Annotated in this window: 55 protein-coding genes (2 of these 55 cut by a window edge); 26 read left to right on the plus strand and 29 right to left on the minus strand. The window is 52.6% G+C overall.

Going from position 1 to position 57671, the window contains the following annotated elements; all coding sequences use genetic code 11:
• Together modB and modC are read left to right on the plus strand one after the other, a co-directional pair.
• A protein-coding gene (modB, locus tag HCZ99_RS14775) for a molybdate ABC transporter permease subunit (protein WP_175581518.1) crosses the window boundary here: on the plus strand, window positions 1–327 show its 3' portion. It extends 366 nt beyond the left edge of the window; 327 of the gene's 693 nt are visible here — the last part of the coding sequence; its start codon lies off the left edge, out of view; it ends in the stop codon at window positions 325–327.
• On the plus strand, window positions 324–1454 hold the full coding sequence (gene modC, locus HCZ99_RS14780; RefSeq protein ID WP_167447770.1) for a molybdenum ABC transporter ATP-binding protein: 1131 nt from the start codon (window positions 324–326) through the stop codon (window positions 1452–1454). The genes modB and modC overlap by 4 nt, the downstream gene beginning before the upstream one ends.
• Before the next feature lie 35 nt (window positions 1455–1489).
• On the opposite strand, the gene HCZ99_RS14785 is transcribed toward modC, so the two are convergent.
• From HCZ99_RS14785 to HCZ99_RS14815, 7 genes are all read right to left on the minus strand, one after another.
• Complete coding sequence (locus tag HCZ99_RS14785; protein ID WP_167447771.1) at window positions 1490–2428, minus strand: 2-hydroxyacid dehydrogenase; 939 nt, start codon at window positions 2426–2428, stop codon at window positions 1490–1492.
• 100 nt (window positions 2429–2528) lie between these two features.
• Window positions 2529–3653, minus strand: a complete 1125-nt coding sequence (locus HCZ99_RS14790) for an ABC transporter substrate-binding protein (RefSeq protein ID WP_368484268.1) — start codon at window positions 3651–3653, stop codon at window positions 2529–2531.
• Between the two features lie 2 nt (window positions 3654–3655).
• Window positions 3656–4816 carry an MFS transporter gene (locus HCZ99_RS14795; RefSeq protein ID WP_254869632.1) on the minus strand — a complete coding sequence of 387 codons (1161 nt, stop codon included), beginning with the start codon at window positions 4814–4816 and terminating at the stop codon, window positions 3656–3658.
• A 70-nt stretch (window positions 4817–4886) separates the two neighbouring features.
• A complete protein-coding gene (locus tag HCZ99_RS14800; protein WP_254869633.1) occupies window positions 4887–7325 on the minus strand; it encodes a TonB-dependent receptor in 2439 nt (812 codons plus the stop codon).
• 119 nt (window positions 7326–7444) lie between these two features.
• Window positions 7445–8413 (minus strand): FecR family protein, encoded by a 969-nt coding sequence (locus HCZ99_RS14805; protein WP_167447772.1) that lies wholly within the window; start codon window positions 8411–8413, stop codon window positions 7445–7447.
• A gap of 122 nt (window positions 8414–8535) precedes the next feature.
• A complete protein-coding gene (locus HCZ99_RS14810; protein ID WP_167447773.1) occupies window positions 8536–9054 on the minus strand; it encodes an RNA polymerase sigma factor in 519 nt (172 codons plus the stop codon).
• Window positions 9055–9292: 238 nt separating this feature from the next.
• Window positions 9293–10087, minus strand: a complete 795-nt coding sequence (locus HCZ99_RS14815) for an IclR family transcriptional regulator (protein ID WP_167447774.1) — start codon at window positions 10085–10087, stop codon at window positions 9293–9295.
• Window positions 10088–10266: 179 nt separating this feature from the next.
• Between HCZ99_RS14815 and HCZ99_RS14820 the strand changes: the two genes are divergently transcribed.
• Together HCZ99_RS14820 and HCZ99_RS14825 are read left to right on the plus strand one after the other, a co-directional pair.
• Window positions 10267–11406, plus strand: coding sequence for an ABC transporter substrate-binding protein (locus HCZ99_RS14820; RefSeq protein WP_167447775.1), 1140 nt, complete (start codon window positions 10267–10269; stop codon window positions 11404–11406).
• Entirely contained in the window at window positions 11403–12536 is a 1134-nt protein-coding gene (locus tag HCZ99_RS14825; RefSeq protein ID WP_167447776.1) for a CaiB/BaiF CoA transferase family protein, read from the plus strand. The genes HCZ99_RS14820 and HCZ99_RS14825 overlap by 4 nt, the downstream gene beginning before the upstream one ends.
• A gap of 88 nt (window positions 12537–12624) precedes the next feature.
• Here HCZ99_RS14825 and HCZ99_RS14830 read toward each other — a convergent pair whose 3' ends face one another.
• The 12 genes from HCZ99_RS14830 to HCZ99_RS14885 form a co-directional block, all read right to left on the minus strand.
• On the minus strand, window positions 12625–13464 hold the full coding sequence (locus HCZ99_RS14830; RefSeq protein WP_167447777.1) for a fumarylacetoacetate hydrolase family protein: 840 nt from the start codon (window positions 13462–13464) through the stop codon (window positions 12625–12627).
• A gap of 30 nt (window positions 13465–13494) precedes the next feature.
• Window positions 13495–14232, minus strand: coding sequence for an SDR family oxidoreductase (locus tag HCZ99_RS14835; protein ID WP_167447778.1), 738 nt, complete (start codon window positions 14230–14232; stop codon window positions 13495–13497).
• 9 nt (window positions 14233–14241) lie between these two features.
• Window positions 14242–15444, minus strand: coding sequence for a UxaA family hydrolase (locus HCZ99_RS14840; protein ID WP_167447779.1), 1203 nt, complete (start codon window positions 15442–15444; stop codon window positions 14242–14244).
• Window positions 15441–15755: a UxaA family hydrolase gene (locus HCZ99_RS14845; protein ID WP_167447780.1), complete on the minus strand. Its 315-nt coding sequence runs from the start codon at window positions 15753–15755 to the stop codon at window positions 15441–15443. The genes HCZ99_RS14840 and HCZ99_RS14845 overlap by 4 nt, the downstream gene beginning before the upstream one ends.
• Entirely contained in the window at window positions 15752–16198 is a 447-nt protein-coding gene (locus tag HCZ99_RS14850) for a MaoC family dehydratase (RefSeq protein ID WP_167447781.1), read from the minus strand. The genes HCZ99_RS14845 and HCZ99_RS14850 overlap by 4 nt, the downstream gene beginning before the upstream one ends.
• On the minus strand, window positions 16191–17246 hold the full coding sequence (locus HCZ99_RS14855; protein WP_167447782.1) for a Gfo/Idh/MocA family protein: 1056 nt from the start codon (window positions 17244–17246) through the stop codon (window positions 16191–16193). Before HCZ99_RS14855 ends, HCZ99_RS14850 begins: the two co-directional genes overlap by 8 nt.
• Window positions 17239–17568 (minus strand): L-rhamnose mutarotase, encoded by a 330-nt coding sequence (locus HCZ99_RS14860; protein ID WP_167447783.1) that lies wholly within the window; start codon window positions 17566–17568, stop codon window positions 17239–17241. Before HCZ99_RS14860 ends, HCZ99_RS14855 begins: the two co-directional genes overlap by 8 nt.
• Window positions 17568–18683, minus strand: a complete 1116-nt coding sequence (locus HCZ99_RS14865; protein WP_167447784.1) for a mandelate racemase/muconate lactonizing enzyme family protein — start codon at window positions 18681–18683, stop codon at window positions 17568–17570. Before HCZ99_RS14865 ends, HCZ99_RS14860 begins: the two co-directional genes overlap by 1 nt.
• A gap of 8 nt (window positions 18684–18691) precedes the next feature.
• Window positions 18692–19777 (minus strand): ABC transporter ATP-binding protein, encoded by a 1086-nt coding sequence (locus tag HCZ99_RS14870; RefSeq protein ID WP_167447785.1) that lies wholly within the window; start codon window positions 19775–19777, stop codon window positions 18692–18694.
• A 4-nt stretch (window positions 19778–19781) separates the two neighbouring features.
• Complete coding sequence (locus HCZ99_RS14875; RefSeq protein WP_167447786.1) at window positions 19782–20648, minus strand: carbohydrate ABC transporter permease; 867 nt, start codon at window positions 20646–20648, stop codon at window positions 19782–19784.
• 3 nt (window positions 20649–20651) lie between these two features.
• Window positions 20652–21548, minus strand: coding sequence for a carbohydrate ABC transporter permease (locus tag HCZ99_RS14880; RefSeq protein ID WP_167447787.1), 897 nt, complete (start codon window positions 21546–21548; stop codon window positions 20652–20654).
• 137 nt (window positions 21549–21685) lie between these two features.
• Window positions 21686–23011, minus strand: a complete 1326-nt coding sequence (locus HCZ99_RS14885) for an ABC transporter substrate-binding protein (protein ID WP_167447788.1) — start codon at window positions 23009–23011, stop codon at window positions 21686–21688.
• A 231-nt stretch (window positions 23012–23242) separates the two neighbouring features.
• Between HCZ99_RS14885 and HCZ99_RS14890 the strand changes: the two genes are divergently transcribed.
• Entirely contained in the window at window positions 23243–24073 is an 831-nt protein-coding gene (locus HCZ99_RS14890; protein ID WP_167447789.1) for an amidohydrolase family protein, read from the plus strand.
• A 90-nt stretch (window positions 24074–24163) separates the two neighbouring features.
• Here HCZ99_RS14890 and HCZ99_RS14895 read toward each other — a convergent pair whose 3' ends face one another.
• The 3 genes from HCZ99_RS14895 to HCZ99_RS14905 all read right to left on the minus strand — a co-directional run bounded on the left by HCZ99_RS14895 (window position 24164) and on the right by HCZ99_RS14905 (window position 26720).
• On the minus strand, window positions 24164–24892 hold the full coding sequence (locus tag HCZ99_RS14895) for an SDR family oxidoreductase (RefSeq protein ID WP_167447790.1): 729 nt from the start codon (window positions 24890–24892) through the stop codon (window positions 24164–24166).
• A gap of 33 nt (window positions 24893–24925) precedes the next feature.
• Entirely contained in the window at window positions 24926–25660 is a 735-nt protein-coding gene (locus HCZ99_RS14900) for an SDR family oxidoreductase (RefSeq protein WP_167447791.1), read from the minus strand.
• A gap of 103 nt (window positions 25661–25763) precedes the next feature.
• Window positions 25764–26720 (minus strand): sugar-binding transcriptional regulator, encoded by a 957-nt coding sequence (locus HCZ99_RS14905; RefSeq protein WP_167447792.1) that lies wholly within the window; start codon window positions 26718–26720, stop codon window positions 25764–25766.
• A gap of 212 nt (window positions 26721–26932) precedes the next feature.
• Between HCZ99_RS14905 and HCZ99_RS14910 the strand changes: the two genes are divergently transcribed.
• From HCZ99_RS14910 to HCZ99_RS14950, 9 genes are all read left to right on the plus strand, one after another.
• Entirely contained in the window at window positions 26933–28366 is a 1434-nt protein-coding gene (locus HCZ99_RS14910) for an extracellular solute-binding protein (RefSeq protein WP_167447793.1), read from the plus strand.
• A gap of 127 nt (window positions 28367–28493) precedes the next feature.
• On the plus strand, window positions 28494–29372 hold the full coding sequence (locus tag HCZ99_RS14915; protein WP_167447794.1) for a carbohydrate ABC transporter permease: 879 nt from the start codon (window positions 28494–28496) through the stop codon (window positions 29370–29372).
• 5 nt (window positions 29373–29377) lie between these two features.
• Window positions 29378–30214 (plus strand): carbohydrate ABC transporter permease, encoded by an 837-nt coding sequence (locus tag HCZ99_RS14920; RefSeq protein ID WP_167447795.1) that lies wholly within the window; start codon window positions 29378–29380, stop codon window positions 30212–30214.
• A 4-nt stretch (window positions 30215–30218) separates the two neighbouring features.
• On the plus strand, window positions 30219–30476 hold the full coding sequence (locus HCZ99_RS14925; protein ID WP_167447796.1) for a DUF2160 family membrane protein: 258 nt from the start codon (window positions 30219–30221) through the stop codon (window positions 30474–30476).
• A gap of 4 nt (window positions 30477–30480) precedes the next feature.
• Window positions 30481–31533, plus strand: a complete 1053-nt coding sequence (locus HCZ99_RS14930) for an NAD(P)-dependent alcohol dehydrogenase (RefSeq protein ID WP_167447797.1) — start codon at window positions 30481–30483, stop codon at window positions 31531–31533.
• An 11-nt stretch (window positions 31534–31544) separates the two neighbouring features.
• Entirely contained in the window at window positions 31545–32606 is a 1062-nt protein-coding gene (locus HCZ99_RS14935; protein WP_167447798.1) for an ABC transporter ATP-binding protein, read from the plus strand.
• 9 nt (window positions 32607–32615) lie between these two features.
• Window positions 32616–33302, plus strand: a complete 687-nt coding sequence (locus tag HCZ99_RS14940; protein ID WP_167447799.1) for an HAD family hydrolase — start codon at window positions 32616–32618, stop codon at window positions 33300–33302.
• A 69-nt stretch (window positions 33303–33371) separates the two neighbouring features.
• Window positions 33372–34823 (plus strand): xylulokinase, encoded by a 1452-nt coding sequence (gene xylB / locus HCZ99_RS14945; RefSeq protein ID WP_167447800.1) that lies wholly within the window; start codon window positions 33372–33374, stop codon window positions 34821–34823.
• Window positions 34824–35019: 196 nt separating this feature from the next.
• On the plus strand, window positions 35020–35922 hold the full coding sequence (locus tag HCZ99_RS14950) for a LysR family transcriptional regulator (RefSeq protein WP_167447801.1): 903 nt from the start codon (window positions 35020–35022) through the stop codon (window positions 35920–35922).
• Window positions 35923–35957: 35 nt separating this feature from the next.
• Here the strand turns inward: HCZ99_RS14950 and HCZ99_RS14955 are convergent, their stop codons facing one another.
• Window positions 35958–36902 (minus strand): isoaspartyl peptidase/L-asparaginase family protein, encoded by a 945-nt coding sequence (locus HCZ99_RS14955; RefSeq protein ID WP_167447802.1) that lies wholly within the window; start codon window positions 36900–36902, stop codon window positions 35958–35960.
• A 357-nt stretch (window positions 36903–37259) separates the two neighbouring features.
• Between HCZ99_RS14955 and HCZ99_RS14960 the strand changes: the two genes are divergently transcribed.
• The 5 genes from HCZ99_RS14960 (at window position 37260) to HCZ99_RS14980 (ending at window position 43676) form a co-directional block, all read left to right on the plus strand.
• Entirely contained in the window at window positions 37260–39089 is a 1830-nt protein-coding gene (locus HCZ99_RS14960; RefSeq protein WP_167447803.1) for an ABC transporter ATP-binding protein, read from the plus strand.
• A 72-nt stretch (window positions 39090–39161) separates the two neighbouring features.
• The gene (locus tag HCZ99_RS14965; protein ID WP_167447804.1) at window positions 39162–40703 is read left to right on the plus strand and encodes a glutathione ABC transporter substrate-binding protein; all 1542 of its coding nucleotides are present in this window, start codon (window positions 39162–39164) and stop codon (window positions 40701–40703) included.
• A gap of 66 nt (window positions 40704–40769) precedes the next feature.
• Entirely contained in the window at window positions 40770–41690 is a 921-nt protein-coding gene (locus HCZ99_RS14970) for an ABC transporter permease subunit (RefSeq protein WP_167447805.1), read from the plus strand.
• A gap of 9 nt (window positions 41691–41699) precedes the next feature.
• Window positions 41700–42602: an ABC transporter permease subunit gene (locus tag HCZ99_RS14975; protein ID WP_167447806.1), complete on the plus strand. Its 903-nt coding sequence runs from the start codon at window positions 41700–41702 to the stop codon at window positions 42600–42602.
• 24 nt (window positions 42603–42626) lie between these two features.
• Complete coding sequence (locus tag HCZ99_RS14980; RefSeq protein WP_167447807.1) at window positions 42627–43676, plus strand: P1 family peptidase; 1050 nt, start codon at window positions 42627–42629, stop codon at window positions 43674–43676.
• A 107-nt stretch (window positions 43677–43783) separates the two neighbouring features.
• Here the strand turns inward: HCZ99_RS14980 and HCZ99_RS14985 are convergent, their stop codons facing one another.
• The 3 genes from HCZ99_RS14985 to HCZ99_RS14995 form a co-directional block, all read right to left on the minus strand.
• Window positions 43784–44605 (minus strand): M55 family metallopeptidase, encoded by an 822-nt coding sequence (locus HCZ99_RS14985; RefSeq protein ID WP_167447808.1) that lies wholly within the window; start codon window positions 44603–44605, stop codon window positions 43784–43786.
• A gap of 477 nt (window positions 44606–45082) precedes the next feature.
• Window positions 45083–46054, minus strand: coding sequence for a 2-hydroxyacid dehydrogenase (locus HCZ99_RS20720; RefSeq protein WP_167447809.1), 972 nt, complete (start codon window positions 46052–46054; stop codon window positions 45083–45085).
• A gap of 120 nt (window positions 46055–46174) precedes the next feature.
• Window positions 46175–46936 (minus strand): GntR family transcriptional regulator, encoded by a 762-nt coding sequence (locus tag HCZ99_RS14995; protein ID WP_167447810.1) that lies wholly within the window; start codon window positions 46934–46936, stop codon window positions 46175–46177.
• 173 nt (window positions 46937–47109) lie between these two features.
• Between HCZ99_RS14995 and HCZ99_RS15000 the strand changes: the two genes are divergently transcribed.
• The 7 genes from HCZ99_RS15000 (at window position 47110) to HCZ99_RS15030 (ending at window position 53994) form a co-directional block, all read left to right on the plus strand.
• Window positions 47110–48132 carry a TRAP transporter substrate-binding protein gene (locus HCZ99_RS15000; protein WP_167447811.1) on the plus strand — a complete coding sequence of 341 codons (1023 nt, stop codon included), beginning with the start codon at window positions 47110–47112 and terminating at the stop codon, window positions 48130–48132.
• A 64-nt stretch (window positions 48133–48196) separates the two neighbouring features.
• Window positions 48197–48724, plus strand: a complete 528-nt coding sequence (locus HCZ99_RS15005; RefSeq protein WP_167447812.1) for a TRAP transporter small permease subunit — start codon at window positions 48197–48199, stop codon at window positions 48722–48724.
• Complete coding sequence (locus tag HCZ99_RS15010; RefSeq protein ID WP_167447813.1) at window positions 48714–50018, plus strand: TRAP transporter large permease; 1305 nt, start codon at window positions 48714–48716, stop codon at window positions 50016–50018. The genes HCZ99_RS15005 and HCZ99_RS15010 overlap by 11 nt, the downstream gene beginning before the upstream one ends.
• A 19-nt stretch (window positions 50019–50037) precedes the next feature.
• Window positions 50038–51237 (plus strand): mandelate racemase/muconate lactonizing enzyme family protein, encoded by a 1200-nt coding sequence (locus tag HCZ99_RS15015; protein WP_167447814.1) that lies wholly within the window; start codon window positions 50038–50040, stop codon window positions 51235–51237.
• 23 nt (window positions 51238–51260) lie between these two features.
• Complete coding sequence (locus tag HCZ99_RS15020) at window positions 51261–52028, plus strand: SDR family oxidoreductase (RefSeq protein WP_167447815.1); 768 nt, start codon at window positions 51261–51263, stop codon at window positions 52026–52028.
• Between the two features lie 11 nt (window positions 52029–52039).
• Window positions 52040–53077 (plus strand): L-idonate 5-dehydrogenase, encoded by a 1038-nt coding sequence (locus HCZ99_RS15025; protein WP_167447816.1) that lies wholly within the window; start codon window positions 52040–52042, stop codon window positions 53075–53077.
• Window positions 53077–53994, plus strand: a complete 918-nt coding sequence (locus tag HCZ99_RS15030) for a sugar kinase (protein ID WP_167447817.1) — start codon at window positions 53077–53079, stop codon at window positions 53992–53994. The genes HCZ99_RS15025 and HCZ99_RS15030 overlap by 1 nt, the downstream gene beginning before the upstream one ends.
• Before the next feature lie 184 nt (window positions 53995–54178).
• Here HCZ99_RS15030 and HCZ99_RS15035 read toward each other — a convergent pair whose 3' ends face one another.
• The 3 genes in view from HCZ99_RS15035 to HCZ99_RS15045 are tightly spaced (at most 8 nt apart) and all read right to left on the minus strand, a layout consistent with a single transcriptional unit that may run on beyond the window.
• Window positions 54179–55981 carry an ABC transporter ATP-binding protein gene (locus HCZ99_RS15035; protein WP_167447818.1) on the minus strand — a complete coding sequence of 601 codons (1803 nt, stop codon included), beginning with the start codon at window positions 55979–55981 and terminating at the stop codon, window positions 54179–54181.
• An 8-nt stretch (window positions 55982–55989) separates the two neighbouring features.
• Window positions 55990–57057 (minus strand): ATP-binding protein, encoded by a 1068-nt coding sequence (locus HCZ99_RS15040; protein WP_217701507.1) that lies wholly within the window; start codon window positions 57055–57057, stop codon window positions 55990–55992.
• On the minus strand, window positions 57047–57671 hold the 3' portion of the coding sequence (locus HCZ99_RS15045; protein ID WP_167447819.1) for a response regulator. Its footprint extends 74 nt past the window's final position; the window shows 625 of its 699 coding nt (coding positions 75–699); the start codon falls outside the window, past its right edge — the gene reads right to left on this strand; the stop codon is at window positions 57047–57049. Before HCZ99_RS15045 ends, HCZ99_RS15040 begins: the two co-directional genes overlap by 11 nt.

A 57671-nucleotide genomic window follows, 5' to 3' on the forward strand; every position in this document is an offset into this window, starting at 1 on the left:
CTGTATCAAGCCGCCGAAAGCTTGGGCGCGGGTCCCATTGATCGTTTCTTTTCTTTGACCTTACCGTTGGCTTGGCCGGGCATTATCGCCGGTGCCATTACCGCCTTTGCCGCAAGTCTGGGCGAATTTGGTGCGATCATTACCTTTGTGTCCAACGTCCCGGGTGAAACGCGCACATTGCCGCTGGCGATCTATACCGCCATTCAAACCCCGGGCGGCGAATTGGCGGCTGCGCGATTGGCCGCCCTCTCCATCGGATTGGCCTTTGCTGGTCTAATGCTGTCCGAACTTGCCATGCGCCGCATCCGTAAAAGGGCCGCGTCATGAGCATCACCATCAACGTTTCACACAACATCGGAAAATTCAGTCTTGATGCAGATTTCAGTATCGCTGGACCGGGTATTACCGCCCTGTTCGGGCCGTCTGGCAGCGGCAAGACAACGATCATTAACATCATTGCAGGCCTAACGCGGCCACAGCGCGGTCACGTGCAACTCAATGAACATGTATTGTTTGATCATGCGCGCAGCATCAATGTTCCGGTCCGCAAACGCCGGGTGGGATACGTGTTTCAGGATGCCCGTTTGTTTCCGCATTTGTCGGTGCGTGACAACCTCTATTACGGCGCAAAGCGTAACCCGGTAAAACTATCCGCCCCCGATCAGCAAGAAATTATCGACATGCTCGGTATCAGGGAACTTCTTGATCGGCTGCCAAGCAACCTTTCGGGCGGGGAAAAGCAACGGATCGCCCTTGGCCGGGCACTTTTGGCCAATCCGGATGTATTGTTGCTTGACGAACCGCTTTCGGCCCTTGATCAGGCGCGAAAGGAAGAAATTCTTCCGTATTTTGAAAACCTGCGTGATCAACGAAAACTGCCCATTTTATATGTCAGTCACGCGATTGACGAAGTGGCCCGCTTGGCCGATCAGATGGTGGTGATTGAAAACGGTCAAACCTTGGCCAGTGGATCGGTGTTTGACATGTTGGGTCGAACCGATTTGGCTCCACTGGCCGGACAATTTGATACCGGAACCGTTCTTCCCGCCCGGATCGCCAGCCGCGATCCAAAGGCACAGGTCAGTTTCCTTGAAACTGCCGGGCAGCGCATTGTCGTGCCCTATCTGGGCCAGCCAGTAAATACACAGGTCCGCATCCATATCCGCGCCCGCGATGTTTTAATTTCGCGCACACCACCAGAAGGGCTCAGTGCCAACAACATCATTCCCGTGACCATCATTCGAATGACGGAAAGCACAGAAAATACTGTTGATGTCAGTTTGGCCTTTGGGCATGACACAGACGCCCTTCACGCAGGCACGGCACCTGATCGTCCGATCCTTCATGCTCGCATCACAAGCTGGTCTTCGGGCCGCTTAAACCTGGGCCTGCACCAAAAGGTATTTGCCGTGATTAAATCCGTCACGGTCAATGGTAACTTGCGTGATCACTAAGCTGCCTTCAAATCGCCGCCGTACAGGTGCCTGACTTAGATCACCGGTGTTACCAACTCACCGCGCTGATCCCACGCATCAAGGTTATCGACAACCAGCTGCGCCATGGCATTACGGGTTTCAACCGTGCCGCTTGCTCCGTGGGGGTACAACACCACATTCTCAAATTCGGCAAAGGCAGGGTCCATATTCGGTTCGTTGTAAAACACGTCCAAACCAGCACCGGCGATGACCTTGTCGCGCAGCGCGTTGATCAAGGCCGGCTCATCCATCACCGACCCACGGGCGATGTTTACAACATACCCATCCGGGCCCAAGGCGGATAAAACGTCTGCGTTGACAATGCCCTTGGTCGCTTCCCCACCCGGGCAGGCGGCAATCAAAATATCCGACCATTGCGCAAGTGCGACCAAATCATCGAAATAGTGATAATCGACTTGTTTTTTGCTGCGACCGAAATAGCCGACCTCAACCCCGCTTGGTTCGGCCCTTGACGCAATTGCCTGTCCAATCCGGCCCAGCCCAAGGATGCCAAGCTTTTTGCCCCGCACGGACCGGGTCAATGGCATAGCGCCATTTGCCGCCCACTGACCACTGCGGGCCCAATCATCGCCAACCACCAAACGGCGCAAGGTGGCATGCATCAACATGATGGCCGTATCGGCAACATCATCGGTCAATACATCGGGGGTGTTGGATAAACGGATGCCGCGTGTACGACACGCGTCGAGGTCAAATACGTCATAGCCAACCCCAAAACTTGTAATCACTTCAAGGTTCGGAAGCTTATCGAGCAACCCGTCAGGCACCCCAACCCCAGCCGAGGTTACAAGCGCTGTAATCTTTGACCCAACCTGATCCAAAAACGCCTGTTTATCATCGACCTCATCCCACCGATGCAGATCATATTTTTCGGCCAGCATCGCGGTGTAGGTCGGACGAAAGTCCATAAGGGTCAGAACAGATCGTGACATGAAAGGTTACTCCGTTGGGGCAAGACCGTCAGGCTAGACAACGTTATGTTGTAAAACAAGGCCTTAAACGTAATTCCACGAAGTACTACTCATCTATATCTTAAAGACTGCCGAAATAGCCTGGCTGATAGTCAATCGGCAGGAAATCGTCATGAAGCTTGCGGAAGGTCGCGTCAGGATCAAGATTTTCAAACAGGTCCGGATGGAACCATTTGGCCAGTTGCTGAATCGCCACAAACTGATACGGGCTGTTGTAAAATTGGTGCCAAACCGCGTGAAACGCTTGCGTCTTTTGCGCAGCAATACCGATATAGGCCGGGCGAGTTGGATAGTATTGCAGTTTTTCTTTCACCAAATCCATATCTGCGCCGGGGCCAACCGGCACCCATTTTCCACCGGGCACATAGGCATCCCACTGGGCACTGGTGACAATGATATGGTCCGGGCTTGAAACAATGACCTGTTCCGCATTGATTTGCCCAAAGGTCCCCGGAATGAGTTTTTTGGCAACGTTAATGCCCCCGGCCATTTCAACCATGGCACCGAAGTTTCCCGCGCCAAACGAATGACAGCAATCCTCATAAAAGCCGCCAGCACGATCAATAAACACCTTTGGCCTGACGCCTGAAAACTGGGAAAGTTTGTCGCTTACCTTGGCTATTTCCTTTGATCGAAAGGCAATAAAATCCTCGGCGCGATCTTCCTGATGAAACAACTTGCCAAATAACCGAATGGATGGCTCGGTATTGTGTTCCGGGTCATTGCGGAAATCGACATAGATCACCGGAATATCAAGCGCCCCCAATTTTTCGACGTAATTGGCTTCTTCGACCGCCTTTTTGATACCGATATTCAAAAACACCACGTCAGGTTTTTGCGCGATGGTTTTTTCAATATCAATCAAGCTTTGTTCAAGCCCGTCAAAAACCGGGATATCCGCAAATTCCGGAAATTTTGCAAGATATGCCTGATAGGTTGCCGGATCGGCTTCGATCAAATCCTTGCGCCAACCGACAATGCGTTTGGCCGGGTTTTCGCGGTCCAGTGCCGCGACGATATAAAGCTGCCGACCTTCACCCAGAACGGCACGCTGCACAGGTACATTCACCGCGACCTCGCGACCTGAGATGTCCGTAACGGTTATCGTTTCTGCCTGCAAAATGGTGCCCGACATCAGCAACACACCCATCGCAAAGACAGCCTTTAGAGCCGTTTTAAAGGTCACTTTTATTCTCCTAATTGATGAGTTGGTCGCGCAACATCGTCCGCCCTGTAGCGCGCAAAAGCGGCCAGCACCAAGGCGCAGAGATAGACAGACGCAACAAGGAAATAGACATTTGAAAGCCCGGCCGACTGACTAAACCAGCCGCCCAGCGCAATGCCCGCAATTGATGAAAACTGCGCAGTGCTTTGCGTTAGACCAAGCACATGCCCCTGCTTCTGATCATTGACGCTGCGCGATACCAACGATGTCAGGATTGGTGTTGTCGCCCCAAGCAATGCCCCCCAAACAAAATACATCGCCGTAAAGACAAAGATGGAACGGGTCGCACCAGCCACGAGGGTAACGACAACGCAGCCAGCGATGACGGCACATACCCCCAGCAAGACATCGCGCGCGGCACGTCCTTCGAAATAACGTGCCCAAAGGGACGCTGACGAAATAAAGCCGAGTGCAAGAACCCCGTAACAAAGCCCAACCATCCAGTTTTCCGCGCCCAAGATGGTTAAGACATACATCGAAAATGGCGCCTGTGTGATCAACCGCGCCAGCAACAACGCACCAAGAACGGCAAGGATTAAAATCACCTGTGGGGAGCGGAAAATATCCTTGGCTTTCGCCTTCTTTGCGCTGCGCGCACGCTTGGAACCTCTTTCCCCACGGGGCGTGGGCGAGACGGACGGCAAAAGCATCCAAACAGCTGCAAAACTGCCGCTGCATAGGATGGCAGCGGAAAAATTGATCCAAAAGAACGTCGCATGATCAAGAATGACCCCGCCAACAAGCGCACCGATCAAAGATCCAAAATTCGTTGATACTTGCAAAAAGGCAAAGAGCTTGGCACGTCTGGCCGGATTTTCGATGCAAACCCCATACGCTTGGGCCGGGGCGATATATCCGGCACACGCACCTTGCAGAAATCGTAAAACCAGCACCAGCCAAACGTCACCCGCAAACGCCAACGCAAACTGGGTTATCCCAAGACCCAATAGCGCGCGCATCATCATTGCCTTATGCCCGAACCGATCCCCCATGCGCCCCCAGAAAGTACTGGTTAGCATGATGCCCAACATCGGCCCGACATAGACCGCAATGCTGGCAAATGTGAAAAGGTCGTCAGACGGCGTTAAAACGCGCAAATGAACGGGCCAAAATGGCCCGCTCATTTCCATTGCACCCATTGATATGAGTTGAATGGCAAACAGAAGGTTGATCTGCCTGCGTGGATTGGTCACGTCAGAAATCCGCGGTCACAGAAACAAACGCCGTCCGCGGTGCCCCCAGCGATATAAACCGCCACTGGTTCACACCCGACCAGTATTTTTCATCCGTAACGTTCTGAACCGTCGCGCGAAGGGTAATCGGGGTGTTATCGATACTCGTTTTGTAGCGCAGCCCCAGATCAAGCGTTGTCCAATCGGGTATATCCTGCGTATTGGCAGCATCGACAAATTGCTGCGAGGTATGTGTCAGCGTACTGCTTAAGGTTAGGCCCTTGGCAAACGGTGTATCCCATTCACCGGTCAGATTGATCTGCATGTCTGGGGTTCCAACCGGACGCTTTCCCTTTTTCGTGGGATCAGCGGACTTGTTGATCTCGGAATCAAGGAACATAACGCCGCCCAACAGTCGAACACTTGGTGTCACTTCGCCGAACACATTGATCTCAAGGCCCCGGTTACGTTGTTCGTTATCTGCACTAAAGACATTTGTATCGGGATCAGTGTCGCCGCTCTGCTGGGTAATCTGGAAGACAGAAAGCGATCCCCCAATCGACCCAAAGTCCAGTTTGACACCGGTTTCAAGTTGTTTAGCAACGTATGGCGAGGTCGCTTCGCCGGAATTTGCCGCCGACGCTGGGGCGATTTCCCCCGGGCTCAGCCCCTCAATATAGTTGGCATAAAGCGATACGTTCTCGTTTGGCTTAACAACGACCCCCGCCATGGGTGTGATAACGCTGTCGTCATAACTGCTGCTGATCGCACCATTTCTAAAACTATCAACCGCGATGCTTTGATGACGTGCACCGAGGGTCACCAACACCTGATCATCCCAAAATGCCATGGTGTCTGACAGGGCAAAGCCGGTCAGTTCGGTTTCGGACGTCTTGGGTTTTGTTGCCGGCGCACTCACAGAAACGGGTGCAATATCACCCGCCGCATAGATATTGGATGACGGTATGACAGTCGCACTGGAAATCCCCTGTCGCAGAACATCTTCGTAGCGCGTGGCTTCAAAAGTCGCCTTATGCTTTATCTCTGCTGTTTCGAATTCGCCACGAACACCGCCGCTGACCGACCAACGATCTGTTTGGAAACGACGATAGGACAGACCTACGTCATTATAATCGCCAGCACTGTTTGTAATTGTCGGCGTGCCGAAAAGACGGTCAACTTCGGTTCGACCGCCGCCAAAACTGCCAAAAACGGTTACAGTGTCAAACGCATCATATTCAGCCTGGACCAAACCCGAACGATCAACGGCATCAGACCATTCCCATGTCTGGATTAAATTCGTTGAACCATCCGGGGCGCCCGGCATCGTAATGCCCGAGGCAACTCGCACCTCACGCGCCGGTGCATCAAGGTTTTCTCGCTGATCAATCAAATCGATAGATGCTCTAAGCCGCTCCCCTTTATAATCAAGGGCAAGCGCACCCAGCGATGTCTCCTTGGTCTGACGATCCAAATAGGTGTCGCCATTATGGTACCCGCCATTAAAGCGGACGCCGAATTGGTCTTCGTCTCCAAATCGACGACTGATATCAACGTTACCGCCAACCTGTTCGCCGCGCCCGTAATCTGCACTAACACGATTAAGGTCTTCGTCGCCCGCACGCTTGGGCACGATATTAATCGCCCCGCCGACGGCACCGGTTGGCGACATCCCATTTAGCAACGCATTTGGCCCTTTGACTACTTCAATACGTTCAGCCATTCCCGACAGAACCCGGTATGTCGGGGCCACACCGTATGAGCCGTTGAACGATACTTCACCGGTATTGAACAGGTTCACGCCGAACCCACGGATCTGATAGGTATCAATATTCGCCGTTTCAGCATTCGGGGCACGTACCGACGGATCATTTTGCAAAACATCCGCAATGGTTTCGGCCTGCTGATCGGCAATTTTCTGGCTGGTGTAGCTCGTGATGCTTACGGGGGCATCCATGATATCGGTATTGCCCAACATGCCAAGACGGCCACCTGTTGCGACCTGCCCGCCTGCGTAAACTGACGGAAGATCAGATTGCACAACGGACGTTTCAATTAAAACGGGGTCTGTTACCGCATTTTCGCTTTGGCTGCCTTGTGCTGATGGGTCAATCAGGATGAGGGAATTTTCCCCGGTCACGCGATAGGTCAATCCAGTCCCACGCAGCAACATATCAACGGCGGCCGGAACCGTCATACGGCCCTGAATGATCCGCGAACCTTCAATCGCGGGCAACTCGATTGCGTACGCAATCCGCCATCCAGTCACCCCACCAATTTCCGAAACCCCATCGGCAATTGAACGCGCTGAAATATCAAATACATATGTGGATTGGGTAATTTCCGTTTGGGCCGCCGCAGCCGCATTCACGCCCAGCGCCCCAGGCAGAACCATCGTGGTCGAAACCAGAAATGCCGAAATAAGTGAATTCTTTTTTGGATTTATCTTTGTGGGTTTCAATTTCCCGCTCCGTATATGTCTGATTTTTCAGACAGGTTCCCCTGCTTCTAGAAGAACAAACGTGCGGGAAATAAGAGTCCTCACATCGCAAAGTCATTTTTTGCGAATTTTTCTCAGTCTCAATAAATAACAGTCAGCCACGGTAAGGTATGAACAACTGTTCCGTCGACAGCCGCCGCCACTGTTTCAACGGATCCTGAAACATCCGTTGTTGGGAAACTTCCCGATATCGTTCGGTTGGCAACATCCCCCAAAACCACAACCCGGCTTTCAGAAAAGTTATTAAGTCGGGTGATCAGGTCATCAACCCGAACATTGCGCACACTCAAACGCCCCTGCATCCAGCTCAGTACAGGCGTTACATCACCTATATCGGTTGCTTCCAACTTTCTGGTGCTGTTGCCAATCGCGACCTGCTGCCCCGGCCCCAGAAGAACACCATCATTCATCTGTGCTGGCGATGAAACCCGAACAGCACCTTCTTGCACGGCAACGATGGTACTTCCCGAAAGGTAATCAACGTTAAACCGCGTTCCAACCACGCGGATATTGGCATCTTTGGTATGAACATCGAATGGATCGCCATGGCGATGGGCAACATCGAAAAATGCCTGTCCGCGCAAAAGTTTGACCACGCGATGACCAGATGCAAAATCGGTCGCCAGCGCACTATTCGCCGCCAGACGCACAACTGAACCATCCGGTAAATTTACATCCGTGACTGTGGCGTTATCGGAAACGATATCAGCACGGGCGTTAACAACAATATCTGGGTTGATCACAAAAACGCCCAAGGCAATTGTCGCTGCACAAGCCAGTGCCGCAACTGTTCTTTTTGGGGTAAAGATTGCTAGGAACTTTAGCAGCCCGATCTTCGCCTGCGCTTTCGATGCCCGACGCGCCGGCGCTTCAACCTGCGCCCAGAGCACCCGCATCTGATCAAATGCCAACCGATTGCCCCGATCTGAATTCAACCACTTATCAAATGCAATTTCGTCAGCAACCGACATAGATCCACCCGCGCGCTTGGCATGCCATAGCGCGGCTTGATCTTTTTGCTGTTCCGTTGGACCGTTATGATCTTGCATCGATTTCTGACTGGCTCGCTTGAATAGGGCGTTCGAAGAACGTTTGCTCTGACCGCTCAGTTACTCTCTATAATCAATAACGAATGATGGGGAAACATCCTCAGCGGCGATACGAACTTTAATCAGCTTGGGTCTCGATAATCGGCAAGACGTTCCTGACAATGGCGCATTGTACGTGCAAGCTGTTTTTCCACGGCACTAACCGAAATACCGTACTTTTTCGCAAGCTTGGCGTTCGAAATGCCCTCCACACGATGCAGGATAAACATTTCCCGTGCCTTTGGCGTCAGTTCCTGCAAGGCGCGATCAAGGGCGGATAAAGTTTGTCGGGCCTGCGCATGATCTTGTGGCGACATCGTTTCACACGGCCAAAGTTGTTCGGGCAAAAGACCGTCCATGACCCGGCTGCGCCCCGCATTACTGCGATAGTGATCCACCACCGCATTGCGGACAGACGCATAAAGCATCTTGGTATTGGCATCATCTGGCCCGCGGTCGCCCGCCTGCATCAGTCGGGCGTAAACATCTTGCACTAGCTCAGCAGCGATTTCGCGATCACGTATGCGTCGGAACACCATCGACAAAAGTTGCCTTCGATGATCTTCGAACAGTTTGGCCAGTGTTTGCTGCCAGAACTTCATACGTGATTTAAACCGATATTTATGAGGCGCTTTGCGCTGTCGCGACGCGGCGAAACCGCAAAGACACTTGTTGCATGGCTGTATCGCGCAGCAAGCTAGCAACAATGATAATCATTTTCAATTGCAAATTAAGATTAGAACAAAGACGGCGCACCCACGGCTTAATCGGCGTGAAACATTTTCACGAATAGTGTGCCGCAGCACTTATGTCCGCCACAGCAGAATGCGCAGACTATCGTTAGTCTGCGCCTGCGCCTGCGCCAAGACGCCGGGATATGTCCGCACATAGCGCAACCAACCGTTCGCGGCACTCCTCAACCGACACAATAGACGTTCCCGAAAGACGTTGAATGAACGGGATTGTCAGTGCCGCGACCACCTTGCCGGAAAAATCAAAAATCGGGGCCGACAGGTTCCAAACACCGGCGATGGTCAATGACGTCGCCTCGCAATAGCCCGCGTCATGAACTGCGGGCAAATCGGCGATAAATTCCTGATAGGTTTCATCCGATACATCACCAGCCCCCTTCAGCATCGCATCACGGGCATCGGGATCCATCCACGCCGCAAGCACACGACCAGATGCCGTGTCATAGATATTGATCTGCGCGCCAAGGCGCACCGCGGTGATGTTGTTGTCCTGGCAGTCGACCTGCGCAATCACAAGAACCTTGCCCGAATGAATGATCGCAAGATGCATTGACTGGTTTACCTCGTCGGCAAGACGTTGCATTGCCTCGCCAGCGATTGATGTCAGTCGGCGAATTGGTGGATGACGATGGGCCACTTCAAACATCTTCGTAGTCAGATGATAGCGTTCGTCTTCTTCACGAAGTTCCACATAACCGCGCTGACACAACACCATCAGCATCCGGAAGATTTCTGACGTATTGCGATTAAGCTGCTTGGCGATGGCAATCTGTGACAATCCATCTGCCTCTGAGGCAAGAAGCTCAAGAATATCAAGTCCCTTGGACAATGCCGGGGCACGGTACTTTTCCTGATCCGTTTGGTCTTCTGCCTTGCCGCTCATATGTCCTCGCAGGGGGATAAATACCAGTCAATTTAAGGTCGCCGAGTATAGGCGGGCACATACCATTGTGGCAACCAACCGCGCGCGAACTCGAGCCGCAAAATCAATATATCAAATATAAAACAGACTTTCATTTATAAATTTTCATCGGTAGACTGGCCTTGGGAGGAAACCTATCCGTGGCCAAACAAAAACACCTCAAAGGCATGACCTGGTCCGATCCACGCGGCTATGATCCGCTGGTTGCGGCAAGCGTGGCGTTTAGTACTGACCATCCAGACGTCGACATTACGTGGGATAAACGATCGCTTCAGGAATTTGAAAGCACCCCGGTCGAAGACCTTGCTCGCCGCTATGACCTGATCATCATTGATCACCCGCATGTGGGTGCAATAGTTGAAAAGAACTGCTTGCTTCCACTGGATCAGTTTGCGGCCCAAGATGCCCTTACGCGACTATCTGCCGAAACCATTGGCAAAAGCTATCAAAGCTATTTCTATCAGGGGCATCAATGGGCATTGCCGGTCGATGCGGCGTGTCAGGTACAAGCCATCCGCCCTGATCTTTTGCCCGCCCCGGTCACACAATTTGAATATGTTCTGGGCGAAGCAAAGTATGGACGTGTTGTGTGGCCATTACGCGCCCCACATATCCTGATGTCGTTTTTCACCCTTATGGCCAATTGTGGTGCGCCCTTCCCGATCACGGCCCAAACACCCATAAATCAAAAGGCCGCGTTTGAGGTCATTGGTGCCATGAAGGCCCTGTATGATCTGATTGATCCGACTTGCCTGGAAATGGATCCGATTGCCGCCCTTGATACGCTGTCGGAAGGCAACTGTTTCTCGTTATGTCCATTTGTCTATCTCTACGCGCCTTATGGGCGGGCTGAATATCGCAAACACCGTGTTGCCTTTCATGACATGCCATCATTTGGTGCCTCTGGCCCATTGGGCTCGGCACTTGGCGGTACGGGACTGGCTGTTTCAGCCCACACCAGCTATCCCGACTTATGCGCGGAATTTGCCCTGTGGGTGGCATCGGCCGATATACAGCGTGGTCTGTACGCCAAACATAACGGCCAACCCGGAAACGCCGTCGCCTGGGGCGATCCATCCGTAAATCAGCCGGTTGGAAATGCGTACAACAATACCCGCATGACCCACGAAGCTGCTTGGCTGCGTCCGCGTCACGCTGGGTACATGGGCTTTCAGGAACAGGGGTCAGAAATCCTTCTCGATACCATTAGGCGAAAAACACATGTGGATACAGCCATCTCCACCCTTCAAAAATGTTTTGACGAAAGCTTCTCCCAATGACCGATTTATTGCCGCTTGATGGACTTAAGGTCCTCGATTTCTCGCAGTTTCTGGCGGGTCCGTATTGCGCCTTAAAATTGGCGGACCTTGGCGCAGACGTGGTGAAGGTTGAGCGCGCCGGACTGGGGGATTTATCCCGCTACCTGTATCTGACAGACACCAAAATCGCTGGCGAAAGCACGATTTTTCACGCGATCAACCGCAACAAACGATCTGTTGCTGTCGATCTGAAATCTGACGAAGACAAAGAAAAACTGCGCAAACTGGTCGCCGAGGCCGACGTCATTTTGCAAAACTTTCGCCCCGGAGTAATGGAACGGCTTGGTTTCGGATATGACGCCGTCAAAAAGATCAACCCAACCGTGGTTTATGGAACAGTCACAGGCTATGGGTCGGATGGGCCGTGGGTCGATCTGCCGGGGCAGGATTTGCTCGCACAGGCACGATCAGGGGTGATGTGGCTATCCGGTGGGCAGGATCATGGTCCTGTGGCGATGGGTCTTCCCGTTGCCGATGTGCTTGCCGGATCGGCGCTGGCCCATGGGGTATTGGCCCTTCTGTATCGCCGGGCGACCAAAAACATTGGCGGATTTGTTGAAACATCCCTGATCGAAGTTCTGGCGGATTTGCAGTTTGAATTGCTGACCACGTGGTTTAACGACGGCAACCGCACGCCGAAAAGATCAAAAAACAATCCAGCCCACGCATATCTTGCGGCACCCTATGGCGTTTATGAAACATCAGATGGGTATATTGCCATTGCCATGGGTAAACTGCCCCTATTGGCAGAAATTACCGGTCTTTCTGCCGACATTTCCGAACTGGACGCGTTTACCAAGCGCGACGACATCAAAGCCGGCCTTGCCGCCAAATTAAAAATCCGCACCAGCGATGACTGGATGGAACAGTTTGTCAAAAATGACATCTGGGCCGCCCCGGTCATGGATTGGGATGGTGTCGTCAAAAGTGGCGTTTTGCAAACCCTTGATATGATCCAAGATATCCATCGCGGCGATGTGGACATGAAAACCACAAAGCTACCCATGCGCATTGATGGTATCCGCCCGTCTTCGACCCGCGCGGCCCCAGAACTGGGGGATGCCAATAGTTTGCTTGATACCGGTTGGTGAAACCTATTTAGACACCACCCAAAAATCAAAAAGCGCGACACCAATTGGGCCGCGCTTTTTTCGTTTCTGTATGCTCAATCGCGTTGGATTAGTCGTCTTTCACGCAGACCTGACGCTGGGTACCGAGTTTGTCGATGCCAAGTTCAACAACGTCGCCTTCCTTAAGATAACGCGGCGGATTGAAACCAAGACCAACACCCGGGGGCGTACCCGTCGAAATGATGTCGCCCGGATGCAGGGTAAAGAACTGCGACAGATAGGAAATCAGATGCGGCACACGATAAACCATTGTTGCAGTCGATCCGTCCTGAACGCGTTCACCGTTCACATCAAGCCACATGCCGAGTTTGTCAAAATCACCAACTTCATCAGGTGTCACCAACCACGGGCCGGTCGGGCCGAAATTGTCTGATGATTTGCCTTTGGACCACTGGCCCGCACGTTCGATCTGATACGCACGTTCGGACACGTCATTAATCAGGCAGAAACCGGCAACGTGATCCATGGCGTTTTCTTCGGAAACGTATTTAGCCGTTTTGCCAATGACAAAACCAAGCTCAACTTCCCAATCGGTTTTTTCCGAACCGCGCGGAATAATGATCGGATCATTCGGACCACAAATCGCCGATGTATATTTGGCAAAAATAACCGGCTCTGGCGGAACTTCCATACCCGATTCAGCAGCGTGGTCGGCATAGTTCAGACCAATACAAATGAACTTCCCGGTTTGACCAACGCATGCGCCAAGACGCGGATCACCATCCACAAGCGGCAGGGTTTCCGGATCAATGGATTTCAAGCTATCAAGGCGGGTCAGGATATCCCCGGCAATATCATCAACGTGCCCTGACAAATCGCGCAATTTACCATTGGCATCAACAAGGGCCGGCTTTTCTGAACCGCGTTCGCCATAACGTGCAAATTTCATGTGACTTTTATTCCTTTGTTAAAATTACGATCAAGCGGTCCAACCGCCATCAACAACATGAACAACCCCGGTGGTAAAGCCACTCTCGTCCGATGCGAGATAGGCAACCAAAGCTGCAATTTCATCAGGTTTGCCGATCCGGCCCATTGGCTGGCGTTCGGCAAAGGCTTTAAGGGCACCTTCATAATCCCCGGTCGCACGCAGGCGGTCATGAAGGCTTGGGCTATCAACGGTGCCTGGCGCAATGGCATTGCACCGGATGCCCTGTTTGACATGATCATTTGCAATCGCCCGCGTCATACCGGCAACGGCCGCCTTTGACGCGGAATAAACCAAACGGTTTACCGGGCCTGTGACCGGCCCTGCGACGGATGACATGTTAATAATCGAACCGTGCCCCTTTTCTAGCATCCCCGGAAGAACCGCGCGGATCATCCGAAACTGTGATTTTGCATTAAGTTCAAATGCGAAGTCCCATTCTTCTTCTGTTGCTTCAAGGATCGTTCCATTGTGAACGATGCCTGCACAGTTAAACAACACATCAACCGTGCCGATTTCATTAACCAAGGCCGTGATTGCCGATTTGTCGGTAACATCAAGCTTCTTGGCCTCAATACCGTCAATCGCATCAAGCTCAGCCAATGCGGCTTCATTAACGTCAGTCGCGATGACCCGCCCGCCTTCTTTGGCAAGTCGTTCGGCCGATGCACGTCCGATGCCTTGCCCTGCTGCTGTGACCAAACACAGTTTTCCTTCAAGTCGCTTCATAGTTCCTCCTTAAACAGCTGGCAGGCACGACGGCCCAATGGGTTCAAATGTTTTGTAGGTCAGAATGAATTCCCGATGGCCAAGCGCCTCGGACTTGGTTTCGGCCCCCTTGGCAACAGAAACCACCAAATCGCGAATTTCCTGTCCGACTTCATCAATCGTGCGTCGGCCTTCGATGATGTCGCCAGCATTAACGTCCATATCGCCCGAAAGCGCGCGGTACGTATCGGGATTGGCGCAAATTTTAATGACGGGCGATATCGCCGATCCGACAACAGATCCGCGCCCAGTGACAAACAAGGTCAGATGCGCGCCACTGGCGATCATTTCGACAATCTCAGCATTGTCGGAAATGTTGGGGAAGCCAAACCGCACTTCGCCATCGGGCACCACATCCATCAGATAAAGCCCCCCTTTTGGCGGTACATCACCCGGTTTGATCAGCCCGGAAATACGGCTATCACCTGATTTGACATAGGCGCCCAGGCTTTTTTCCTCGATCGTGGAAAGCCCGCCTGCCGCATTGCCAGCGGCAAATGATCCATAGCCAAGCGTATCGTAATAGCGTTCCGCCTTTTGCACCGCGGCGCGCAGTTCTTCGCCCAGTTCCGGGGTGACCGCACGTTCGGCCATGATGTCTTCGCAACTGATCATTTCGCCAGTTTCTTCAAATATACAGGCAGCCCCCTCGCCGATCAGAAGATCAAAGGCCCTACCGGCGGCCGGGTTTCCCGAAATGCCCGACGTGCCGTCGGACCCACCGCAGATCGTGCCAATGACGAGCTCATGAACACCCATCGGGACACGATCAACCTTGGCAACTTGATCAAGCGCGTTTTGAACCCAATCCCGGCCAGATTGTACCGTACTTGCCGTACCGCCCGATTTTTGGATCACCAAGGTTTCGACCGGACGACCGGAATTTTTGACAGCGGTCGATACCCGTACCTTGTCGAAACTTTCACACCCAAGCGACACAAAAAGCACCGCCCCGACATTTGGGTGCGTGCAGAGTTGTTCCATCACGCGTGCGGCGTATTCATTGGGAAAACAGCCGGGAAAACCAATCAGTTGAACGTCTTCACCATCAAAACCGGCGACAATTTTTGACGCGACGAAATGCGCACATTCCACAAGATAAGCCACAACAACCGAGTTACGGATACCTTTGCGCCCATCAGAACGGAGGTAACCTGTGATTTCTTCTGTCATTTCGTTTCCCCCTGGTTAAGCCCGTTTGCGTCATCAAGCGCGTAAGTCGCCGTATAGGCCGACCGGATATTGTGAATATGAACATGTGCACCCGCTGGAATGTCTTGGGTCGCGATCCCGATTGGCATGCCGTATTTCAAAATGCGTTCCCCCGCCGCGATATCGCGATAGGCGATCTTATGGGCAAGTGGGATTGGCTGCGTCAGGACAAAGGGACCACCTTCAAGCACCACCTTGGCACCTTCGGGTGCGGTGCTTCGCGCGACAAGGACATTGTCATTTGGATGCAAATGAAGAAAAGGTGCACTCATGGTTTCATCTCCACCATATAGATATGATCGGCAACCAGAGCGACTTCATCCTTCTGGTTTGTGACGGTCAAACGTTCTGTCACCCGGCCAAAGCCCGGACGCTTTTCCATCACTTCCTTTGCCGTAATTTCGACATCCGATTTGATCGTATCGCCAATAAAAACCGGCTTAATGAATCGTAGGCGGTCATAGCCGTATGAAAAGGCCACCGGATTAATGACGGTGGCGGTCAAGCCAACCCCAATGGTGAACACCATCGTGCCATGGGCAATCCGCTGCCCAAATGGCAGGGTTTTGCAAAATTCCGCGTCCAGATGATGCGGAAAAAAATCGCCCGAATGTCCGGCGTGAACGACAAAATCGGTTTCAGTAATCGTACGCCCCACCGTCTGGCGATGTTCACCGATCTCGTAGTCCTCGTAATATTTGGTTTGCTCAAACATCCGCTGCCTCCTTGATCGGGTGCATCGGCTTGGCGGAGCTTTGATAGGCGGCCTCAACCAACGCCATGGTGTGCCACGCGTCCTCAGCCGCCCCCTCAAGGTCGGCATCAAGACCGGCAGCAAATCTTTGCACTTGGGCAAAACGACCGCGGAATGCGGCGATAAACCAGTTCCCGACAAGCGGCACCTGTCGCCATTCCCCATCGGTGTTGAGCCAAAGTTCATCCGGCTCGCCTTTGGGGTAATCCAAATTCACCCCAAGTTTCAGATAAGCAGCCCCCTTGGTCCCGCAAATACGAAACTCGCAAGCCTGGAATTTGCGGCCAAATGCGTGGTTATGATTGATCGATAAATTGCACCGAACGTCGTCGCCGTAATCAAGCATTATGGCACTGCGGGTATTCGACACCGTTGACGTGGGATGCCCGACCGTGCGCGCATGAACGCCTTTGGGATTGCCAAAAAGATCGCGAACGAAATCAAGGTAGTGGATCGAATGCAAAAGAATTTCGACCCGTGGCAGCTTCAACAAAAATTCCCAAAGATGCCACGGCGTATCCAATGCAAGCCACGCATCAAAATCAACAAGATCACCCAAAATCCCCTGTGAAACGGCATCTTTAAGCGCAAGCGACATCGGCGCAAAACGAAGCTGGAAATTCACTGCGGCCTTAAGCCCCTTGCGCCGGATCACCGAGATAATCCGGTCTGCCTCGGCCAAGTCGGAACCAAGCGGCTTTTGAATGATCGCAATCGCACCATCAGGCAAAGCTTCAAGCAACTGGGCAATGGCCGTTGGCGGCACCGCAAGATCGTAAATCGTCCCGTCTTGGCCGGTTGCGTCTTCAAGCGTCTCAAACGCCTGCGTGCCCCAAGCGGTTGCAACCTTTTGCGCCTTGGCAAGATCGGGGTCATAAATCCCCGCCACCGGCACCCCCAAATCACGATAAGCCGGAAGGTGCGCGTCCGTCACGATGGACCCCGCACCGAAAATCACAACTGGGGTTGGCGTTTCTGGCATCTCAATGGTTTGGCGCAACTCAGTCATGGTGGAACACCTCGTTCATCTCAGCCCACCATTCGCCGTCACCGCGAGTTTCAAGCGGTCGCTGAAGCGGTTCACATACCGACCACCATCGTTGGGTTTCGGGGTCGGCAGCCATTTTCGCCATATCTGCCGCAAAATCATCGCCGACATATTCGAAATAGGCAAAAAGCAGGTTTTCCGGCTGTTTGAGGAAAATCGAATAATTGCGGATGTTGCAGTCCGATATCTTGGCCAAAACACCCGGCCATGCATCTGCGTGCAGGGTTTTGTATTGTGCAATCGCATCTTCGCCGATGCCAATCACTTGTCCATGCCTGACCATTATGTGTCCTCCCTTATCTCAAACGAACTTCCCGAAACAGTCAGCGCTTTGAGTTTTTCGTGATCCCAATCAATGCCAAGTCCGGGGGTATCCGGCGCGATTGCGGTCCCCGCCTTACACGCCATCGGGGCTGCGATGTCTTCAAGTTGCGGGATATATTCAAGCCACGGTGCATTGGGCACGGCACACACCAAACTGACATGCAACTCCATCAGGAAATGCGGGCAGATTGCGATGTTATGCGCCTCCGCCAGATGGGCGACTTTTAGCCACGGCGTAATCCCGCCAACCCGCGCCACATCTGCCTGAACAATGGTGCACGCATCTGCTGCGATATAATCGGCAAACTGTCCCGGGCTATACAGGCTTTCACCCACGGCCACAGGAACGCGCGAATGCGCCTGCAACCGCCGATGGCCTGCGATATCGTCCGATGGCAACGGTTCTTCGAACCACGCAATGTTTAGGCGTTCAAGCATCGGGACGCGCCTTTGTGCCTCGGCGGCGGTCATGGACTGATTGGCATCGGTCATGATTTCATAGTCATCGCCAAGGGCAGATCTCACCGCCTCAAGCCGTGCAACATCCCCGGAAACAGACGGCGTTCCGATTTTAACTTTTGACCCTAAAAACCCTTTGGCCTTGGCGTTTTGCGCGTCCTCGACCAACGCTTTTGGGGGTAAATGCAGCCACCCGCCTTCGGTGGTGTACATGGGAACGGTTTTCTTTGCCCCACCCGCCAACACATGAAGCGGAAGTCCCGTCTTTTGCCCGCGCATATCCCAAAGGGCGGTATCGATTGCCGCAAGCGCAAGCGACATAATCGGCCCCACGGCCGTGGCATGCGAACAAAACAAAAGATCGCGCCAGATTGCCTCAATCCGATCCGCGTCCTGCCCCATCAACCGTGGCAGCAACGTTTCGCGCAACAGCATCAAAATGGACGGGCCCCCATCGCCGATGGTGTAGCTATAGCCCATGCCGCCCGCGCCATCCGCATCGTGTAAAACAACAAAGATTGTTTCTTGCGACTTAAACGACTGGATCGCGTCGGTACGGACAACCTTGGGCGCAAGATCGACCATAAACGCATTTGCACTGGTAATTCGTGCCATTTGCGGCCTCACTTTTTCTGGGTATCGCCAGTCTCGGCATCAAACAGATGGCATTTATCGAGCATGATCTGGAACGTCATGCGCTCGCCACGGTGTACCGGACGGGGATTAAGCATCTTGGCCTGAACTTCTGTCCCGGCCAAAACCGCAAACAACAGGGTTTCCGTGCCAAGTGGCTCTGTCAGGTCCACCGTCATTTCAACCTCGGCCATGTGCTCGCCACGTGGCAAAGCATGCCCCACCGGCATGATGTTATCGGCGCGCACCCCGAATGTAATCGCCTGCCCTTCATCGGTGAAATAGCCCGGCGGCACGGGCAAACGGGTGCCATCGGCAAATTCGATCTGACCGTCTTTGACGACACCATCAAGCAAGTTCATCGGCGGTGACCCGATAAAGGTCGCAACAAAGGTGTTGATCGGATTTTCAAACACCTCAAGCGGCGTTCCGACTTGCTCTATATGGCCATCGCGCATGATGACAATCCGATCAGCAAGGGTCATGGCCTCGATCTGATCATGGGTGACATAAATGATGGTCGAGCCAAGCTTTTGATGCAGCTTTTTGATTTCAACCCGCATCTGGGTACGCAATTTCGCATCAAGGTTCGATAGCGGTTCATCGAACAAAAATACTTCCGGATCGCGCACAATCGCACGGCCCATGGCAACGCGTTGGCGTTGCCCACCCGAAAGGGCGCCGGGCTTACGATCCAAAAGGGGTGTCAGCGACAAAATATCGGCAGCTTCATTCACGGCCTTGTCGATGTCAGCCTGTGAATGTTTGGCAATATGAAGCGAAAACCCAAGGTTTTCGCGCACCGTCATATGCGGATAAAGCGCATAGTTCTGAAACACCATAGAGATGTTGCGATCACGTGGCGGCAAATCGTTGACCACGCGCCCGCCGATTTGCACGTCGCCGCCCGAAATTGCTTCGAGGCCTGCGACCATACGCAGCGTTGTCGATTTCCCGCACCCTGACGGGCCAACCAGCACGACAAACTCACCATCGGCGATATCCAGATTGATCGCATGGACGACCTCAAGCGGGCCGTATTTCTTGACCACATTGCGAAGGTGGACCTGAGCCATTTTATTATCCTTTCACGCCGCCAAAAGTAAGGCCGGCAATGAGGTGTTTCTGCACGAGGAACGTCAAAATAAGCGCGGGGATAATCATCAACACCGCAAGCGCACACATCCCCCCCCAATTGAGGGTAAATTCAGACGTAAAATCGAGAAGCCCGACCGGCATGGTCTTTGACGTGGTGGACCGCGTGAGCTGAGACGCCAACGCATATTCATTCCACGATGTCAGAAAGGCAAAGATACCCGCCGATGCGATGCCAGACCGCGCCACGGGAAACTCAACACGCCAAAATGCCTGCCAGCGTGTGCAGCCATCAATTTCGGCGGCTTCGGCCAGTTCAGGCGGCACCTGACGGAAGAAACCGTCGATCAGCCAAATCGTGAACGGCACGTTTAAGGCCACATAGGCAATAATCATCCCAAAATGCGTATCGATAATCCCGACACGGGCAAACAGGATGAATAACGGCAAGGATAACGCCACCCCCGGCACAGCACGCGTCACCATCAGGCCAACAAAAATACCGCCCTTAAATTTGAATTTATAACGTGCAAAGGCATACCCACCGGCCATCCCGATCAAAATCGCAATAACGGTTGAGGTCACCGAAATCACCAATGAGTTTGCGAAATAGGTCAGGACAGGCACCCCGCCCTCGCCGATCCCGCCGAACATGGCGCGGTAATGATCGAAATTCAGCTCGTTAGGGATCCAGACTGGTGGTTTCGCCATGATTTCCACCGTCGGGCGGAAAGAGTTCAAAACGATCCATAAGCCCGGCACACACAGCACCATCATGGCAAAAAACAAGCCAAGAGAATGGGCAACTTTGAGCATCTGACGGCGAAGATTATGATTTGAATTGGTCGCCATGCGTTACATCCCCATCCCGAGTTCTTGGCGAGATTTGGTCAGTTTCTTAAAGAAATAGACGGTAAAGAAAATCGCGAGGAAGATAGAGATATAGCCCATCGCATTGGCATACCCCATGCGCGCATCCACATAGCCCGTCCGCCCAATCAGCGTCCAAAGAAGCTCTGTCCGGCGTGCTGGCCCACCATTGGTCATGATCTGAACGATGTCATAGGCACGTGCCACATCAAGCGACCGGATCGCCATCGCGATATAGATAAAGGGCATCAAAAACGGCAAGGTGACATAACGGAACGACTGCAAAGCCGTGCAACCGTCAACCTTTGCTGCCTCAAGCGGATCACGCGGGATCGCGTACAGCCCTGCTAGAATGAGAATTCCAAACACCGATGTCGATGTCCAAACCTCTGCAAAGATGATTGAAAACATCGCAAGGTTACCGTCAACCAACCATGGAATGGCGGTATCGGTAATGCCAAGTGACTGCAGTGCGTTGTTCACCAGTCCCACATTATCATTAAAGATAAACTTGAACTGAAAACCGACCAGGATCGGCGAAAACATCATGGGAAACATCATCATCGTGCGCAAAAGACGCTGACCACGGGTGACCTTTGACACCATGATCGCAATGCCAAGCCCCAGCAACATTTCAAGGTTAAGCGCAACCGTCAGCAAAAGAACCGTGCGCCCAAAGGCCGCCCAAAACTTGGCATCGGTGATGGCTTTTTCGTAATTGAACAACCCGACCCAGTTAAAAATACTGTCTGGCCGCGTCAGTCGGTAGGACGTGAAACTTGAATAAAGTGACAGAACAAGCGGGATCAGCACGACGGCCGATAAAATGATGATGGCTGGTAAAAGCAGAACCAACCACTGAGGGAGCTTCAAGCGCTTCATCGGGATGTCCCATAAGTCGGCACGGATGGCTTCGTGCGTTTGGGTCTGAGGATGGTCGAAAGACGGATGGCAGATTGCAGACGGCAGATGGAAAATTGGGCGGCGCACTTAACGCTGCGCCGCCCAACCGATCCGGCTTAGTAAACGCCTTCTTCTTGCATCAACTCATCAACTGCTTCGGACGCATCAGCCAGCGCCTCGTCCACGGTCTTGTCCCCAACAATCGCCGCCTGAAGTTCCGGATAAATCAAGTTGGTCGATTCAATCCAAAGGGCAGTCGGCGGAACGGCAAATGCGGTTGCCGCAGTTTCCTTAAAGGCGGCCAAAACTTCGCTGCGATACGGATCGTCTTTGGCCTGTTCGGAAACATAATCCCAAACAGCTGTGCGTGACGGCAACGGCCCGGCAGCACTTTCAAGTTTCTGGCTGTCTTCGTTGGTCAGGAACTCAACCAATGACGCCGCGGCTTCTTTGTTTTCACAATCGTCAGTGACGGAAAATCCGTGGAAACCCGACCAACCGGTGCGCACACCAGCCGATCCTTTGGGTGCGGGCGCAACGCCAACATTCCCGGCAACTTTGGACGAGGACGGATCATTAAAGAACGCCGCCCAGCCCGGCCAATCAAGGTTAAGCGCAATCGTTCCCGAGGCAAATCCGTTGCCCAAATCGTCCCACAGATAGTTGGTTGTACCCGCCGGAACAGCTCCCGCCTTATACAAATCAACAAACCACTGCAGGGCACGTTTGCCTTCTTCGGAATCAAATGCCGGCGAAAAATCATCGTTAAACAGCTTACCGCCTTCGGCAACGACCATCTCGTAGTAACGCCCAACGATGGCTTCGTCTTTACCGGCATATTGCGTGCCATAGAAATTCGGCGGATCGGCAAAGAAAATAGCCTGATCTTTTACCTGCGCCCAGGTTTCGGGCACGGCAAGTTTATAGCCATATTCCTCTTCAAACGCCTTGGCGCGCGCCGCATCGTCATAAAGGTCTTTTTGGTAATACAGTGCCGACACATCAAACTGTGCGCGCGGCAACATGACCAGTTCGCCATCAAACGTCGCGGCTTTGATATTGGCCGGGACAAATTCGGCAACCACGTCTTTACTGATCAGGTCAGTCAGATCGGTATAAAGGCTGGAATACTGAGACGCGAAGGACGAATGGTTCGACCCAACGCACCAATCGGTTGTCCCTGCGGCGATATCGGATTTGAACTCTTTATCCAGCTCGAAATGGTTTTTCTTGGAAATAATCTCGACTTTGGCACCTGTTGCCGCTTCCCATTCAGGGATGCGCGCATAAAGAGCCTCATATTGCTGACCACCGATAAGTTTGGCTTCGATGGTGACACCATCAAATTCGCCGGCTTGTGCGTTGCCGGTTTGGGCAACAAAGGCAGTCGCCGCAAAGGCGGCAAGCACGGCGCAGGATGCACCGCTCAAATACTTGTTCATTTTATCCTCCCTAATGGATCGGCCTCTCGACCGGCTGATGATCCTGCTGTCTTTTGATGCAGCTTTCATATTCGGAATCATCTTTTATATTTAAACTTGACTTGATTGGAGAGTCAAGTTGAACTCCCCAAAGAATTCACCCTCTGCGCGAAAAAAGTTACCCTTACGCAAGCGTGTCAGATAACCACTGTCAAAAGCGCGGGAAACCGGGCGAAAAAGGAAGAAAGCATCATGTTCATCGATACCCATCTTCACCTCGTTGCACGTGACCGCATTTCCTATCCGTGGCTAAAAGACGTGCCGCAACTCGATCAAGACTGGACCTATGACGCCTATGAAAAGACGGCCAAACGCATTGGCATTGATCGGGTTTTACACATGGAAGTCGATTGCGCCCCCAATTGCATCCAAACCGAAAATGCCTTTGTTGCGGAATTGATGGCACGGCCCGGAAGTCTTGTTTGCGGTGCCATTTCGTCTGCCCGACCGGAATCGGCTGGCTTTGACGCGTTTCTTGATGAACTCGACCCAAAGGTAATTAAAGGCATTCGCCGCGTCCTGCATGTGGTGCCCGATGACGTGTCGCAAAGCGATACCTTTCGCGCGAACGTGAAGCGTCTTGGCGACAAGGGCCTGCCGTTTGATATCTGCGTTTTACAACGTCAACTCGATCTGGCGATTGATCTGGCGGATGCCTGCCCCAACACGGTTTTTGTTCTTGATCATTGCGGCGTTCCCGACATCGCCGGTGACGGATATGCCGACTGGGCAAAATCCATCAGCCGCCTTGCCGAACGGCAAAACGTAAATGCCAAGATTTCAGGCATATCGGCCTACGCCGCACCAGACTGGACGCTTGAAACACTGCGTCCTTATGTCGAACACATCATCGAACAGTTTGGTTGGAACCGAGTTGTTTGGGGGTCTGATAGCCCCGTCTGCACGCTAAATTCATCGCTGGATCAATGGATGGCGACTACACGCGCCCTGATCGCAGGCGCATCAGAATCAGAACGCACGTCATTTGCCTTTAAAAACGCAAAGCGCATCTGGTCGATTTAGGGCGGCGCAAGCCTTGCCGAACCAAAACAAAGAACGCCAACAGGCCGTAGATGAAGGGCTTGTTGGCGTACATTTTTGGCATAGAACGTCTTAGATATCGAAATTGGTTGGTAGTACGACCATATCGCGGATCGTCACCGTGCGCGGCCGCGACAGCATATATATCACGGCACTTGCGACTTCTTCTGGGTCAATCAGCGCACCACTTTCCTTCGCCTTGCGAAGGTTTTCTTCCGGCCAATCTGCCAACAGGGCGGAAACAACTGGCCCCGGTGAAACCTGTCCGACACGAATACCGTGCTTGTTAAGCTGACGACGCATGGTTTGAACAAAACATGTCATTGCCCATTTGGACCCGGAATAAACCGGCTCCCAATGAATGGGAATATGGCCAGCAACAGATGCGGTCACGATAATATCGCCTGTGCCGCGCTCCTGCATATGTGGGATCACATCGCGGACATTCTTCATCACCGCATTGACGTTCAAATTTAGCATCCGGTCGATTGTTGCCGTATCCGTATCGACCAAATCACCCCCGATATACGACCCTGCATTGCAATGCAGGATATCAAGATGCCCGACCTTATCCAAAATGCCGGGCACCATCGCCGCACAACTATCGACATCAAGCAGATTGGTCACTTGCCCGACTGCATTGTCGCCAAGTTCATCGACAATTCGCGCAAGCGATTTCTCGTCATAATCGACAAGAACAACCTTTGCACCGGCATCAATCAGTGACCGCGTTGTCGCAAGACCAATACCCGACGCCGCACCCGTAACTGCCGCCGTTTTACCCTGAAGTGGTTTTGACATTATTTTTCCTCCCGTTGATTTATTATGTGTTTTTTAGACCGCCAAAAATCCGCCATCGACCGGCAAAACCGCCCCTGTCACGAACGAGGCATCATCGGAAAACAGCATGGCAATCGACCTTGCAACTTCCTCCACCTCGGCAAAGCGACCATGGGGATGACGGACCATCATTGGATCTCTTTTGGCGGGATCGGTCCAAGTTGTTGCCGCCAATTCCGTCATTGTGATTGTTGGCGCAACCGCATTGACCCGAATGTTATGCGCGCCAAGCTCCTTGGCCATGACACGGGTTGCGCCCTCAAGACCGGCCTTGGACGCGGCGTAACACATATGCTCGACAAAACCGCGATGCCCGGCGATGGACGACACATTCACAATCGCACCGCCACCGCCCGCATCGACACGCGCCCGGGCAAATTCCTGTGCGCAAATCAGCGCCGCACGCAGGTTGATCCCCATCACGGTTTCATACCCCGCGTCCGTCATCTCAAGCACGCTTTCAAGGACGTTGGTTCCAGCACAATTAATCAGAAAATCACAAAGCCCGGCATCCTTCATGGCCGCACGCGCGGCCATGGGATCGGATAAATCAGCGCAAATGCCCCGCGCCCCAATTTCGGACGCCAGACTGTCCAAATCGCTTTGGGTGCGGGCAATGGCAACAACGGATGCGCCACCTTGTGCCATTACGTGCGCACAGGCCCGGCCGATGCCTTTGCCCGCACCGGTGATAATGACTGTTTTTTCGGCAAATTTGTTCGACGTCATTGGTACGTTTCCCTGATCAATTTATGCGTTGAATTCGGCGGCTATTCATTGCCGCCGTTTTTTTATTCAATACCTTTGATGACCGTCTTTAAGGGTGTTGCGTCTATTGCGTTTCCAGCAACATCTCCGCGGTCAGGTCATCGGTTACCAGCGTATCAACCAGCCCACGGGTAATGGCCGCGCGCATGATGTTGACCTTATGCGCGCCAGCAGCGGTCAATATCTTGTTTGGAATCCCGGCAAGGGCCGTAAGATCGACACCAACGGTGCGGTCATTAATCGGATGATTAATTTCATTGCCGTTCGCATCCAAAAAACGGCCCAGCACGTCACCCACCGCGCCTGCTTCGCGCAGTGCTTCCATCCGCACATCTTTGGGCAGGCCGTATTTCACCATGAAGGACAAATCCGACACGTCACCCACCACAAGCAGGACAGCATCCGCCGCCAGACAGCGTTCAATATGCGATGCATAGATGTCCTGACTTAAAAACAGGTCCTTATCCAAACCTTCCGGCAAGTAAATCGGGGCAACCAAATGGGAATATTGCGCGTTAAACCGATCGGCAAATCCCGATGCGATGCTGAACGCGTTAAATGACGATCCCGCCGCCGTCCCGCCCATCAGAGCAAGGATTTCAAGATCGGGCAATTCCTGATACGGCAATCGTTCCAGCGCCTTTTGCAGGGTAACGCCCCACGAAACGCCAATCTTTTTCCATGGCTCGGTCTTAAGCGTTGTCGACAAATAATGCGCCAAAGCTGTGCCAACCGGGGCGTGATTGTCGTAATTTTTTGTATCTGCGGGCACCACAAGTGCCTTGCTGATCCCAAATTCCTGTTCGAGTTTACGCTGCAATTCTAATCGTATGAGGAATGGGGATTCGATCTGAATATTGACCAATCCCAATGCCTTGGCTTTTTGGATCGCCTGATTAACACGCAGTCGCGTCACACCCATTTCACGGGCGACTTCGGCCTGTGTTTGGCCGTTCAAATAGTACCGCCAGCAGACTTCTGTCAGAAATCCTTCGCCTTCTTCAATTGGCTCTCTTGGCATGACGTCCTCCTGTCGCACGGCAGCTTTGGTGGCATAGTAGCCCCGGCACCGCGTCAAATTAACAAATGTAAAATTAAATATACAAGTGAAAATTTTCACTTGCATGGATTGCATTACATATGCATCATTCCACCGCACGGAAATGCAGGTCCAAAGCAACACAAGAATGCTGACCGGCGATATCCGCACATTCCAACGGGAGGAATATCGAAATGAATTACGCACTTAAAGTAGGTGTATCAGCACTTGCTTTGTCCATCGCATCCACTGCGGCATATGCCGATGATGCTTTTTGGAAAAAAGCCGCTGAACCGTATCAGGATGTCACCCTTCATGGCGTGACCGAGTCGACCCCGCCGTCAAATTACATCCGCGAAGTATTGGCCCCACAGTTCGAAGAACTGACCGGCATCCGCGTTGATATCGAAACCACTTCGTGGGATCAGATGTATGACAAGGCCATCAAAGACATGGAAGTCGGCACCGGCATCTATGACATGGTCTTTATCGAACAGGACATCGTGTATTCCTATCTGTCACGCAATTTCCTGACCGACACCACCAAACTTCTTGCCGACAACCCATCGCTTAAAGCACCTACCTACAGCGAAGATAACTTCACCACCTTTGCCGATTACTTCCGCGGTGAAAACGGTGATCTGTACGGCGTGCCGATGGAAGCCTTCATCAAGATTTATCTCTATCGCACCGATCTGTTCAACGATCCGGAAATCAAAGAAGCATTCAAGGCGGAAACCGGTCGCGAACTTAAACCAGCGAAAACCCATGAAGAATACGGCGAAATCGCCCGTTTCTTCACCAAATGGGGCAAAGACCACGACATGGATCTGTGGGGCACCACCGCACAGGCCCACACCGGTCACCCGGCGTCGTTCTATGAATATTTTGAATCCATTGCACCGACCTACGGCGTTTATAATTGGGGCATTGATGCCGACAACAATTACGCCGCGACCGTCGAACATGGCGGCAAGATGAACAGCCCAGAGGCCAAAAAGGCCCTTAAATGGTGGCTGAGCATGCGCGACATCGCCCCGCCAGAAAGCAATGCGTCAACCTGGACCGAAGTTGGCACCACGTTTGGTGCTGGCCGTGTCGCACAGGGTCTGGTGTATGGTGAAAATGCTGGCTGGATCGCAGCTGATGAATCCAAATCATTGGTTGTTGGCAAAGTTGGCGTTGCCCTTCCGCCGCTTGAAGACGGCATCCTAGAAGAAGTCGAAAACGGCAAAGGCTACATCGGTTACTATGATGGCGGTGCATTTGGCATTCCTTCGCCGTCAAAGAACAAAGAAGCCGCGATGCTGTTCTTGCAATATATCGGTCAGGACGAAGTTCAGCCTGATTGGGCAGTTGCCGCACCACGTGTGACCAACAAGGCAACCTATGACGATCCCAAAGTTCAGGAAATGAACAAAGAACTTGGCGGATATTATGACCTTCTGCGTGACAAAGGATATCTGTTTGCCGGTGCACCGGCATATCCGTTCCACGCGCAGGTCCGCGAAGCTGTCTCGCCGATCCTCTATGAAATTCTGACCGGTGATCTTGATCCAGACACGGGTCTTGATCAGATGGCTGCCAAGGCCGAAGCCGAACTTACCGATCTTGGCTATCGCAAGTAAGTCAGTCTTTCTGATCTGAAAAATCCATCATCAAGGATCGCTACCTTCGGGTGGCGATCCCCCCGTCATGACGCAACAACCGCGCGCATGAACGGAACCACTGCATCCATCATCCAGGGAGTTGATAATGCGCTCCAACAAGCTTGGTTGGATCCTTTTGGCGCCAACGCTGCTGATCTTGTTTTTCTTCGGTGTCTTGCCGTTTGTTTACGTGGTCTTCGTGTCGTTCCATCAATGGAACCCGTTCGCAGCATCGCCAGAAATGATCTTTAACGGTGCGGACAATTTCCGTCGCATCGTCTTTGACTCTGCGTTCCTCAACTCGCTTGGTGTGACCGTGGCGTTCGTTCTGTTTGCCGTCATATCCGAAGTCATTATCGGATATATGCTGGCACAGGCATTTATGCGCGAATTTCCCGGCAAAGCATTCTTTCGCACCATTCATACGCTGCCCCTTATTATGGCGCCGATCATTGTTGGTTCCGTCTGGAAGCTGATGACAACGCCGTCGATTGGCATCATTCCGCATTACCTTGATAAATGGTTCGGGATCAGCATGAATATCGGCACATCCGCACCCGCCGCCTTTTTCACGATTGTCGTGATGGACATCTGGCACTGGACGCCGCTTGTGACCCTAACGCTGATTGCCGCCTTGGTATCCTTGCCGCGCGATCCGTTTGAACAGGCCCAGATTGACGGTGCAAACAAACGCCAGATCTTTTGGCACATCACACTTCCAATGATCGCCCCGGCCCTTATTGCCACAGTATTTATCCGTCTGATGGATGCCCTTCGTACTGTTGACGAAGTCTGGATGCTGACCGGGGGTGGACCGGGCTCTTCAACCCGTTTTCTGGGCGTTCATATCTTTAAGGAAGTCTTCCCCAAAACCAACTACGGCTACGGATCAACCATTTCCGTGATCGTTCTTTACCTCACCATCGTGGTCTGCTGGCTGCTTTATGTCAGCATGCTGGCCCCGCGCAATAACAGGAAGGGATAACGATCATGAAAAAGCGCAATCCAATCCTTACAACACTGTTCTGGATCCTGATCAGCCTCCTGACCTTGTTCCCGATCTACTGGTTGTTTGTCATTTCGGTCAAACCTGCGGTTCAGCTTTTCAGCACGCCGGACCTTATTTTGAACAACCCGTACTGGGGCAACTACACCGAAGTCCTCGGTAACCGGCTGGTTCGAAGCTACATGATCAATTCGCTGATCATTTCCAGCGGCAATGCCCTGCTGTGTACGGTTCTTGGCTTCTTTACCTGCTATGCGCTGTCGCGCTTTGATTTTAAGGGCAAAGAATCCATCTTCTTCTGGACCATCACCAACCGAATGGCGCCGCCTGCGGTGTTCTTGCTGCCGTTGTTTTTGCTGATGACGCAAGTGTACCGTATCGGGGAATTTACGCTGCTTGATACGCGCATCGGCATGATCTTGGTCTATTGCACCTTTAACCTGCCCTTCGCCATCTGGACGCTGCGTCCGACCATTGATGGGATCCCCAAAGAACTTGACGAAGCGGCCTATGTCGATGGGGCAAGCCCATGGAAAGTGATCAGCGAAATCGTCTTCCCGCTGTGCCGTCCGGGCCTTGCCGTCACCCTGATCCTGACCTGGGTTTTTGCCTGGAACGAATACCTGCTGGCTGCGACCTTGACCAATTTCGATGCGCGTACCTTGACCACGGGTCTGTCGGAATATGTCACCACTACGGGGACTGAATGGGGAATTATGGCGACGATTTCGGTCTTTACCCTGATCCCTGCCCTAATCGTTTTCGGTTTGGTCCAAAAACACATTGTGGCCGGTCTAACCTTTGGCGCGGTGAAAGGATAACGACATGACCGATAAACATGTGACACCGCTGGCGTCCGCCCACCTTGCCAAAGAAGGCGATGACGCCGCCCTTGGAGATACGGAAAGACACGGCTTCTTGCCGATTGAAACCAACTGGTTTGATCGTCTTTTCATATCTGTCGTGATCTGGGTCGCACTTTCCCTGTTCTGGTTCCGCTTTATCGAACCAATCGGATTGTCCATCTGGATTTCAAATGCGATTGCTTTGGCGCTTGGCGCCTTCATTATCAGGAAAGGATAACGCCATGAAATCCCTGGTTCTGGAAAAGAAAGACGAAATTACCTTGCGCGATTTTCCGGCAATTGACCGGACAGAAGAAGTTCTGGGCGCACGCGATGTCCGCATTAAAATGCATACCGTCGGCATTTGTGGGTCAGACGTCCATTATTACACCCATGGCCGGATCGGTCCGTTTGTTGTCAACGAGCCGATGATTTTGGGCCACGAAGCATCGGGCACGGTGATTGAAACCGGCTCAGAAGTCAGTACCCTGAAAGTGGGGGATCGCGTATGCATGGAACCGGGGATCCCCGATCCCAACAGCAAGGCAACCCGCCTTGGTATGTATAATGTTGATCCGGCAGTGCGTTTCTGGGCCACCCCGCCAGTACATGGCATATTGCGCCCAACGTGCGTTCACCCAGAAGCCTTCACCTTTAAACTGCCCGACAATGTTTCCTTTGCCGAAGCCGCCATGGTCGAACCCCTTGCCGTGGGTGTTCATGCCGCGACCAAGGCCCGTATCAAACCGGGCGACATTGCCCTGGTGATTGGCGCGGGGCCGATTGGTTTGGTCACGGCACTGTCCGCCTTGGCGGGCGGTTGTGCGCGTGTTTACGTGGCTGATCTTGCGGAAAAGAAGCTTGAAATCGCTGCATCGCTAAGCCCCGCGATCACACCAATTAACGCCAAATCGCAAAACATTGCCGAAATCGTCAAGCGCGATACAGATGGCTGGGGTGCAGATGTTGTGTTTGAAGCAACCGGTTCGCCCAAGGCGGCCGCGGCCGTTTTCGAACCACTTTGTCCGGGCGGCTGTGTGGTCATGATCGGCGGTCAACCCGACCCGATTAGCTATGACGCAGGGGCGGCAATGATCCGCGAAGCACGGGTCGAAAACATTTTCCGCTATGCGCATGTTTTCCCGCGCTGCGTTGCAATGCTGAGCTCCGGCGTAATTGATGTCAAACCGCTTATTACCCGAACATTCTCATTCGAAGACAGCGTGCGTGCGTTCGATATAGCAGCCTCTGCCCCGCCGGCAGATGTGAAACTGCAAATCGAATTGCCGCAATAAGGAGAAGCCCAATGGCCAATGTAAAAATAGAAAACGTCGTCAAACGCTACTCCAATGTTCAGGTCATGCACGGCGTGGATGTCGACATCGAAGACGGCGAATTCGTCGTTCTGGTAGGTCCGTCTGGCTGTGGCAAATCGACCTTGCTACGCATGCTTGCGGGTCTTGAAGAAATCAGCGATGGCACGATTTCGATTGGGGGCCGCGTTGTTAATGACGTGATCCCAAAGGATCGCGACATTGCGATGGTCTTCCAAAGCTATGCGCTTTATCCGCATAAAACCGTGTTTGATAATATCGGCTTCCCCCTGAAAATGGCGAAACAGCCCGATAGTGTCATCAAGGAAAAAGTCACCAAAGCAGCCGAGGTTCTTGACCTTGATCATTTGCTTGACCGCTATCCCAAGCAGCTTTCAGGCGGGCAGCGCCAGCGCGTTGCCATGGGCCGCGCGATTGTTCGTGATCCGCAAGTATTCCTGTTTGATGAACCGCTTTCAAACCTTGATGCAAAACTGCGCGTGACCATGCGCGTTGAAATCAAAGAACTGCATCAACGTTTGGGCACGACCATTGTCTATGTCACCCACGATCAGATCGAAGCCATGACCATGGCCGATAAGATCGTTGTCATGCGCGATGGGCGCGTGGAGCAAATCGGCAGCCCCTTGGATCTATACGACCATCCGAAAAACGTGTTCGTTGCCGGGTTTATTGGATCGCCTTCCATGAACTTCGTACACGGCACAATCGCGGTCAAAGACGGCAAAAAAGTTTTCCTATCCGATCATGGCTTGGAACTTCCAGTCCCTGAAAACAATGCACGCACCAATCAAGCTGTCACCTATGGCATTCGCCCAGAACATATTCAGGTTGGCGATCAGGGGGTGCCGATGAAAGTTGTCGTTGTCGAACCCACCGGTTCAGAAACGCAGGTCTTTGCCAAATCGGGCCCTGAATTGATTGATGCGCTGGTTAAAGATCGGATTTCTGCCAAACCCGGTTCCGAGCTGTGCTACATGATTGATCCCGCAAATGTCCATTTGTTCGATCGCGAAACCGAACAGAGAATTTAAGGAATCTTCATGACGTCTTCTGCCGCCGTTATCTTTGATATGGACGGTTGCCTCGTCGACAGTGAACCACTGTCGTTAGAGGTCATCGCAAACGAAATGCAGTCGCTTGGCATTCAGGATGCCGATATCAATGATGTTCGCAGCCGTTTTCTCGGCGTATCAATCCAAGATATCTGTAAAAACATAACTGAACGTTTGGGCCGTCCGTGCCCGGATGACTTTATTGATCGTGTCGAAAACCACCTTCTTTCAGAATATCAAACCCGACTTACCAAGATCGCGCATGTTGATGAACTGCTCGACCGCCTGTCGGAGCAAGGCATAAAAACCGCCCTTGCGACCGGAAGTTCTTTGCGGCGCATGCGTAAAACGCTTGAACTATCAAACCTTTTGCCGCGCTTTGACGGAACAGCGTTTAGTGCCGATCAGGTCGAGAATGGCAAACCGGCACCGGACCTTTTTTTATTGGCCGCACAACAAATTGGCGTGGATCCCAAAGACTGCGTGGTTGTTGAAGATTCCCCGCACGGGGTCAAAGGTGCGATTGCTGCTGGTATGAAGGCGATTGGGTTTGTTGGCGGCACGCATCTTGATGATATTCGCGATTATCAAACAAACCTTTTGCAAGTCGCAGGTGCATCGGTAATTCTCCATGACCTTCAAGATGTTGGTGATGAAATCATCGGGCAATCATGATGCTTTCATGATGTTTGTCGTGCATGATCTGATGAACCACCACCCGTCTCTTTTTAAAAGGGCCTTTGAATGACTTTTCTTGGCATTGACCTTGGAACCTCTGGTTTGCGCGTGTTGTTGATCGACGAAGACGGTCGGCCAATTGGTGCCACCGAACGTCATTATCAGGCGACACATCCCCATCCGGGCTGGTCTGAACAAAACCCGGCCGATTGGATCGCCGCCCTTGATGCTGCCATCGAAGAACTGCGCGACACCTATCCACAGTTTGCAGATTTGCGCGGTATCGGCGTTGCCGGTCATATGCATGGGGCGACCCTTCTTGACAAAAACGGCGATGTTTTGCGTCCCTGCATTCTGTGGAATGACACACGTTCCCACGCGCAGGCGGCAAAACTTGATGGCACGGATCAAGTTCGAACCCTGTCGGGCAACATCGTTTTTCCTGGCTTTACGGCCCCCAAACTTGAATGGGTGCGCGAACATGAGCCGGAAATTTTTGCCAAAACGGCCAAGGTTTTGCTGCCAACCGCCTATTTAAACGCCTATCTGTGCGGCGATTACGTTGCCGATATGTCTGATAGTGCGGGGACATCATGGCTTGATGTCGGCGAAAGATGCTGGTCAGAAACCCTTCTTTCTGCGGGGCACATGCGCCAAGATCAAATGCCCCGACTGGTCGAAGGCACCGAAGAAGCAGGCCAATTAAGACCCGAACTTTTACGTAAATGGGGTCTTTCCGGCCCTGTATCGGTGGCTGGTGGTGCGGGCGATAACGCCGCAGCCGCATGCGGTATTGGCGCCCAAAACGAGGGCCAAGGGTTTGTTTCGCTTGGGACGTCTGGGGTTTTGCTGTCGGCACGTGATGGCTATCACCCCGCACCTGAAACCGCCCTTCATACGTTCTGCCATGCCATTCCCGGACGCTGGTATCAAATGGGGGTTATGCTTTCGGCGACAGATAGCCTGAACTGGTTGGCACGGATCACCGGACAAAACCCCATTGAACTAACATCCAAACTTGATGGCGATCTGAAAAATCCCGGTCCGGTGCGATACCTGCCTTATCTTGCGGGTGAACGCACACCGCACAATGATGCCGAAATTCGCGGCAGCTTTACCGGCCTTGCGGCAGAAACATCGCGCGAAGATCTTACCCGTGCTGTGCTTGAAGGTGTGGCATTTGGTTTACGCGACAGTTTCGAGGCGCTATTGGCGACCAATGCCAAACTTGACCAACTGATCGCGATTGGCGGCGGGTCGGCATCGCGCTATTGGATCCGTCTGATCGCGACCGCCCTTGGCGTTCCGCTTTCACTACCCAAAAGCGGTGAATTTGGTGCGGCCCTTGGCGCAGCACGTCTTGGCATGATCGCGGCGACCGGTGCGTCAACGCACAGCATCATGACCGTGCCCGACGTCCGCGAAACGATTGATCCGGATGCGAAGTTGATCGGCGCATTTGATGATGCCTACGGCGCATTCCGCGCAGCCTATCCTGCGATCAAATCCATCCAGTAATCCGGAAACGGCATTCATTTGCATTTTTGGGCATCACCCGGAATGTTGCGGATAAGAAGACGATCAAAAAGCCCCGTGTACGTCGTGCACGGGGCTTCAACAATTGACGTTATCCTAAACTCGTTCTAAGCAGGTCGCATTGGCTAAGACTTAAATGATATAAAGTCACCTGTGATCGCTTTTCGAGGGCTTCGAGATGGAAATAAAATGGCTTGAAGATTTTGTTTCGCTCGCCAGAACCCACAATTTTTCGCGTTCGTCCGAAGAACGCAATGTGACGCAGCCTGCCTTTAGCCGCCGCATCCGCGCCCTTGAAAACTGGATTGGCACCGACCTGATTGATCGGCGCACATATCCAATTAAGCTGACCGAAGAAGGAAGGCTTTTCCGCGATACAGCCGAAACCGTGCTGCATGATATCTATCGCGACCGCGCCCAGTTTCATCAGTTACAGCACGCCGCCCGCCCCGATATTCGCATTGCCGCGGCAAGCACGCTGAGTATCAGCTTCATTCCGGCGTGGCTTAAAAAGGTACAGCAGGCCATCGGCCCATTTACCAGCCATATCATGACGGAAAACTTTCACGATATGGTTCGACATCTGGCCGATGGGGATATTGATTTTGTCTTGCAATATTGCAGTCCGAATATCCCGGTTCTGTTTGACACCACACAATTTCGCGCTTTAACGCTGGCGCGTGAAAAAATGATTTTGGTGGCCCCCTGTGACGCCAAAGGCAATCCGGTTGTCCATCCCGATAGCGGTGAAGTCATCCCATATGTCGGCTATTCCAAAAACGGGTATTTTGCCGAAATCGAATCTTTGATTTTCAGCGAAAACCCCGCTGCGGCAAAGAACCTAAAACGGGTTAGCGAAAGCCCGACATCGGAATTCGTCAAGCGCATGGCGATTGAATTTGATGCGCTGACATTGGTTCCGGAAAGCTGCGCGAAAACCGAATTGGCCCGTAATGAACTGGTTCAAATCGACATGCCAAGCTGGACCCACGAACTCGACATTCAGATTTACCGCAAGGCCGACACAAAGCGTTTGATCACACGCAAACTTTGGGATGCCCTGACCGATGCGCTCGACTGACCGCACATTCGATCAGGGGCAAATCCCTTTAGGCGTTATGCGCTTTCTTCGTCGCTATAAATAAAGGTTTCAAACCGGCCTTCTTGCGTCACGACACCGCGATACATGCCTTCGCTGTTCATCGGCATCACCACATTACCCTTGGCATCAACCGCAATAAGACCACCAGAACCATCATTTTTTGCCAAATCTTCCATCACAACATGATGGGCGGCTGTTTCAAGGCTTTCGCCCGCGTGACGCATCCGGGCCGCAATTTCATGGGCTGCGCAATAGCGGATGAAAACTTCGCCATGTCCAGTTGCGGACACCGCACAGGTCTGGTTATCAGCAAAGGTACCTGCACCAATCACCGGCGAATCACCAATCCGACCTGGTGCCTTTGCCGTCATCCCCCCGGTGGACGTCGCTGCGGCCACGCGCCCCTGTGCATCACAGGCAACAGCCCCAACTGTGCCGTGACGGCGTGCGGGATCATCACTTTCCTTGCCTTCGGCGCGGAGTTTTAAAGTTTCCTGCAACGCGTTCCAGCGGGCATCCGTGTGGAAATAATCGGCATCTTCAAACGCCAAACCGGCATCACGGGCCATCTTCATCGCGGCATCCGCACTAAAGAAAACATGCTCGGACTGATCCATTATCAGACGCGACACTTTGACTGGATTTTTCGGCCCCTGAATTCCCGCAACCGCGCCAACATTGCGGTTGGTTCCTTCCATCACCGCAGCATCCATTTCATGCTTGCCATCAGATGTGAAAACCGCCCCACGGCCGGCGTTAAATAGCGGGTTATCCTCCAACGCACAGACCGCTTCAACAACCGCATCGATGCTATTTCCACCCTTTTCAAGCACGGCATAACCGGCCTTAAGTGCGGCTTCGATCCCCGCGTGATAGGCCGCCTCTTTTTCTGCGGTCATTTGACTGCGCAGAATGGTCCCGGCCCCTCCATGAACGGCCAGCGAGAACCGATTTGTCATCTGAATGCTCCTGCAATACTGCGGATAAAATTGGGTGATTATGTAGACCAAATATTATCCCCGCCGCACCGGCTGGCAACGGGCTGATTTTGGCAAACCAAGGGTGTCATACCCGCGCGGCATAACCCCGCATTGCTTTACAAATGGGTTTATTGCAAGGAACCAAATGCTTTTGTGGAATGCGATCAAACCGACAAGGCGTTCGTGCGATCAACCCCTTACCAGAAACTATGCAAAATCAGCATAGATGTTGCCAAATCAGCTTTGGCAGAACGCAAAGCCCATCAGTAACGTCCCTGTAACAAGTAAAAAGAGCCCCGCGGCAACCATGTCCGCGACCGATCCAGGGAATTTTGAATGCCAGAACAAACGCGCCCGTCACTTCTTTCTGTACGCAACCTGACTGTCGCCTTTGGTAAAGACAATGTCTCGTCCCCCGTCGTCAAAGGTCTCGACCTTGATGTCAAAAAGGGTGAAACCGTCGCAATCGTCGGTGAGTCCGGCTCAGGCAAATCTGTCACCGCCCTTTCGATGATGCGCCTGATCGAATTTGGCAACGGCAACATTATCGATGGCACCATCAATCTTGTCAGACGCGACGGCAAAACGTCCGACATCTGCAAGCTTGATGATGAAAGTGCGCGCACACTTCGTGGCGACGAAATATCGATGATCTTCCAAGAACCGATGACGTCGCTTAATCCAGTGTTCACCATCGGCGAACAGTTGATCGAAGCCGTCGCAACCCATCAGAAAAAAAGCCGCAAAGATGCCGCGGCCATCGCGATTGAGATGCTGGAAAAAGTCCGCATCCCCGATGCGCGCAATCTGATGAAACGCTATCCCCATCACCTTTCGGGTGGCATGCGCCAACGTGTGATGATTGCAATGGCCCTTTCATGCCGTCCGCAATTGCTGATCGCCGATGAACCGACCACAGCCCTTGATGTCACCATTCAGGCCCAAATTCTGCGCCTGATTCACGATCTTCAGGTCGAAAATGGCATGTCGGTTCTGTTCATCACCCATGATATGGGCGTTGTGTCGGAAATTGCCGATCGCGTGATTGTTATGTTCCGCGGTGAAAAGGTCGAAGAAGGTCCGGTTAAGGACATCTTTGCCAACCCGCAGCATCCCTATACCAAGGCCCTTTTGCAGGCGGTGCCACGACTGGGTTCGATGAAGGGAACCGACCTTCCCAACCGCTTTGCCATTCCGGGCGAAGAACCACGTATCGATGCCGCCCCGGCCGCAAAAATCGATTACACCAAGCCCCCACTGTTGTCTGTGCGTGAACTGACGACCCATTTCGACATCAAGGAAGGTTTGCTCAGCAAAACCACCAAACGTGTCCATGCGGTCGAAGGGATCGATATCGATATCTGGCCGGGCGAAACACTTGGCCTGGTTGGGGAATCGGGATGTGGTAAATCCACAACCGGGCGATCCATCCTTAAATTGGTCCAATCGCAATCCTCACGCCTGTTGTTTGATGGTCAGGACATGTCATCCATGTCCAACACCGATCTGCAAAAGCTGCGCCGCCAAATCCAGTTTGTTTTCCAGGATCCCTACGCATCGCTGAACCCGCGTCTTACGGTTGGGTATTCAATCTGCGAACCGATGTTGATCCACCGTCTTGAAACACCGAAAAACGCGATGGATAAGGCCGTCTGGCTGCTTGAACAGGTCGGCCTGTCGGCAGAACACGCCAAACGCTATCCGCATGCGTTTTCCGGTGGTCAACGCCAGCGTATTGCGATTGCACGCGCCCTTGGCACCGATCCGAAATTGATCATCGCGGACGAGGCCGTCTCGGCCCTTGATGTATCGGTCCAGGCACAGGTCATCAATCTGATGATGGACCTGCAAGAAAAATTCGGTTTGGCCTGGTTGTTCATCTCGCACGATATGGCGGTTGTAGAACGGGTCAGTCATCGTATTGCGGTGATGTATTTGGGGCAGATCGTTGAAACCGGGACACGTCGCAATGTGTTTGAAAACCCCGGCCATGCTTATACCCAACGCCTGATGGATGCGGCCCCAATTCCCGATCCATCGCTGCGCATTGAACAGCGCCCGCTGATTACCGGCGAAGTTCCAAGCCCCGTTCGGGCCATCAACAATCCCCCTACCCGGCTTCCTTTACGCGAAATTTCACCGGGTCATTTCATTACCGCGGAATAAACGTCCAATTCCCTAACCCAAGATGGTCAAAAAACAACAACGACCACCCAAGTCAGTAAAGAGGCATTACATATGAAACTATTGAAAACCGCCCTTTTCAGCGCCACCATTATGGCAAGCTCCTTTGGCGCGTATCAGGCACAAGCGGCAGAAATGTCGATTGCACTTAATCAGATTATTCAGGGTCTGAACCCGCAAGATTCAAACTATAACGTCGATTACGCTGTCGCGAACGGCTTCTATGAGCGCCTGATCGCATTTGATGCCGACATGAAACTTAAGCCGCAGCTTGCGACAAGCTGGGAAGGCAATGACGACGCAACGGTCTTTACCCTGCACCTGCGCGAAGGCGTAAAATTCCAGGACGGCACCGACTTCAATGCTTCTGCAGTTAAGTTCAACCTTGACCGTCTTGCGGATCCAAGCCTGAACCTGAAAAAGCACAGCCTGTTCAAACTCGTTTCATCGGTTGAAACCCCGGATGAAAACACCGTGGTCATCAAACTGAGCAAACCGTTTGGTGCCATGATCAATACGCTGGCCCATCCGTCTGTTGTGATGGAAAGCCCGGCCGCGATTGAAAAATACGGCAAAGACATCGCCAAACATCCGGTCGGCACAGGTCCGTTCAAGTTCGAAGAATGGGTTCCAGGTGAAAAACTGGTTGTCGTGAAAAACGAAAACTACTGGGATCCAGAATGGCCGAAACTCGACAAAGTGACCTTCTTCCCGGTTGCTGAAAACGGCACGCGCGTTTCCATGCTGATGTCCGACGAAGTTCAGTTCGTGCCGATTTTGCCCGCCGAACTGATGAAGCGTGTTGATGGTTCCGACGACTACGAAGTGCTCGAAAAACCGGGTATTTCGGTTTGGGTCATGGCGATGAACATGATGCGCGAACAGTTCAAAGATGCCCGCGTCCGCGAAGCATTTAACTTGGCCATCGACCAAAAAGCCTTCACCCAGGTTGTTTATGGTGGTCACGCCATCGTTCCTGATGCCCCACTGGCACCGGCAACCCAGTTCCACGAAACCCAGTCTCCGGCGCTTTCGACGGATGTTGCCAAGGCAAAAGAACTGATGAAAGAAGCCGGCTACGAAGATGGCTTTGAAGTTAATCTTTGGGCGCGTAACGACTCAACCGAAGTCCGTATGCTTCAGTTCCTTAAGCAGCAGCTTTCCCAGATCAATGTCGATGTAAAAATCGTTCCGCTTGAAGGTGCAACCCGTGCAGAAAAACTGTTCGGCGCCAGCCTGACCCCGGAAACCGCCGAATTCGACATGGTCATCGGTGGTTGGTCACCGTCCACCGGGGATGCCGATTGGCACCTGCGTCCGGTTTACTCGACCGAAGGCTGGATCCCGAACATGTATAACGAGGCATTCTATTCCAACCCAGATGTTGATAAGGCCATCCAGGATGCCTTGGAAACTGCTGATCCGGAAAAACGTGCTGCTGCCTATGCCGTCGCCCAAAAGCAAATCTGGAAAGACAAACCTGTTGTTTGGCTTGCGGTGAACAATGCATTGGCTGGTCGTAAAAAAGGTATCACCGGCGCATTCCCGATGCCCGATGGCACCATGCAATACGCCCACGCAGCTTACGAAGAATAAGCCCGCCTGAAACAAATGGCCCGGTATCGCCAAGCGGTACCGGGTCGCTGATACCAAGAGCACCAAATGGTTCAATATTTTCTGCGACGGCTTTTTGCCCTTATTCCTGTTCTTTTTCTAATTTCAATATTTGTTTTTCTGTTCGTGCACGCTCTGCCGGGTGATCCCGCGCGTGTGCTTGCCGGTGACAATGCGACCCTTGAAGAGGTTGAAACCGTTCGCCGGGCCCTGAACCTCGATGCCCCGCTGCATCAACAGTATCTCGATTTTATGGGCAATATCCTTCAGGGCGACCTGGGGACGTCCCTTCGAACCCAGGAACCAGTTAGCACCATGATCGGGCGGGCCTTTATGCCTACCGTCTGGCTTGCACTCTGTTCGCTCGGGTGGTCAGTGCTGTTTGGCCTTATTTCTGGGGTTATTTCCGCCGTTAAACGCGGCAGTGTCGGTGATCATGTCGGGATGTTTGCCGCTGTGTCGGGTATTTCCATGCCGCCATTCTGGCTTGGCTTGCTTTTGATGCAGTTTTTCTCGGTTCAATTGGGATGGTTTGGCACCAGTGGCTTTGACAGCCCGACCGACCTTATCTTGCCCTCCATCACCCTTGGTGCTGGTGTTGCGGCGATCATGGCCCGCTTTACCCGTTCCGCCGTTATCGAGGTAATCCGCGAAGATTATATCCGTACGGCCCGCGCAAAGGGCCTTACAGAAAAAATCGTGATTTGGAAACATGCGCTGCGCAATGCCTTGATCCCGGTTGTCACCATGGCCGGTCTACAGTTCGGCTTCTTGCTCGGTGGTTCCATCGTGATTGAACGGGTGTTTCGCTGGCCGGGAATGGGATCGCTTTTGCTCGATGCCATCAGCTTCCGCGACTACGCCGTGGTTCAGGCTGAAATCCTGATCTTCTCGCTTGAATTTTTGCTGATCAATCTTCTGGTCGATGTGCTCTATGCGCTCATCAATCCGAAAATCCGCTATAGCTAGGATACCGTCATGACGCAACAAACTGACATTGTCATTGATGCTGCCCCGGCAACAGGCGAGGCCGCAGCAAGCCCATTCAAGGAATTCTGGGGCCGCTTTTCGAAACGGAAATTCGCGCTTGCCGCAGGCATTTTCCTTCTTTTGATGTATGTCGTTGCCTTTCTTGCGCCGGTTATTTTGCCGTTTAGCGCCGATAGCTTCGACTATATGAACACGCTTCAAACACCAACCGCCTTGCATTGGGCCGGTACCGACGAATTTGGACGCGACATTTTTGCGCGCCTGATGAACGGGGCAAAACTGTCGATGTTTATCGGCTTTACCTCGGTCTCGGTCGGTGCGGTAATTGGCATTCTGGCCGGGCTTTTTGCCGGATATTACGGCGGATGGCTTGATGCCTGTGTGATGCGCATTTCTGACGTTCTGTTTGCCTTTCCGGGCATCTTGCTTGCGATCGGGATTGTTGCAATCCTCGGCCCGGGCTTAACCAACGTCATTATCGCCGTTGCCATTTTCAGTGTACCAGCCTTTGCCCGCATCGTGCGATCCGGCACGCTTTCGCACAAGGAAAGCACCTATGTCGAAGCCGCCCGTGCGGCAGGCGCATCGAACATGATCATTATGTTCCGCCATATTCTGCCGGGTGTTTTGGGCGCTGTGATTGTCTATTTCACCATGCGAATTGGCACATCCATCCTGACCGCCACCAGCCTTTCTTTCCTTGGCTTGGGTGTCGAACCATCCACCGCGGAATGGGGTGCGATGCTCTCGACCGGGCGCGATTACATGATGGCGGGTGAATGGCACCTGACCCTATTTCCGGGGATTGCGATTTTCATCACCGTCTTATCATTCAATATTTTGGGCGATGGGCTGCATGATGCGCTCGACCCAAAACTTGACAGGGAATAAGCGCCCTTTGGGTGCTTGATGCCAATGACCAATCAATTTCGCGATACATTTTCCCCTTCGGACTGGTGGGTGCATCCCACTGGTCCGAAGAACCGGATTACCGATGTTCCGGGCGTAACCGTCGGCCACTATACCCATAACACTGGCGAAACCGCACGTACCGGGGTGACATCCATTTTGCCCCACGACGGCAATTTGTTTGATCGTCCGGTACATGCCGCATCGGCCGTGCTAAACGGCTTTGGCAAAAGTGCCGGGCTTGTGCAGCTTGATGAGCTGGGCGAAATCGAAACCCCCATCATTCTGACCAATACATTTGGCGTCAGTGACTGCTCCAAAGCCGTGACCAAACGCGCCATCCGCATGAACCCGGAAATTGGCCGCAAAATGCCGACCGTCAATCCTTTGGTTCTTGAATGCAATGATGGTGTGGTCAACGATATTCAGGCCTACCACGTCACCGAAGACATGGTCGATCAGGCAATTGACGGCGCCAGTGCCGACTTTGATCAGGGCACCGTCGGTGCCGGCACAGGTATGAAAACCTTTGGCTTTGCCGGTGGGATCGGATCAGCATCGCGCATTGTTAAAACGCGCGATAAAACCAAGTATAATCTTGGTGCGCTTGTCCTTTCCAACTTTGGGCAGAAATCCGAATTACGGGTCATGGGCAAGAAGCTTTCGGCGTTTAATCCGCAAAGCCCGGACGCCACGGACAAGGGATCGATTATTATTGTTTTGGCGACCGATGCGCCGCTTGATTCACGCCAACTGGGCCGAATCTGCAAACGAAGCGGTGCCGCCCTTGGCCGGTTGGGCAGTTTCTGGGGCCACCAAAGTGGCGATATCGCTGTTGCGTTTTCAACAGCCAACAGTCATTCGCGATCAAGCACCGCACAGTATGACGCAACCCGTCTTGCCGAAATATGCATGAATGATTTCTTCCACGCCGCGGTTGAGGCCGTCGAAGAAGCCGTACTCAACGCATTGTGGTTTAGCCGTGCCAGCATCGGCTACACCGGCAAAACCCTGCCCGAATTTGCGGCGTTCTTTAATCAAACGGCAGCATCCTAAATCGCCAGACTGAAACTTAGAAAGGGCCGCCGTTCTTTTGAAACGGCGGCCCTTTTTTATTCCTCATACAATTACTACAGAACGCAGCCGATCAGATGCGGCAAACGTTATTGCATGCCCGCAATCATCAATGACAAGGCCGAAATCGTGCTGATGGCATCGGCATGTCCATCCACACGGAACTGCACGGTATGGGCGTCCGAACGGGTCATCATCGGCAACAGCACAGCCGCATCAGCGTAAAGCGATTTATGGAACCGCACCGAAACATCCAGCGGCCCCTTGCACGGTGCTTCGACCTTTGCAGACTTGGCATCTTTGACGGTCTTGGCGACGTCCTGGCGAATTAGTGCGCGCGATTTTGCCGGGGACATGCTGTTTGCGGCATGGGCACCCAGTGCTTCCTTAACAACGATCCTATGTGCGGACGGGAACTGTTCGGATATTTCACGCGCCAAGCAATCATCACCACTCACAGCCAACAGCGGCACGCCGATTTCGGCGGCATATCCGCCAAACAGGGTTGGCTCCCCTGCCCGCACGCCATTGATGTCGATGGAATGAAATGCCATGCCACTCACGGTGTGGGCAAGAACGCCGGAATTTGATGCTGCTGCGTGATAACCAATCAGAACCACGCCGTCATGGTTTTCATCAACACCTTGGATCATTGACAAAGGCCGGGGCTTGCCCGAAACAAGGCGCGCGCGTTCATCCAGGTCTTCGGCAATGATGTTGCGCATCGGCCCGTGAGAATCGGCTACGGTCACTTCCGTCGCCCCACCGTCAAACGCACCTGCAATCGCCGCGTTGGCTTCTTGGGTCATTAAACGACGGGCAACTTCATATTCCGGGTTTCCACGACGCCCTTGAATAGTCTCGTTTACGCCGGCCACACCCTCGATATCGACCGATATCATTATCCGCATGTTCATCTCCGAAATCGTCATACAATTTAGTCGTAAAATCTAAAACGTAACAAAGACCAACAACCAATGCCGATATGACATGATGCATGCAGGGGGCGGTGAGACGGTGGGATAACAACAATAGCAAAGGCAGCCCACAATGAACACATCCTGCAAAGCCTCAGCCGACAAGCCCTACAAATGATGGCAGGTGGGTTCTGGAATATCGGTGACGCCACCTAATCCCCGTTTTGCACACTCAAAACAAAGTTCGTCTGAAACCTCCCTCGCCCACTTGATCAGTACGACCTGACACAAAAAGCCCGTTCAGCAAAAACTGAACGGGCTTTTCTCATCATCTTGCCATATCAAGCGGCATGTCACTTTCCGGGTAACACGCCAGAAAGGAGCCCCGGAGCAAAAGGGCGGCTCTGCCCCGGGGGTTAACCAGATAACCCGAAATGAGCCATCTGGTCGGTGGGCGGTAAAGTCAGAGGACTATCTTGCGATGCGGTTGGTGGGCGTCTGCCCCTGACTGATCAGATTGATGTTTTCAGCCATTGTCTTTTTACGGCGGTTAATCGTGCCATGCGTCCAGCCAGACATATGGGGCGTCATCGTGATGTTGCTGAGTTCATGAAACGCCAAGCGCGAAGGATAAGTCACCGCGTCCTGTCCACTTGGATACTGGTACCAGGTATCAATAAAGGCGTGTTCGATTGCGCCGTCTTTTAACGCCTTAAACAGCGCATCTTCATCAACCACACCACCGCGGCCAACATTCATGAAGACAGCTGTCGGCTTCATGTTGGCGAACGCCTTCTCATCGACCAGGCCGGTTGTGCTTTCTGCCAACGGCAAAGTGTTCACTACCACGTCCACATTGGGCAACATGTCCCTGAAATCATCAATCGCGTGGTAGGCATCGATTTGGCTTTGGTCTTTGGGGCAGGAACGATTGGCAACATGAACATTCATGCCAAAGGCCTTGGCTCTTTTGGTGATTTCTTTGCCGATATGCCCATACCCCAGAATACCAATCACGGTATTTCCAAGCTCAGTTCTCATGCCAGACGGGCCACCGGCCCAATATTTCCAATCGCCCTTACGCATACGGTTGTCCGCATCGGCAAGCGGCACATGACGTGACAAAAGGGCTGCCATTGCATATTCCGCAATCGCAACTTCATGGCCAAAGCAATTGCAAAAATCGGCATCCGCAGGCAGCGCAGGCACAGTAATGCCGTCATAACCAGCACCGGGCACCTGATAGAGCTTTAGGTTTTGCGGAGCAGGGAAAGTACCATCAAATTTAATCCCGATGATAACATCCGCATTAGCGTATTCTTCGCGATCCGCATCGCTATCAAGGTGATCGGGCAATAGAACAAGCTCATGTCGCGCGTTAAGCAATTCCGCAAAGCCAGGATGAAAAGTTGAGGCATTTGCCCCATGGAATACGATTTTCACGAATCCTCCCACATTTGATTATCATTATTCTTGCATTGATGTTTTCTGATATTTCACAAAATTTCAATAAGAAATTCACGAACGCATTTCAAATTGCTGGCGTGTGATTTGGGCTTTAACTCAAAATGGATCGAAGTCCTGCGTCACATCAAAAATGCTTGGCGCGATGCTTCTTTCAAGAACCGGGAACATGGCATCGACAAACTCAATCAGTTTATCCGAAGCCGCCAGTGCCGCATCCTTCTTGCCGTCCACCACCGCGTTCAGAACATCAAGATGGGTTTCAATCGTCACATCAAGGGACGCACCAGCATCCGTCTGGGTATGATAAATCCACCCCAACCGACGGAAGATCGTATGCAAAGGACGCAGGGTGTATTCAAGGAAAGGCTCGCCACAGGCGGCCAGCATCATTTGATCAATCCGGCGATCAAATTCGTTAAATTCCACAATGGTCATCTCATCACGATGCGTTGACAAAAGGCCGATCAAATGGCGCATCTGACTTCTGTGCGACGTGCTGGCGCGCGTACTCGCCAATGAAACGACAAACCGTTCCATATCCCGGCGCAAACGCAGCAGCAAATGTGTCCGCGTCAGATCAATTGGTGCAATCTGGATGCCCTGACGGGGCTGAATGATCATAAGGGTATCTGCCGACAGACGTGTGACTGCCTGATGAACCGGTGTGCGGCTAATGCCGGTTGCGTTTTGCAAATCCTGAATGCGTAGATAGCTGCCCGGCTTCAACTCACACGTGACAATAAGCTCTTCGAGCTTGTTATAGGCCACCTCGTTCAGGTTTTTGCCACTACCGGAGTTTGCTTTTCCCGGCCCCGAAGCACGGCCTGAAATGGCCTTATCTTTTTGTTTTGGCGCCATTATTTCTCTCAGTAATTTTTTTGAAAATTCACAATATATTTGTTTTTATTCAATACCATATACACACATTACCATATATGAAAAAGTAAAACCTATTGAAGTTGCCGTTGGATGCGTGTTACTGATGTTTCGTGAAATATCACGACATGTCACATAAGGGAGGAACCAACGACATGAAAAAACTAACAAAAACATTAACCGCATTGGCGGCGACTGGTTTTCTGACATTCACCACCGCACAGGCCTTTGCTGAAACTGTTCCACTTCAATTCCAGACCCACCACAATGCGTCTTCCTTGCAGGGCAAAGCCCTACTGCGGTTTGCGGACCTTGTAAAAGAATATTCCGACAATACCGTGCAGATCGAAATGCACACCAGCTCGTCTGTCATCAATTCCAACGAAGCCTTTGAAGCATCAAGCATGGGCATTATTGACGGCGACGCGACCGGTGCTGGTTACATCACCGGCAAAAATCCGGCCTTCCAGTTCTATGGCGACATCATGGGGGGCTACAGCACCCCGGAACAGCTTCTTGGCTGGTACGATGATGGTGGGCTTGAACTTGCCAATGAACTTTACAACAAATTCAACATGCACCTTGTTGGTGTGTTCATCGCGACCCCGGAATCGCTGAGCTCCACGACGCCGCTCGCAGGGATCGAAGACCTTAAAGGTTGGAAATTCCGCTCTCCTCCGGGGATGGAATCTGAAATTTTCCAGAAACTTGGCGCAGGCCCGGTTGTGATGCCGTTTGGTGAAGTCTTTACCGCCATGTCGACCGGTACGGTTTCGGGCGCAGATGCCTCAACACTTGCCGTGAACAAGAAACTCGGCCTGTATGACATCGCAAAATACGCGACCTACCCTGGCTTCCACTCCATGCCGATCGAACATATTGCCATTAACTTGGAAAAATGGAACGCACTGGACGAGTCCCAGCAAAAAGCAATGGAAGACGCCATTGCAACGATTACACCGGAAGTCATTGCAGAATCGACCAAACTTGATCAGGAAGCCGCCAAAGAGCTCACCGAAGCCGGTGTTACGCTCGAAGATTGGAGCGCTGAAGATCGTCTGGCATTCCGCAAAGCGGCCCAAGAAGTATGGGCTGATTGGGCAACGCGTAGCCCCGAAGCCAAAGCAGCTTATGACTCCCATATCGCCTACATGAAGAAAAACGGCATCCTCGACTAACCCAGCAAGTCCGTCATTTTGATCCTCGGGGGCATTCCCCCGAGGGCTTTTCTGGAGGTCCACGATGCAGGCAACCCCGAAACGCGTGCGCAGCTTTCAATTTGTCGTCGCGCTCTTTTCCCTACTTCTTTTGATTATTGTCGGGGTGACTTTTTACGAGGTCATCGCACGTTACATCTTCAAAACCCCAACAGTCTGGGCCAATGAATTGGCTTTGTGGCTATCGGCGATCCTGTTTCTGGCGGCGGGTCTTTATGCCATGCAAAGAGACCAGCATCTCAGGATCACGGTTCTCTATGACGCAAGTCCATCATGGCTTCAGCGCATCCTTGATCTGATCACCTTGGCTTGTTGCCTGACATTTTGTCTTGGCATCGCATGGTTCGGCGCGCCCAGTTCGTGGCAGTCGCTGATGAATTGGGAGCCGTATGGCACCGCATGGAACCCGCCGATCCCGGCAACGGTTAAGCCCCTCATTGTTCTGACAACTGGCTTGATGGCGCTTTACGCGATCATCAACTGCGTCAAACGTTTCCGCGGCACCCCCGCCGACACAGCAGAATCAGTCACGGAGGACAACCGTGTCGATTGAACTTATTTCAATTATCCTCGTCGGTGGTGTCTTTGCCCTGATGGCGCTTGGTGTTCCTTTGGCCTTCGCGGCTGGTTCGCTTGCGGTTCTTGTCAGCTATTTGAAATTTGGCCCTGCGGTCATCGCACTTGCCCATAAAACGGTTTATGGACTTGCGACCGAATATTCGCTGCTTTCGGTTCCCCTGTTCATTCTGATGGCAACCTTGCTGGAACGATCCCGACTGGCACAGGATCTTTATGATGCCCTTTTTAAAGTTTTCGGGCACCTAAAAGGCGGCGTTGCCACCGTCACCCTGATCATTTCGGTCTTTATGGCCGCGATCAGTGGGATTATCGGCGGCGAAATCGTTTTGCTTGGCCTGATTGCTTTGCCGCAAATGATGCGCCTGCAATATGACCGCAAACTCTCGATCGGTATCATTTGCGCGGGTGGGTCGCTTGGTACGATGGTGCCCCCGTCGATCGTTCTGATCATCTATGGCCTCACCGCCGATGTTTCGGTTCAGAAGCTTTTCCTCGCATCCTTCATCCCGGGCTTTGCACTGGCCGTTGCTTACTTTGGCTATATCTATATTCGCTGCACGCTTAATCCGGCCCTGACGCCAAAGGCACCTGAAAAGACCGAACCCTTTAACCGAAAGGACTTTGTCCGCGGCATCTTGCCGTTGCTGGTTCTGATCAGTGTTGTTTTCGGGTGCATTTACGGTGGGATTACATCCATCACCGAGGCAGCCGGCATTGCCGTTGGCATATCCCTGTTGATCATTGCCCTGCGTTCTGAACTCAACATCACGATGCTTTGGCAGGCCCTGACGCGCACCTTGCAATCGTGCGGGATTATCCTTTGGGTCACGTTTGGCGCAGCATCGCTGATTGCGATTTACAACCTTTCGGGTGGCCAACGTTTTGTCACCGGCATGATCACTGGGCTCGATATCGCACCAGTTGTCACAATCATGCTGATGATGGCGATTTTCATCGTCCTTGGTCTGTTCATGGACTGGATTGGGATCTTGCTTTTGACCATTCCGATCTTTGTGCCGATCGTCACACAGCTTGGCTATGACCCGGTATGGTTCGGGGTTCTCTTCTCATTGACCATGCAGGTGGCCTTCCTGTCGCCGCCCTTTGGCCCCGCCGCCTTCTACCTCAAAAGCGTCGCGCCGCCGGAAATCACCCTTCAGACGATTTTCGCATCTCTCTGGCCATTCATGCTCATTCAGATCGCCTTCCTGGCGTTGATGCTGACATTCCCGTCCATCGCGCTCTGGCTCCCGGAATTACTCAATTAATCTGAATTCGGATAAGAAAATGAAGATCACAGCTATCAAAACCTACCGCGTGGACGAATTTGCCAATGTTCTTTGGGTCCATGTTGAAACAGACGCAGGCATCACCGGCCTTGGCGAAACCTTCTATGGTGCAGGTGCCGTCGAAGCACACATTCACGAAACGCTGGCGGGACGCCTGATCGGGCAGAACCCACTTCACATCGAAGCCCTGCATAAGGAAATGGTCAATCTGCCGATGGCACAGTCCTCAACCGGGGCTGAATATCGTGCGGCATCTGCAATCGACATCGCGCTTTGGGACATCTTTGGCAAAGTCTGCGACCAGCCGGTTCACCAAATGCTTGGCGGTTTGTGCTGGGATAAAATCCGCATTTACAATACCTGTGCTGGATATCGTTATGTGCGGACCAACAACATCAAGCCCGTTTCAAACTGGAACCTCGGCGAGCCAGAAGGCCCCTATGAAGATCTTGATGGCTTTATGAACCGTCCGGCACAATTGGCGGAAAACCTTTTGGAATCTGGCATCACGGCCATGAAAATCTGGCCATTTGATCCGATGGCAGCGGAAACGCGCGGTCAGTACATCACCGCTGAACAGATGAAAAAAGCCATTCATCCGTTCGAGGAAATCCGTAAGGCCGTTGGCGACAACATGGAAATCATGGTGGAATTCCATTCCCAATGGAACCTGCCGACGGCCAAAAAGATCGCCCGCGAACTCGAACAGTTCAGCCCGACCTGGTACGAAGACCCGATCCGGATGAACTCCCCACAAGCGTTGGCGGAATTCGCCGCATCCACCAGTGTCTGGACCTGTGCGAGTGAAACATTGGGCTCGCGCTGGCCATACAAAGATATGCTCGACCGCGATGCGACCCATGTGGTCATGGTTGACCTGTGCTGGACCGGCGGCCTTACCGAAGGCAAGAAAATCGCCGCACTGGCAGAAACGTGGCACCGTCCGTTTGCCCCGCATGACTGCATCGGGCCGGTTGGCTTTGCTGCCGCTATTCATATGTCGTTTAGTCAGCCAAACACCCTCATTCAGGAAAGTGTCCGTGCCTTCTATAAGGGTTGGTACAATGAGTTGGTTACTGCGGTTCCGAAAATCGAGAACGGCTATGTCTATCCGATGGAAGGTCCTGGCCTTGGTGTCGAATTGCAGAAATCCTTCTTTGATCGCAGCGACCTGTCCGTTCGCGAAAGCAAAGCCTGAAATAAAAGCCTCTAGGAGGAAACATGTCTTTGGAACTTTTCTCGCTCGCCGGAAAAACGGCCCTTATCACTGGCTCTTCGCGCGGTCTTGGCCGCGCCTTTGCCGAGGGTCTGGCTGCCGCTGGGGCGACGGTCATCCTTAATGGCACCAATTCCGAACGCCTGTCACAGGCCCAAAAGGAAATGTCTGATGCCGGCATGAAGGTTGACACGTCCCTGTTTGACGTTACCGACGAAGCCGCAATCAAGGCCGCCTTTGAACGCTTTGACGCCGATGGTGTTCAGATTGATATCCTGATCAATAATGCTGGCATCCAGTTCCGCAAACCCATGCTGGAACTCGAAACCGCTGATTGGCAGCGCGTGATTGATACCAATTTGACATCCGCCTTCATGATTGGCCGCGAAGCTGCAAAACGCATGGTCACCCGTGGACATGGCAAAATCGTCAATATCGGATCGCTGACAAGCGAACTGGCACGCGCAACTGTTGCCCCATATACCGTTGCCAAAGGCGGCATCAAAATGCTGACAAAGGCGATGGCTGCGGAATGGGCCGAACAGGGCCTTCAGGCCAATGCGATTGGGCCGGGTTACATGCTGACAGACATGAACGAAGCGCTGACGTCCAATCCCGAATTTGATGCTTGGGTCAAAGGACGCACACCTGCACGTCGCTGGGGCAAGCCAGAAGAACTGATCGGTACTGCGATCTATCTCTGCTCGGATGCGTCGAACTACGTCAACGGTCAGATCATCTATGCCGATGGCGGCATGATTTCCGTTCTTTAAGGTGACCGCCCATGTATTCTGTTGTCATACACTCACCGCACGATCTGCGCATTGACCAGATGGACGTACCGGATGCACCTGCATCCGGCACGGTCACCGTTCAAATCGATAAGGGCGGTATTTGCGGCTCGGACCTGCATTACTACCATAACGGCGGATTTGGCACGGTGAAAATTCGCGAACCCATGACCTTGGGCCACGAAGTTGCCGGTACGATCACCGCCATTGGCGCCAATGTGAATGGCCTTGCCGTGAATGATAAAGTCGCGGTCAATCCATCCATGCCATGTAACGAATGTGAGTATTGCCGCGCAAACATGCGCAACCAATGCACGGACATGCGTTTCTTTGGCAGTGCGATGCGCTTTCCCCATCAACAGGGCCTGTTCCGTCAGCAGATCAACCTTCCGGCAGAACAGCTGGTTAAACTCTCCGCTGACATCAGCATGGAACATGCCGCCTGCAGCGAACCTTTGGCTGTTTGCCTGCATGCTGTTCGCCAAGCCGGTGCGCTGTCGGGCAAAAAAGTCCTTGTGTCGGGATGTGGCCCAATCGGTTGCCTGACGATCCTCGCCGCGGCCCATTCCGGTGCGCACTGGATTACCGCAACGGATTTATCAAAGGCGGCCTTGGATGTTGCCGCACAGGCCGGTGCGAACGCCTGTATTGATGTTGCCCAAAATGCCGATGACTATAAAACGCTTGGCATGAACAAGGGCACACAAGACGTCGTGTTTGAATGCTCCGGCAGCCCGCAAGCGCTTGCCAGTGCATTTGATGCAGTAAAACCGGGCGGAACCATCGTTACTGTCGGCCTTGGTGGAAATGGCGAACTACCACTCAGCCTTGCCGTGACCAAAGAAGTCAAAATGATCGGAAGCTTCCGCTTTGATACGGAATTTGCCCAGGCCGCAGAACTGATTGACCGCAAGGTTATTGATGTATCGCCGATCATTAGCTCGGTTCTACCTTTCCGGGACGCACAAAAGGCCTTTGACCTTGCCTCAGACCGCAGTCAGTCCATGAAAGTACAATTGGATTTCAGTTAATGAAAACCCAGAAAAAAGTACTGTGCATTGGTGAATGTATGGTCGAACTGTCGCCAGCCCATGCCGGACTCTGGCGACAGAACTTTGCCGGGGATACCATGAATACAGCATGGTATCTCCGGCAATTATTTAACCAGACGTGGCACGTGGACTACTTTACGGCACTGGGCCAAGATCAGCTTTCGGATGATATTTATGCCTTCTTGCAACGCGCAGGACTTGGCGTTAATGACATCGTAAGGGTCGCTGATCGTCAGCCTGGCCTGTATGCGATCCACCTACAAGACGGCGAACGAAGCTTTTCGTATTGGCGCGAAAACTCGGCAGCAAGGATGCTTGCCGCCGACCCTGATATTCTAAGCCGCGCCATGACAAGCCCGGATGTGATTTACTTTTCGGGAATTACCCTTGCGGTCCTTCCGCCCAAAGACCGCGAAACGTTTTTCCAATTGATTGGAAATGCCAAAGAACGCGGTAAACAAATCATCTTTGACCCGAACATCCGGCCGAAGCTTTGGCAGACACAAGACGAAATGACGCAAGCTGTCGAAAAAGCAGCCGCTTTATCAAACCTTGCCCTCCCGAGCTTTTCCGATGAACAGGACGCCTTTGGCGACCTTTCACCGTCCGATACTGCGCTGCGTTACCTTGATCTCGGCTGCGACGAAGTCGTCGTAAAAAACGCTGACGCCCAAATCATCCATCGTGCCTTAAACACCGACGAAACCCGTTTCGAACCCAAGAAAATCAAACCAATCGACACGACTGGCGCGGGCGATTCATTTAATGCCGGCTTCATCTACGCCAAATATTCCGGCCAAAGCCTAGCCGAGGCCATCGCACTCGCACAAAACGTCGCCGCCAGCGTCATTCAAACACAAGGCGCAATCGCTGAGCTTCCAAAGTCGATCATATAGTAATTTTGACTGCCAGATAACTTGACACGGGTTGACGCATAAGCTGCAGAAGCCATGTGCTCATAAAGAGAACTAAAGACATGATAGGCTAATTCTTGGTGGCCTATCCGCCTACCAATAGAACGTGGACGCGTCACTCTTGATCTGATTTATAGAGTGCCGAGACTTAAAATCTGGATTAACGTCAGTTGCGTTCTGTCGCAAGGTCATCACCACGTAACAGATCCGCATAAACGCCGTTAAGAGCAACCAGCTCGTGATGACTACCCTGCTCTGTAATTTGGCCTTCTTTCATAACCACGATCAGATCGGCATGACGGATCGTTGAGAGACGATGCGCAATGGTAATCGTTGTTCGACCTTCTGACATATGTTTCAGCGACGATGTCATCGTCCGTTCTGTGCGTGTATCAAGCGCACTGGTTGCCTCATCCAAAAGAAGTATTGGCGGGTCGCGCAGAATCGTTCGCGCAAGAACCAACCGCTGCTTCTCCCCTCCCGAGAACCTGTATCCATCGTCCCCAACCAGAGTGTCATAGCTATCTGGTAAAGATGCCACATAATCGTGAATTTGAGCGATTTTCGCCGCGGTGATCAGTTCAGCCTGCGTCGCATCCGGCTTTGCAAACCGCAAGTTTTCTGCCACCGAAGCATGAAACAAATAGGGTTCTTGCGGAACAACCCCCAACATTTCCGAAAGCGTTTCAAAGCTGAGATCACGCAGATCGGCGCCATCAAACCTGATTGAACCACTATCAACGTCGTAAAGACGCGCCAACAAATAACCGAGAGTGGTCTTACCCGACCCAGTTGGGCCAACAATAGCGACCTTGCTGCCTGCGGGAATTGTCAGGCTAATGTCATTTACAGCACTCGAACTTGCCTCATGATAGGCAAAGCTGACATTATTCAGCTCCACCTGACCGCGCATTTCTGAACGTCGAATGGTAACGGGGACAGATTGCTCGGTGATCTCAACCGGTTTGTCCAGATACTCGAAAATCCGTGCAAACAATGCACGTGTCTTTCGCGTATCGCGTCCGATTTCCAACAATTGTTCGAAGGGCCACAGTAGCTGTTCCTGCAACGCGATCATGGCCACCAGCGTGCCTATGGTGGCGGGATTGTCGGTCTGCATAAGAAGGCCGCCCACCAATAATGTTATCGCAGGCAGGACGGCAAGTGCAAAGCTGATCAACGACCATTGCCATTCACCAGCGGTATGTGACTTGACTTCAAGCTTCGCGAGATCGCCCGATATCCTAGCAAATCGCTGTACAAGATGCGGGCCCCTTCCCATCGTGCGCGCAAGTATAATACCCGATGTCGAAAGTGTCTCTTGAACAACCACCGACATGTCTGCGGCTTGGGCCTGTTGTTGATAAGTCAGCGCTTCACGTAACCGGGCAACACGATTGCTAATCAGGATGGTACCTGGCACCGCGAACAACACAAAAAGTGCCAATCGCCAATCAAGGATCACAATTGCAATAGCAGTCATGATAACGGCACTGAGTGAACGACCTAGGTCATTCGCCGTTTCAGTGACCAAAGATTGCAAGCCATCGATATCATTGGCGATGCGCGACTGCACCTCGCCCACCCGCGTCTGTGTAAAAAATCTCAGCGAAAGACTTTGAAGATGGGTGTAAATCCGCACCCGCAAGGCATGCAAAATCCCCTGCCCGATGCGCGACATGAGGATTACCTGATATGCACCGACCGCCGAAGAGAGCACGGCGACAACAACCATGCCCGCCACCAACTCAAGAAGCAGTTTGAGATCATGCGTTGGCAAAGCTTTGTCAATGATCGCACGCAATAGAAACGGGCCAGCCAGTCCGACCGCCGACGCCAAGAGCATAAGCAATATGACTGCTGTAACCCGTTTCCGGTAAGCGGAGAAAAGTGACAAAATGCGTCGAAGTGATACATGCCGCTCAGCAAGAGCAGCATAATCACCAGAAGTATCGAGTTTTTCAGACATGGGGACAATCAGACGATAGGGATTGCTTGGCACGGCAATCGGATTTCGACGGCAAGACCCGGTTCATCAATGGGCAATATAACCGCGTCGCCCCCGTGTGCTTGTGCAATCGCCTTTACAATCGGCAAGCCCAAGCCGGAACCACCACTCTTACGCCCCCGCGAATCATCCGCACGCCAGAACCGTTCAAAGGCCCGTGCGCGGCTCTCGTCAGGAAGACCCGGTCCTGTATCCGTACAGCGGAAGAAAACATGCTGTTCGTCCACACCGGTCTCAACATGCACTGATCTTTGCGGTGCATACCGACAACAGTTTTCAAGAACCGCAACAAATGCCTGCCGCAAACGCGATTGATCCGCTCTCAGTCCAGCACAGCACAAATTTCGCGTTACAGTAATCCCAGCGGCATTGAAATGCCCCTCAAGCGAGGCAAGTGCGGCTTCGGCCTCCACCGCAATATCGAGAGATGAATATTGCAGATCCAATTGACCGGCGTTACTCAGCGCCAGCGTTCGCAGTTCCTCGACAATCGCCGAAAGGTCATCCACATGATTAATCAAGCGGCCATATAGTTCCGGACTAGGGAAGAAAGCACCATCGAGCAACCCCTGGAGCCGCCCACGCAGAATGGTCAAAGGTGTTCGTAATTCATGCGCAATGGCCGAGTTCGAATATTTCAATTCGGCCTCGGCGCGCTGCAATCGGCCGGCCATCTGATTGAAGTCATTTACCAGCTCACTCGCCTCTCCAAAGTTGCCTTTGCTCAATGAGGCGCGTGCCGAGAAATCTCCATTCGCAACCTTTCGCGCAGCCGCAGCAACCGACTTCAAAGGATCAACAATCCGCCGAGCAAGAACCCAGCCCAACAACGAGGCGCTTAAGATACCAACCCCAAGGAGGAGGCCCAACATTACGATGTCACCGGTGCGCAAAATGTCATCGTCAGTAAATTCCGGATAGAGCCACTCATAAATGAAAAAGAAATAAGCAGTTAAACCGAAATAAACGACGACGAAAGCAAGCAGTGTAAGCGCAATCATTGAGCGAACAATGCGGGAATTCAGATTACTTACCATGTGTGTTGTCCAGTCGGTAGCCAACACCACGAACACCGACAAGCATACCATCCGCGCCAGCAGCTGCCAGTTTCCGACGCAGATTGCTAACATGGCTATCTACCGTGCGATCAAGCGCCTCGCCCTCTGGCAAACACGCATCGACCAGTTCAGAACGTTCAAAAACTCGGCCAATTCGTAATGCCATAAATGCCAGAATGCGAAATTCAGTTCTGGTCAAGCCAAGTGTAAACTCGCCTTCTGGGCTTTCGACCTCGACCCGATAGGCTTGCGGATCAATAGTCAACGGTCCAACGCGCAACATTTTCTCAGTATCGCCGGCAATGGTTCGCCGCAAGACCGCCTTCACACGTGCTACGATCTCAAGCGGATTAAACGGTTTAACCACATAGTCGTCTGCACCAATACGCAGCGCCTGTAACTTGTCTAGATCCTCCGCCAGCGCTGTTACCATGATGACTGGCGTATCGCCCCTGCGACGTATCGCAGCTAAAACCTCATAGCCGTCCTGTCCCGGCAGCTTGATGTCAAGCACCACAAGATCAGGACGCAAGCTTTGGTGATGCGCAAGCCCGGTCGTGCCGTCACCTGCGGTGACGACCCGAAAACCTTCG

Origin of the sequence: Thalassospira lucentensis (assembly GCF_011806425.1) — a bacterium.
GTDB classification, from domain to species: Bacteria; Pseudomonadota; Alphaproteobacteria; order Rhodospirillales; family Thalassospiraceae; genus Thalassospira; species Thalassospira lucentensis_B.

Coding starts and splice junctions, on each gene's coding strand:
- HCZ99_RS14785 (WP_167447771.1), bottom strand. CDS start 2,428: ATGTCACGATCTGTTCTGACCCTTATGGACTTTCGTCCGACCTACACC.
- HCZ99_RS14980 (WP_167447807.1), top strand. CDS start 42,627: ATGACCAATCAATTTCGCGATACATTTTCCCCTTCGGACTGGTGGGTG.
- HCZ99_RS14870 (WP_167447785.1), bottom strand. CDS start 19,777: ATGGCTCAGGTCCACCTTCGCAATGTGGTCAAGAAATACGGCCCGCTT.
- HCZ99_RS14810 (WP_167447773.1), bottom strand. CDS start 9,054: ATGAAGTTCTGGCAGCAAACACTGGCCAAACTGTTCGAAGATCATCGA.
- HCZ99_RS14920 (WP_167447795.1), top strand. CDS start 29,378: ATGAAAAAGCGCAATCCAATCCTTACAACACTGTTCTGGATCCTGATC.
- HCZ99_RS14845 (WP_167447780.1), bottom strand. CDS start 15,755: ATGAGTGCACCTTTTCTTCATTTGCATCCAAATGACAATGTCCTTGTC.
- HCZ99_RS14835 (WP_167447778.1), bottom strand. CDS start 14,232: ATGAAGCGACTTGAAGGAAAACTGTGTTTGGTCACAGCAGCAGGGCAA.
- HCZ99_RS15035 (WP_167447818.1), bottom strand. CDS start 55,981: ATGTCTGAAAAACTCGATACTTCTGGTGATTATGCTGCTCTTGCTGAG.
- HCZ99_RS15020 (WP_167447815.1), top strand. CDS start 51,261: ATGTCTTTGGAACTTTTCTCGCTCGCCGGAAAAACGGCCCTTATCACT.
- HCZ99_RS15040 (WP_217701507.1), bottom strand. CDS start 57,057: ATGGTAAGTAATCTGAATTCCCGCATTGTTCGCTCAATGATTGCGCTT.
- HCZ99_RS14935 (WP_167447798.1), top strand. CDS start 31,545: ATGGCCAATGTAAAAATAGAAAACGTCGTCAAACGCTACTCCAATGTT.
- HCZ99_RS14905 (WP_167447792.1), bottom strand. CDS start 26,720: ATGCCAAGAGAGCCAATTGAAGAAGGCGAAGGATTTCTGACAGAAGTC.
- HCZ99_RS14965 (WP_167447804.1), top strand. CDS start 39,162: ATGAAACTATTGAAAACCGCCCTTTTCAGCGCCACCATTATGGCAAGC.
- modC (WP_167447770.1), top strand. CDS start 324: ATGAGCATCACCATCAACGTTTCACACAACATCGGAAAATTCAGTCTT.
- HCZ99_RS14960 (WP_167447803.1), top strand. CDS start 37,260: ATGCCAGAACAAACGCGCCCGTCACTTCTTTCTGTACGCAACCTGACT.
- HCZ99_RS14855 (WP_167447782.1), bottom strand. CDS start 17,246: ATGACTGAGTTGCGCCAAACCATTGAGATGCCAGAAACGCCAACCCCA.
- HCZ99_RS14975 (WP_167447806.1), top strand. CDS start 41,700: ATGACGCAACAAACTGACATTGTCATTGATGCTGCCCCGGCAACAGGC.
- HCZ99_RS14840 (WP_167447779.1), bottom strand. CDS start 15,444: ATGACAGAAGAAATCACAGGTTACCTCCGTTCTGATGGGCGCAAAGGT.
- HCZ99_RS14925 (WP_167447796.1), top strand. CDS start 30,219: ATGACCGATAAACATGTGACACCGCTGGCGTCCGCCCACCTTGCCAAA.
- HCZ99_RS15000 (WP_167447811.1), top strand. CDS start 47,110: ATGAAAAAACTAACAAAAACATTAACCGCATTGGCGGCGACTGGTTTT.
- HCZ99_RS14955 (WP_167447802.1), bottom strand. CDS start 36,902: ATGACAAATCGGTTCTCGCTGGCCGTTCATGGAGGGGCCGGGACCATT.
- HCZ99_RS14805 (WP_167447772.1), bottom strand. CDS start 8,413: ATGCAAGATCATAACGGTCCAACGGAACAGCAAAAAGATCAAGCCGCG.
- HCZ99_RS14850 (WP_167447781.1), bottom strand. CDS start 16,198: ATGTTTGAGCAAACCAAATATTACGAGGACTACGAGATCGGTGAACAT.
- HCZ99_RS14885 (WP_167447788.1), bottom strand. CDS start 23,011: ATGAACAAGTATTTGAGCGGTGCATCCTGCGCCGTGCTTGCCGCCTTT.
- HCZ99_RS14860 (WP_167447783.1), bottom strand. CDS start 17,568: ATGGTCAGGCATGGACAAGTGATTGGCATCGGCGAAGATGCGATTGCA.
- HCZ99_RS14865 (WP_167447784.1), bottom strand. CDS start 18,683: ATGGCACGAATTACCAGTGCAAATGCGTTTATGGTCGATCTTGCGCCC.
- HCZ99_RS14880 (WP_167447787.1), bottom strand. CDS start 21,548: ATGAAGCGCTTGAAGCTCCCTCAGTGGTTGGTTCTGCTTTTACCAGCC.
- HCZ99_RS14910 (WP_167447793.1), top strand. CDS start 26,933: ATGAATTACGCACTTAAAGTAGGTGTATCAGCACTTGCTTTGTCCATC.
- HCZ99_RS14985 (WP_167447808.1), bottom strand. CDS start 44,605: ATGCGGATAATGATATCGGTCGATATCGAGGGTGTGGCCGGCGTAAAC.
- HCZ99_RS14940 (WP_167447799.1), top strand. CDS start 32,616: ATGACGTCTTCTGCCGCCGTTATCTTTGATATGGACGGTTGCCTCGTC.
- HCZ99_RS14830 (WP_167447777.1), bottom strand. CDS start 13,464: ATGAAATTTGCACGTTATGGCGAACGCGGTTCAGAAAAGCCGGCCCTT.
- HCZ99_RS15005 (WP_167447812.1), top strand. CDS start 48,197: ATGCAGGCAACCCCGAAACGCGTGCGCAGCTTTCAATTTGTCGTCGCG.
- HCZ99_RS14970 (WP_167447805.1), top strand. CDS start 40,770: ATGGTTCAATATTTTCTGCGACGGCTTTTTGCCCTTATTCCTGTTCTT.
- HCZ99_RS14825 (WP_167447776.1), top strand. CDS start 11,403: ATGACCGATTTATTGCCGCTTGATGGACTTAAGGTCCTCGATTTCTCG.
- HCZ99_RS14895 (WP_167447790.1), bottom strand. CDS start 24,892: ATGTCAAAACCACTTCAGGGTAAAACGGCGGCAGTTACGGGTGCGGCG.
- HCZ99_RS14900 (WP_167447791.1), bottom strand. CDS start 25,660: ATGACGTCGAACAAATTTGCCGAAAAAACAGTCATTATCACCGGTGCG.
- HCZ99_RS15015 (WP_167447814.1), top strand. CDS start 50,038: ATGAAGATCACAGCTATCAAAACCTACCGCGTGGACGAATTTGCCAAT.
- HCZ99_RS14890 (WP_167447789.1), top strand. CDS start 23,243: ATGTTCATCGATACCCATCTTCACCTCGTTGCACGTGACCGCATTTCC.
- HCZ99_RS14875 (WP_167447786.1), bottom strand. CDS start 20,648: ATGGCGACCAATTCAAATCATAATCTTCGCCGTCAGATGCTCAAAGTT.
- HCZ99_RS14795 (WP_254869632.1), bottom strand. CDS start 4,816: ATGAGCGGGCCATTTTGGCCCGTTCATTTGCGCGTTTTAACGCCGTCT.
- HCZ99_RS14995 (WP_167447810.1), bottom strand. CDS start 46,936: ATGGCGCCAAAACAAAAAGATAAGGCCATTTCAGGCCGTGCTTCGGGG.
- HCZ99_RS15025 (WP_167447816.1), top strand. CDS start 52,040: ATGTATTCTGTTGTCATACACTCACCGCACGATCTGCGCATTGACCAG.
- HCZ99_RS14915 (WP_167447794.1), top strand. CDS start 28,494: ATGCGCTCCAACAAGCTTGGTTGGATCCTTTTGGCGCCAACGCTGCTG.
- HCZ99_RS14950 (WP_167447801.1), top strand. CDS start 35,020: ATGGAAATAAAATGGCTTGAAGATTTTGTTTCGCTCGCCAGAACCCAC.
- HCZ99_RS14930 (WP_167447797.1), top strand. CDS start 30,481: ATGAAATCCCTGGTTCTGGAAAAGAAAGACGAAATTACCTTGCGCGAT.
- HCZ99_RS15030 (WP_167447817.1), top strand. CDS start 53,077: ATGAAAACCCAGAAAAAAGTACTGTGCATTGGTGAATGTATGGTCGAA.
- HCZ99_RS14815 (WP_167447774.1), bottom strand. CDS start 10,087: ATGAGCGGCAAGGCAGAAGACCAAACGGATCAGGAAAAGTACCGTGCC.
- xylB (WP_167447800.1), top strand. CDS start 33,372: ATGACTTTTCTTGGCATTGACCTTGGAACCTCTGGTTTGCGCGTGTTG.